At 67.2% G+C, this 56,090-nt stretch carries 55 protein-coding genes and 1 pseudogene (2 of these 56 running past the window's edge); 20 read left to right on the top strand and 36 right to left on the bottom strand.

The genetic code is table 11. From position 1 onward, the window contains the following. Together AC4D14_RS03220 and rox are read left to right on the top strand one after the other, a co-directional pair. Positions 1-255 carry the 3' end of an SDR family NAD(P)-dependent oxidoreductase gene (locus tag AC4D14_RS03220; RefSeq protein ID WP_490900124.1) on the top strand. 513 nt of this gene lie to the left of the window's left edge, so 255 of the gene's 768 nt are visible here — the last part of the coding sequence; its start codon lies beyond the left edge, outside the window; the stop codon is at positions 253-255. Between the two features lie 310 nt (positions 256-565). Further along, the gene (gene rox, locus AC4D14_RS03215) at positions 566-1,993 is read left to right on the top strand and encodes a rifampin monooxygenase (RefSeq protein ID WP_490900482.1); all 1,428 of its coding nucleotides are present in this window, start codon (positions 566-568) and stop codon (positions 1,991-1,993) included. Positions 1,994-2,136: 143 nt separating this feature from the next. Here rox and AC4D14_RS03210 read toward each other — a convergent pair whose 3' ends face one another. Beyond that, the gene (locus AC4D14_RS03210; RefSeq protein WP_490900123.1) at positions 2,137-3,219 is read right to left on the bottom strand and encodes an alpha/beta fold hydrolase; all 1,083 of its coding nucleotides are present in this window, start codon (positions 3,217-3,219) and stop codon (positions 2,137-2,139) included. Positions 3,220-3,393: 174 nt separating this feature from the next. Then, positions 3,394-3,840 carry a VOC family protein gene (locus AC4D14_RS03205; RefSeq protein ID WP_490900122.1) on the bottom strand — a complete coding sequence of 149 codons (447 nt, stop codon included), beginning with the start codon at positions 3,838-3,840 and terminating at the stop codon, positions 3,394-3,396. A gap of 331 nt (positions 3,841-4,171) precedes the next feature. Here AC4D14_RS03205 and AC4D14_RS03200 point away from each other — a divergent pair, with 331 nt between their 5' ends. Next, positions 4,172-4,474 carry a MarR family winged helix-turn-helix transcriptional regulator gene (locus AC4D14_RS03200; RefSeq protein WP_490900121.1) on the top strand — a complete coding sequence of 101 codons (303 nt, stop codon included), beginning with the start codon at positions 4,172-4,174 and terminating at the stop codon, positions 4,472-4,474. 266 nt (positions 4,475-4,740) lie between these two features. Further along, positions 4,741-5,163, top strand: coding sequence for a GNAT family N-acetyltransferase (locus AC4D14_RS03195; RefSeq protein WP_490900120.1), 423 nt, complete (start codon positions 4,741-4,743; stop codon positions 5,161-5,163). Between the two features lie 157 nt (positions 5,164-5,320). On the opposite strand, the gene AC4D14_RS03190 is transcribed toward AC4D14_RS03195, so the two are convergent. Together AC4D14_RS03190 and AC4D14_RS03185 are read right to left on the bottom strand one after the other, a co-directional pair. After that, complete coding sequence (locus tag AC4D14_RS03190; protein WP_490900119.1) at positions 5,321-6,658, bottom strand: APC family permease; 1,338 nt, start codon at positions 6,656-6,658, stop codon at positions 5,321-5,323. A 175-nt stretch (positions 6,659-6,833) separates the two neighbouring features. Continuing rightward, entirely contained in the window at positions 6,834-7,388 is a 555-nt protein-coding gene (locus tag AC4D14_RS03185; protein WP_490900118.1) for a TetR/AcrR family transcriptional regulator, read from the bottom strand. Between the two features lie 48 nt (positions 7,389-7,436). Here AC4D14_RS03185 and AC4D14_RS03180 point away from each other — a divergent pair, with 48 nt between their 5' ends. Then, on the top strand, positions 7,437-8,381 hold the full coding sequence (locus AC4D14_RS03180; RefSeq protein WP_490900117.1) for an NmrA/HSCARG family protein: 945 nt from the start codon (positions 7,437-7,439) through the stop codon (positions 8,379-8,381). After that, positions 8,381-9,214, top strand: a complete 834-nt coding sequence (locus tag AC4D14_RS03175; protein WP_490900116.1) for an alpha/beta fold hydrolase — start codon at positions 8,381-8,383, stop codon at positions 9,212-9,214. The genes AC4D14_RS03180 and AC4D14_RS03175 overlap by 1 nt, the downstream gene beginning before the upstream one ends. A 147-nt stretch (positions 9,215-9,361) precedes the next feature. Here the strand turns inward: AC4D14_RS03175 and AC4D14_RS03170 are convergent, their stop codons facing one another. The 4 genes from AC4D14_RS03170 to AC4D14_RS03155 all read right to left on the bottom strand — a co-directional run bounded on the left by AC4D14_RS03170 (position 9,362) and on the right by AC4D14_RS03155 (position 13,857). Then, positions 9,362-9,763 (bottom strand): VOC family protein, encoded by a 402-nt coding sequence (locus tag AC4D14_RS03170; RefSeq protein ID WP_490900115.1) that lies wholly within the window; start codon positions 9,761-9,763, stop codon positions 9,362-9,364. 144 nt (positions 9,764-9,907) lie between these two features. Next, positions 9,908-12,016, bottom strand: a complete 2,109-nt coding sequence (locus AC4D14_RS03165; protein WP_490900114.1) for an iron ABC transporter permease — start codon at positions 12,014-12,016, stop codon at positions 9,908-9,910. A 12-nt stretch (positions 12,017-12,028) separates the two neighbouring features. Further along, positions 12,029-13,003 (bottom strand): ABC transporter substrate-binding protein, encoded by a 975-nt coding sequence (locus AC4D14_RS03160; RefSeq protein WP_490900113.1) that lies wholly within the window; start codon positions 13,001-13,003, stop codon positions 12,029-12,031. Between the two features lie 8 nt (positions 13,004-13,011). Next, the gene (locus AC4D14_RS03155; protein ID WP_490900112.1) at positions 13,012-13,857 is read right to left on the bottom strand and encodes an ABC transporter ATP-binding protein; all 846 of its coding nucleotides are present in this window, start codon (positions 13,855-13,857) and stop codon (positions 13,012-13,014) included. Between the two features lie 581 nt (positions 13,858-14,438). Here AC4D14_RS03155 and AC4D14_RS03150 point away from each other — a divergent pair. Then, entirely contained in the window at positions 14,439-15,209 is a 771-nt protein-coding gene (locus tag AC4D14_RS03150) for a GVDTG sorting domain-containing protein (RefSeq protein WP_490900111.1), read from the top strand. Positions 15,210-15,401: 192 nt separating this feature from the next. Here AC4D14_RS03150 and AC4D14_RS03145 read toward each other — a convergent pair whose 3' ends face one another. Beyond that, entirely contained in the window at positions 15,402-15,626 is a 225-nt protein-coding gene (locus AC4D14_RS03145; RefSeq protein WP_490900110.1) for a hypothetical protein, read from the bottom strand. A 245-nt stretch (positions 15,627-15,871) separates the two neighbouring features. On the opposite strand from AC4D14_RS03145, the gene AC4D14_RS03140 reads away from it, so the two are divergent. From AC4D14_RS03140 to guaB1, 6 genes are all read left to right on the top strand, one after another. Further along, positions 15,872-16,234, top strand: coding sequence for a nuclear transport factor 2 family protein (locus AC4D14_RS03140; protein WP_490900109.1), 363 nt, complete (start codon positions 15,872-15,874; stop codon positions 16,232-16,234). A gap of 118 nt (positions 16,235-16,352) precedes the next feature. Continuing rightward, on the top strand, positions 16,353-16,910 hold the full coding sequence (locus AC4D14_RS03135; protein WP_490900108.1) for a dihydrofolate reductase family protein: 558 nt from the start codon (positions 16,353-16,355) through the stop codon (positions 16,908-16,910). A 340-nt stretch (positions 16,911-17,250) separates the two neighbouring features. After that, a complete protein-coding gene (locus AC4D14_RS03130) occupies positions 17,251-17,709 on the top strand; it encodes a DUF4383 domain-containing protein (protein ID WP_490900107.1) in 459 nt (152 codons plus the stop codon). 283 nt (positions 17,710-17,992) lie between these two features. Beyond that, positions 17,993-19,105, top strand: a complete 1,113-nt coding sequence (locus tag AC4D14_RS03125; RefSeq protein WP_490900106.1) for a ferredoxin reductase — start codon at positions 17,993-17,995, stop codon at positions 19,103-19,105. Between the two features lie 21 nt (positions 19,106-19,126). Next, on the top strand, positions 19,127-20,281 hold the full coding sequence (locus AC4D14_RS03120; protein ID WP_490900105.1) for a fatty acid desaturase family protein: 1,155 nt from the start codon (positions 19,127-19,129) through the stop codon (positions 20,279-20,281). 264 nt (positions 20,282-20,545) lie between these two features. Beyond that, a complete protein-coding gene (gene guaB1 / locus AC4D14_RS03115; protein WP_490899784.1) occupies positions 20,546-21,997 on the top strand; it encodes a GMP reductase in 1,452 nt (483 codons plus the stop codon). 254 nt (positions 21,998-22,251) lie between these two features. On the opposite strand, the gene AC4D14_RS03110 is transcribed toward guaB1, so the two are convergent. The 3 genes from AC4D14_RS03110 to AC4D14_RS03100 form a co-directional block, all read right to left on the bottom strand. After that, positions 22,252-23,253, bottom strand: a complete 1,002-nt coding sequence (locus tag AC4D14_RS03110; protein ID WP_490900104.1) for a permease prefix domain 1-containing protein — start codon at positions 23,251-23,253, stop codon at positions 22,252-22,254. Continuing rightward, positions 23,250-23,615: a PadR family transcriptional regulator gene (locus tag AC4D14_RS03105; protein ID WP_490900103.1), complete on the bottom strand. Its 366-nt coding sequence runs from the start codon at positions 23,613-23,615 to the stop codon at positions 23,250-23,252. The genes AC4D14_RS03110 and AC4D14_RS03105 overlap by 4 nt, the downstream gene beginning before the upstream one ends. Positions 23,616-23,722: 107 nt before the next feature. Continuing rightward, on the bottom strand, positions 23,723-24,637 hold the full coding sequence (locus tag AC4D14_RS03100) for an oxidoreductase (protein ID WP_490900102.1): 915 nt from the start codon (positions 24,635-24,637) through the stop codon (positions 23,723-23,725). 77 nt (positions 24,638-24,714) lie between these two features. Between AC4D14_RS03100 and AC4D14_RS03095 the strand changes: the two genes are divergently transcribed. Next, positions 24,715-25,254 carry a TetR/AcrR family transcriptional regulator gene (locus AC4D14_RS03095; protein ID WP_490900101.1) on the top strand — a complete coding sequence of 180 codons (540 nt, stop codon included), beginning with the start codon at positions 24,715-24,717 and terminating at the stop codon, positions 25,252-25,254. An 81-nt stretch (positions 25,255-25,335) separates the two neighbouring features. Here the strand turns inward: AC4D14_RS03095 and AC4D14_RS03090 are convergent, their stop codons facing one another. Next, on the bottom strand, positions 25,336-27,063 hold the full coding sequence (locus AC4D14_RS03090; protein ID WP_490900100.1) for an ABC-F family ATP-binding cassette domain-containing protein: 1,728 nt from the start codon (positions 27,061-27,063) through the stop codon (positions 25,336-25,338). A 131-nt stretch (positions 27,064-27,194) separates the two neighbouring features. Here AC4D14_RS03090 and AC4D14_RS03085 point away from each other — a divergent pair, with 131 nt between their 5' ends. Both AC4D14_RS03085 and AC4D14_RS03080 read left to right on the top strand, forming a co-directional pair. Continuing rightward, positions 27,195-27,929 carry a hypothetical protein gene (locus AC4D14_RS03085; protein ID WP_490900099.1) on the top strand — a complete coding sequence of 245 codons (735 nt, stop codon included), beginning with the start codon at positions 27,195-27,197 and terminating at the stop codon, positions 27,927-27,929. Between the two features lie 134 nt (positions 27,930-28,063). Next, on the top strand, positions 28,064-28,225 hold the full coding sequence (locus tag AC4D14_RS03080; protein ID WP_490900098.1) for a hypothetical protein: 162 nt from the start codon (positions 28,064-28,066) through the stop codon (positions 28,223-28,225). Between the two features lie 16 nt (positions 28,226-28,241). Here AC4D14_RS03080 and AC4D14_RS03075 read toward each other — a convergent pair whose 3' ends face one another. From AC4D14_RS03075 to pyrR, 14 genes and pseudogenes are all read right to left on the bottom strand, one after another. After that, positions 28,242-29,105, bottom strand: a complete 864-nt coding sequence (locus AC4D14_RS03075; protein ID WP_490900097.1) for a pentapeptide repeat-containing protein — start codon at positions 29,103-29,105, stop codon at positions 28,242-28,244. 217 nt (positions 29,106-29,322) lie between these two features. Next, positions 29,323-31,440: a primosomal protein N' gene (locus tag AC4D14_RS03070; RefSeq protein ID WP_490900096.1), complete on the bottom strand. Its 2,118-nt coding sequence runs from the start codon at positions 31,438-31,440 to the stop codon at positions 29,323-29,325. Between the two features lie 33 nt (positions 31,441-31,473). Beyond that, entirely contained in the window at positions 31,474-32,688 is a 1,215-nt protein-coding gene (metK, locus tag AC4D14_RS03065; protein WP_490900095.1) for a methionine adenosyltransferase, read from the bottom strand. 58 nt (positions 32,689-32,746) lie between these two features. Then, positions 32,747-33,979 (bottom strand): annotated as a pseudogene (coaBC, locus tag AC4D14_RS03060) (bifunctional phosphopantothenoylcysteine decarboxylase/phosphopantothenate--cysteine ligase CoaBC); the annotation flags it as partial. Positions 33,980-34,000: 21 nt separating this feature from the next. After that, positions 34,001-34,261, bottom strand: coding sequence for a DNA-directed RNA polymerase subunit omega (gene rpoZ, locus AC4D14_RS03055; RefSeq protein WP_120165450.1), 261 nt, complete (start codon positions 34,259-34,261; stop codon positions 34,001-34,003). Between the two features lie 45 nt (positions 34,262-34,306). Continuing rightward, positions 34,307-34,876, bottom strand: a complete 570-nt coding sequence (gene gmk, locus AC4D14_RS03050) for a guanylate kinase (RefSeq protein WP_490900094.1) — start codon at positions 34,874-34,876, stop codon at positions 34,307-34,309. 8 nt (positions 34,877-34,884) lie between these two features. Next, positions 34,885-35,223 carry an integration host factor, actinobacterial type gene (gene mihF, locus AC4D14_RS03045; protein ID WP_490900093.1) on the bottom strand — a complete coding sequence of 113 codons (339 nt, stop codon included), beginning with the start codon at positions 35,221-35,223 and terminating at the stop codon, positions 34,885-34,887. A 109-nt stretch (positions 35,224-35,332) separates the two neighbouring features. Continuing rightward, the gene (pyrF, locus tag AC4D14_RS03040) at positions 35,333-36,220 is read right to left on the bottom strand and encodes an orotidine-5'-phosphate decarboxylase (RefSeq protein ID WP_490900092.1); all 888 of its coding nucleotides are present in this window, start codon (positions 36,218-36,220) and stop codon (positions 35,333-35,335) included. After that, a complete protein-coding gene (carB, locus tag AC4D14_RS03035) occupies positions 36,210-39,521 on the bottom strand; it encodes a carbamoyl-phosphate synthase large subunit (protein ID WP_490900091.1) in 3,312 nt (1,103 codons plus the stop codon). The genes pyrF and carB overlap by 11 nt, the downstream gene beginning before the upstream one ends. Continuing rightward, complete coding sequence (gene carA / locus AC4D14_RS03030; protein WP_490900090.1) at positions 39,521-40,702, bottom strand: glutamine-hydrolyzing carbamoyl-phosphate synthase small subunit; 1,182 nt, start codon at positions 40,700-40,702, stop codon at positions 39,521-39,523. Before carA ends, carB begins: the two co-directional genes overlap by 1 nt. Next, positions 40,699-41,226, bottom strand: coding sequence for a PH-like domain-containing protein (locus AC4D14_RS03025; RefSeq protein ID WP_490900089.1), 528 nt, complete (start codon positions 41,224-41,226; stop codon positions 40,699-40,701). The genes carA and AC4D14_RS03025 overlap by 4 nt, the downstream gene beginning before the upstream one ends. Then, positions 41,214-42,578, bottom strand: a complete 1,365-nt coding sequence (locus tag AC4D14_RS03020; protein ID WP_490900088.1) for a dihydroorotase — start codon at positions 42,576-42,578, stop codon at positions 41,214-41,216. The genes AC4D14_RS03025 and AC4D14_RS03020 overlap by 13 nt, the downstream gene beginning before the upstream one ends. Continuing rightward, positions 42,575-43,609, bottom strand: a complete 1,035-nt coding sequence (locus AC4D14_RS03015; protein WP_490900087.1) for an aspartate carbamoyltransferase catalytic subunit — start codon at positions 43,607-43,609, stop codon at positions 42,575-42,577. The genes AC4D14_RS03020 and AC4D14_RS03015 overlap by 4 nt, the downstream gene beginning before the upstream one ends. Beyond that, positions 43,606-44,193, bottom strand: a complete 588-nt coding sequence (gene pyrR, locus AC4D14_RS03010; protein WP_490900086.1) for a bifunctional pyr operon transcriptional regulator/uracil phosphoribosyltransferase PyrR — start codon at positions 44,191-44,193, stop codon at positions 43,606-43,608. The genes AC4D14_RS03015 and pyrR overlap by 4 nt, the downstream gene beginning before the upstream one ends. Positions 44,194-44,421: 228 nt before the next feature. Here pyrR and AC4D14_RS03005 point away from each other — a divergent pair, with 228 nt between their 5' ends. The 4 genes from AC4D14_RS03005 to AC4D14_RS02990 all read left to right on the top strand — a co-directional run bounded on the left by AC4D14_RS03005 (position 44,422) and on the right by AC4D14_RS02990 (position 48,927). Then, positions 44,422-45,543 carry a PrsW family intramembrane metalloprotease gene (locus AC4D14_RS03005; RefSeq protein WP_490900085.1) on the top strand — a complete coding sequence of 374 codons (1,122 nt, stop codon included), beginning with the start codon at positions 44,422-44,424 and terminating at the stop codon, positions 45,541-45,543. Between the two features lie 58 nt (positions 45,544-45,601). Beyond that, positions 45,602-46,282: a TetR/AcrR family transcriptional regulator gene (locus tag AC4D14_RS03000; protein WP_490900084.1), complete on the top strand. Its 681-nt coding sequence runs from the start codon at positions 45,602-45,604 to the stop codon at positions 46,280-46,282. A gap of 93 nt (positions 46,283-46,375) precedes the next feature. Then, positions 46,376-47,290 (top strand): ABC transporter ATP-binding protein, encoded by a 915-nt coding sequence (locus AC4D14_RS02995; RefSeq protein ID WP_490900083.1) that lies wholly within the window; start codon positions 46,376-46,378, stop codon positions 47,288-47,290. Beyond that, positions 47,287-48,927 (top strand): ABC transporter permease, encoded by a 1,641-nt coding sequence (locus tag AC4D14_RS02990; protein ID WP_490900082.1) that lies wholly within the window; start codon positions 47,287-47,289, stop codon positions 48,925-48,927. Before AC4D14_RS02995 ends, AC4D14_RS02990 begins: the two co-directional genes overlap by 4 nt. A 47-nt stretch (positions 48,928-48,974) precedes the next feature. Here the strand turns inward: AC4D14_RS02990 and AC4D14_RS02985 are convergent, their stop codons facing one another. From AC4D14_RS02985 to mltG, 9 genes are all read right to left on the bottom strand, one after another. Continuing rightward, positions 48,975-49,673 (bottom strand): TetR/AcrR family transcriptional regulator, encoded by a 699-nt coding sequence (locus AC4D14_RS02985; RefSeq protein WP_490900081.1) that lies wholly within the window; start codon positions 49,671-49,673, stop codon positions 48,975-48,977. Positions 49,674-49,804: 131 nt separating this feature from the next. Next, positions 49,805-50,077 (bottom strand): hypothetical protein, encoded by a 273-nt coding sequence (locus AC4D14_RS02980; RefSeq protein ID WP_490900080.1) that lies wholly within the window; start codon positions 50,075-50,077, stop codon positions 49,805-49,807. Positions 50,078-50,147: 70 nt separating this feature from the next. Then, complete coding sequence (gene nusB, locus AC4D14_RS02975; protein WP_490900079.1) at positions 50,148-50,558, bottom strand: transcription antitermination factor NusB; 411 nt, start codon at positions 50,556-50,558, stop codon at positions 50,148-50,150. Continuing rightward, positions 50,555-51,118: an elongation factor P gene (gene efp, locus AC4D14_RS02970; RefSeq protein WP_490900078.1), complete on the bottom strand. Its 564-nt coding sequence runs from the start codon at positions 51,116-51,118 to the stop codon at positions 50,555-50,557. The genes nusB and efp overlap by 4 nt, the downstream gene beginning before the upstream one ends. 119 nt (positions 51,119-51,237) lie before the next feature. Next, on the bottom strand, positions 51,238-52,329 hold the full coding sequence (gene aroB / locus AC4D14_RS02965; RefSeq protein WP_490900077.1) for a 3-dehydroquinate synthase: 1,092 nt from the start codon (positions 52,327-52,329) through the stop codon (positions 51,238-51,240). Continuing rightward, on the bottom strand, positions 52,319-52,873 hold the full coding sequence (locus AC4D14_RS02960) for a shikimate kinase (protein WP_490900076.1): 555 nt from the start codon (positions 52,871-52,873) through the stop codon (positions 52,319-52,321). Before AC4D14_RS02960 ends, aroB begins: the two co-directional genes overlap by 11 nt. After that, positions 52,873-54,072 (bottom strand): chorismate synthase, encoded by a 1,200-nt coding sequence (gene aroC / locus AC4D14_RS02955; protein ID WP_490900075.1) that lies wholly within the window; start codon positions 54,070-54,072, stop codon positions 52,873-52,875. Before aroC ends, AC4D14_RS02960 begins: the two co-directional genes overlap by 1 nt. Positions 54,073-54,104: 32 nt before the next feature. Then, entirely contained in the window at positions 54,105-55,007 is a 903-nt protein-coding gene (locus AC4D14_RS02950) for a shikimate dehydrogenase family protein (protein ID WP_490900074.1), read from the bottom strand. A 12-nt stretch (positions 55,008-55,019) separates the two neighbouring features. After that, a protein-coding gene (mltG, locus tag AC4D14_RS02945; protein ID WP_490900073.1) for an endolytic transglycosylase MltG crosses the window boundary here: on the bottom strand, positions 55,020-56,090 show its 3' portion. 159 nt of this gene lie beyond the right edge of the window; the window shows 1,071 of its 1,230 coding nt (coding positions 160-1,230); its start codon lies beyond the right edge, outside the window — the gene reads right to left on this strand; the stop codon is at positions 55,020-55,022.

Raw genomic sequence — 56,090 nt, 5'->3', positions numbered from 1 at the left:
CGGTCGCAGTCTGAAGCATGGGCACCCTACGGCGTTACCGCGAACGTGCTGGTGCCGGGTTTCGTGCAGACCCCCTTGAACCGGCGACTCAGTTCAGACCCGGGCACCGTCCGGGCATTGGCTGCACGCACACTCATCGGACGAAACGGTGTGCCGGAGGACTTTGCCGGAGCAGCCGTATTCCTGGCCAGCACCGCATCGGCCTACGTCGTTGGACAGTTAGTCATGGTCGATGGCGGATTCTCGGTCCACTGAACTTGTCGGGTGGAGGTTCGCCAAAAAGCGACGTCGCAACGCCCCGTGCAGATCCAGGGCATGAAGGCCGGTGGGTGGAAATGAACCTGTACGGGCCGAACTCGCACCTGACCGGCGTTAATGGGGGCGGTGAAACGAAAGGCAGGGAGATCGTGATCTCCCTGCCGTCTTCAGAATATAGCTCCGGGGGGATCTTGCCGCAAGGCCCCCTCCCTCGGGCAAAATAGCGAGCCGCGGCCGGGCAATACAGCGTTGCGCCGATGAGGGCACAGAAGGTCGGGCCGCGGTGACGTTTCTGAAGGAGGACCTGATGATCGACGTGATCGTTGCCGGCGGCGGACCTGCCGGGATGATGCTGGCGGGCGAGCTCCGACTGCACGATGTGGACGTGGTGGTACTGGAGAAAGCGGCCGAGCCGACCAGACAGGTCCGCTCCCTCGGCCTGCATGCTCGCAGTATCGAGATCCTGGATCAGCGCGGGTTGCTTCAACGTTTCCTGGAGCACGGCCGAAAGTACCCAGGCGCCGGGCACTTCGCGGGCATCGAGAAACCGTGGCCCGAACACCTGGACAGTGCCCACGCTTACGTTCTCGGTATCCAGCAGCCGGTCACTGACCGCCTGCTGGCCGAGTACGCGGCCGGACTAGGCGCAGATGTCCGCCGCGGCAGCGAAGTGGTCGGCCTGCAGCAGGACCTCGAAGGAGTAACGGTAGAGCTGGCCGGCGGCTCGCAGCTGAGCGCACGCTACCTCGTTGGCTGCGACGGCGGGCGCAGCCTCGTCCGTAAGAAGCTTGGCGTGAATTTTCCCGGGGAGTCAGCCCGAAACGAATGGCTTCGGGGTGAGATGGAGCTGACTGCCCGCCCGGAGGATGTGAAAGCCATCGTGGAGGAGGTGCGCAGGACCCAGAAGGGATTCGGTGTCGGTCCGGCAGGAAACGGTCTTTACGGCGTCGTCGTACCTGCCGCGGACGTCACCGAGGACCGAGCGATTCCTCCAACGCTCGACGAGGTGAAGCGCCAGCTGCGGGCGGTCGCCGGCACCGACTTCGGTGTTCATTCGCCACGTTGGCTTTCCCGGTTCGGTGACTCCACCCGTCAAGCCGAGCATTACCGGGTTGGACGAGTGTTCCTGGCAGGCGACGCCGCGCACGTCCATCCCCCGCTAGGCGGGCAAGGGTTGAACCTCGGCATCCAGGACGCCTTCAACCTGGGCTGGAAACTGGCCGCTGAGATCGGTGGCTGGGCACCGGCGGGCCTGCTGGACAGCTATCATGCCGAGCGGCACCCGGTAGGCGCCGATGTCTTGAACAACACCCGCGCGCAGAGCGAGCTGCTGTCCACAGGTCCGGGCCCGCGGGCCGTTCGTCGACTCATGGCGGAGCTGATGGACTTCGACGTCGTGAGCCGGTTCCTGATCGAGAAGATCACCGCCCTTGGGGTCCGCTACGACTTCGGCACGGGCCCGGACCTGCTCGGAAGGCGAATCGGCGATATGCCCTTGAAGCAGGGACGCCTGTACGAGTTGATGCACCGTGGGCGCGGGTTGCTGCTCGACCGGACCGGCAGGCTTTCCGTCCAGCGCTGGGCGGATCGGGTGGACGGTGTAGTGGATGGCAGCGACGAGCTCGGCGCACCGGCCGTTTTGATACGACCCGACGGACACGTGGCCTGGGCCGGCGAGGGCCAGCCGGACCTCGACAAGCAGCTGCTTCGCTGGTTCGGCATGCCTCTCCACTAACCACAGTGCCTTCATCCGGTCCACGCCCCGAGATTATCCGTCTTGCATGGGAGGCTCTGGAGAAATCCTGCAGCCCGGCACCAGTGAAGCCCACCACCGGGACGGCGATGGGCTTCACTGGGCTTGCCGTGGTCGGGCGGTGACTACTGGGCGGTTCCCGTGGGAGCCAGGAAGGTGCGCAGCACCTTGACCAGTTCCTCGGGGGCCTGTTCGGCGACCCAGTGGCCGGCGCCGGGGATGACGGCGGTCTGGACCTGGGGGGCGGCGGCCTTGATGCCCGCCGCAGCGGCCGGCCCCCAGCTCTTCTCTCCACCGATGCCGATGACCGGGATGGTCAGCGGGGTCTTGGCGCGTTCGGCGTTCTGCGCGACCAGGGCGTCCCACTCGCGGTAGAGCTCGAAGCTGGCGCGGAGGCTGTCCTTGTCGCGGTTGTACTGCTTGACGTAGTACTTGATCGCGTGCTCGGGCGGGGTGTACCCGCCGCCCTGGATCCGGTACTCGTAACGGTAAAACTCCTCGGCGCTGTTCCGAACCAGGTTCACGATCAGCTCATCGTCCACCCGGTTGAAGGGGATGTGCCAGAGCCGGTTGTTGGTGGCCTCATCGGAAAACAGCGGCGGGCCGCCCTTGGTGATCCCGGGAGGACCGGGAACCTCGACGCCGGCGAGGCTCTCGACCCGGTCGCGGTGGTCGGCGGCCAGGGCGTAGCCGATGAAGTATCCGGTGTCGTGGCCGACCACGGAGAACTTCTCATGGCCCAGCTCGGTCATCAGGGCGGCAAGGTCGTCGGCCAAGGTGGCCGAGTCGTAGCCCTCGGCGGGCTTCTCGGTCAGGCCGATGCCGCGCTGGTCCACGGCGATCACGGTGTGGTCCTCGGCCAGCGGCTCGAGCACCGAACGCCATGCGTACGAGTCCTCCGGCCAGCCGTGCACCAGCAGCACCGCCGGGCCCTTCCCTCCGATGACCGCGTGCTGGCGGATGCCGTTCGCCTCGACGAACCTGCTCTCGAAGGTGTCGCTGAGGCCCGCGGGCACATTCGGCCCGCTGGTCACCCAGCTTTCCGGCCCCGGCTTGGAGGCTGAGGCGCCGGTCGACACCGAGCCGACGACGAGCGCGGCGGCGATCGCCGCTGCGGCACCGATCCACCTGCGTCGTGCACGCCGGGCAGGACGCTGCGACGTTGCGAGGAGATTTTCCTGATCTGAATCAGAAGCAGGGTTGGGCATGGAGGCCCCTTTCATGAGACTCACCGAAGGTAATGGAGGTTGTCGCCAGGAAGATTCGCTCCGGCGGAAGAGTGGGGAGCTGACATGGACCAATGCCCGGCGCTGGGTGCGCTGGGGATCGGCCGGTGCGGAAGCAAGGCGGCGGCACCGGCCTTAGCCCCCTGCCGGGTGGGGTTAGACGCGGCCCGGGAGCCGGGTGGTGATTTCCTGGAGGATGAATTCGTTGCCGTCGGGGTCGTTGAAGATCGCGAAGGAGAAGTAGCTGGCGCGCTCGGGAGCCAGGCCGGGGGTGCGCCCTTCCTTGTTGACGCTGGGGATCCCGCCCTGTGCTTCGTGGAAGACCTCGGTGATCTCGATGCCGCGGGCGGCGATGTCGGCGCGGGCCGCCTCGACGTCGTCGACGATGAGGTAGGTGCCGCGGGTGGAGCCGGGGGCGGCGTCGGTGAGGCCGTTGCTGATGATGAAGGAGGCCGGGGATCCGGTGGGGGTGTAGTGCACGGCCCGGAAGCCGCCCTCGCCCTGGATGTCGACGTCGAGGCGCCAGTCGAGCTTGTCGTAGAACGCCTTGGCGCGTGCGACGTCGGAGACCGGGAGGACGGCCAGTTCGAACTTGTAGTCCACTTTCATTCCTTACAGGGTGGGGGGTGGGGGGCGTGCTGTGCGGGGTCCGGGAATCTCCCCGGTACTCCTCATTTAGGATCATGTAATCCTGTATGCGTATCAACCCGGTGGGGCCGGAGATAATTCCCGGGCAGGAGGAAAGCCGCCGGCCATTGGTCTGCACGGCCATGAGTGGCCGTTAGGGTAGTCAACAGGGGGAAGGAAGAAGGTGTACGTGAATACAGCACACTGGACGACCAGTCGTTTGTTGAGTACCGCCGCCCGATTGAACGAACATCACCAAAACCGGCGTTTGACGGACTTGGACATTAGCCATGCTGGAGCAACCACGTTGAAGGCACTCGCAGCCAGTGGCCCGATCAGCCAAACCGATCTTGCCGCCCTCGTTCATGTACAGGCCCAGACCATGGGCAAGGTCCTCGAAAAGCTCGAACTCAAGGGACTGGTGTTGAGGGCCCGCAACACACGGGATGGGCGCTCAATGCGCACCCGCATCACGAACCGTGGAAACACGGTCGTACGGGCCATCGATGACATGGCCAGGGCCTCAGCGCAATCATCGGGGTTGTCGGACCAGATTCTGCGGAAAGGACTGATCACCATCATCACCCGCCTCGAAGCCGCTCCTGCCTGACGAGAGACGGTTACGCAGACACTCCGGGTTTCATCATGTCCGGGACCTGGCGGTACCCGGCCCGACGTCGACAATTCACGCACGAACAGGAGCCCTAACTTCCGGTTCCTCGGCCACCGCCCGTCTTGCCGTGAGACGCACCTCGTCCCTGATAGGTTCGGGCGATGGATCGGTTACGTGTCGTTATCAGGCCGCCGCTGGAGCGGGATGCCCGCCGTTTGGCCGAGGTGCACGCAGCAGCGTGGCGCGCGGCTTACCGGGGTGTGATGACCGATGAATACCTCGATGGAATGGACGTTGAGCGGATGACCGAGGGGTGGCGCCGCGGCATTACTGCCCCGACACAGGGAACGGCACCCTTGCTTGCCGAGGTTTCCGGTGAAGTGGCCGGCTTCGTGATCGTGGGCCCGCCCGACGCGGACGACGAACCCGGGACGGGACAGCTCTATGCGCTCAACGTGCACCCGAACTGGTGGGCGCAAGGAATCGGATCGGCGCTATTCGCCGTCGCCGAACAAAAGCTGCAGGATCTCGGATACGAGCGGGCCTTCCTCTGGGTTGAGAGAAACAACCACCGCGCCATCGGTTTCTACACCAGCCGCGGATGGAAGCCCGACGGCGGGACCTTGGAAGACACCCGGTTCAAGCCGCCAGTAATGGAGAGCCGCCACAGCCGGACGTTCCTCTGAATACGCAATCCACACAACTTCGTCACAACGGCAATAGCCACCCCTCGCCGGACGATGAGCGGCACCCCTCTTTAGCACGCGTGCGGTAGCCAGCATACGGGAACCGCGCTCAGCGTGGCCTGAATATTGCTCGTGGCGGGTTTCCCGCCGCTTGACGCTAGCCCGAGACGCGCTCCTCCCGCTTCCGGCCGGCGCGGGCGGCGAGGTAGAGCAGCGACCCGACCACAACGTAGGCGATAGCACCGAGCCAGATGATCCCGGACTGCTGGGCCAGCAGCACAATGCTGGCGATGGTCGCGAGGATCGGCACGATCCGGGGCACCGAGAAGTGGTCGTGCTCGACCTTGTCCTTCTTGAGGACGAGCACGCTGACATTGGCCGAGAGGAACACCAGGAGCAGCAGCAGCACGGTGGTCTCGGCCAGCGAGTTGACGTTTCCGGCGAGGGTCAGAATGATCGTCAGGACGGCGACGACGATGATCGATACAAACGGCGTGCGCCGGTTCGGCAGCACGCGGCAGAACGCATCGGGAAGAAGCTTCGCTTCCGAGAGGCCGTAGCCGACGCGGCTGGCCATGACCATGAACAGCAGGGTGCCGTTGGCGATGGCCACCAGCGCGATCAGGCTGAACAGCCAAAGCGGGATTCCCACCCCGCTGGCCCGAACCACGTCGAGCAGCGGACCGGTGGATTCGGCCAGTTCGGCCGGAGGCAGGACGATGACCGCGCCAAGTGCGATCAGGAGGTAGACGACCGCCGCGGTGCCGATGGCTCCGAAAAGGGCACGCGGGTAGGCCCTGGAGGGGTTGCGCACCTCCTCGGCCATGTTGGCGGCCGCCTCGAAGCCAAGGAAGGAGAAGAATGCAATAACGGATGCCGCGAAGGCACCGCCCAGCGGCGACACGTCCGGGGCGAATTCGAGAAGCCTGGCTGGTTCCCCGTTACCGCTGCCGAGCACGATGGCGGCGACCACGATGACTAGCACAAGGCCGGTCACCTCGATGATCGACGCGACGAGGTTTGCGCCAAGAGATTCCCGGACACCGCGGAGGTTGATCAGCGTCAGCAGGATGATGAAGACCACCGCCGCCGGGGCGGCCGGCACGTCGATGAGCGCTGCCAGGTAGTCGCCGGCGAAGGCATTCGCCAGGGCCGCAGCCGTGGTGATGCCCGAGGCCATCATCAGGAATCCGACGAGGAACGACACATAGGGAACCTTGAAGGCGCGCTCGGCGTACCGCGCGGCTCCGCCTGCGTGCGGATACTTGGTAATCAGCTCCGCGTAGGTCCCCGCGGTGAGGAGCGCCACGACCAGCGCGATGAGCAGCGGCAGCCAGATCACGCCCCCGACGTCGGCGGACATGGAGCCCACAAGGGTATAGATACCCGCCCCAAGGGTGTCCCCCACGATGAACGCGAACAGCAACGGCGCCCCGACCGCCCGCTTCAGTCCGCCGTGTGCACCCGGTTCGGTCGTGCCGGTTTCAGTCGCCATCGCACCATTGGAATCCTTTTTGCGCCGTGGTGCAACAAACTGTGAGACAGCTTTGGTCGGGAAAGTCTCTCCAAGGGCGTGATCGCCTGCGCAACCCGCGGTGGAACCCCAGTCGCATGACCGCCGCCGGCATCATGCCGCGGTTCATTGATCGCTGACGAGGCGGCTCGGCGACTCAGGTTCCGGCCCGAGGTCCCGCGAGCATCTGACTGACGCATGGGTCGTCGCTGGAGGCGTCCGGAAGGTCCAGCGCCGCCGCGATAGTCATGAGCATCCCGTGGGCCCAAAAGCCTTGCACGCGCTGCGCGTCGGCGCCGGACATGTCGAGAACCGCGCGATAGAGCGCCAAGTAGTAGCCGCGGATCACGGAACCCAGTTCGGGGACGTCCGCTGCGGCGAACCCGTGAATCAGCACGAGGAGTTGCTCCCTCTCGCGGAGGAGCTCGCTGTAGGCCTCGCCCATTGCCGTGAGCGGGTTCTCCACGTTTGCCTTGGCGGCGACATCGAACCGTCGTTCGATACGTTCATAGACGAGTTTTGACACATCCACGAACAGGGCCTTCTTGCTGCCGAACAGCTTGAACAGATATGAGTGCGCTATTCCGGAAGCAACCGCGATGCGTGCCGTCGACGCGCCGGCGAATCCGTGGCGCGCGAACTCACCGGTGGCGGCGGCGAGGACGGCCGTGCGCCGTGCATCTGCGGTTGAGAGAGAGCGTGGTGAAGTCATGAACTAATGCTACTTGAAAGAGTGACTGGTCACTCTCTAGACTCATATATGGACACTTTTCCTTATCCAAGCGTCGATGGCACTCCTCCCGACGCATCGAGATTGGTGGTGGCGGTCACAGGGGGCACGGGCCGCCAGGGAGGTGCCGTGGTGAGGCACCTGCTGCGGGCCCGGGCGTCGGTACGTGTGGTGACCCGCGATCCTCGTTCCGGGGAAGCTCTAGCCCTGCAGCGCGCGGGCGTTGAGCTTTTTCAGGCCGACCTCACCCGCCCGGGAGGCCTCCGCACCGCATTTGATGGCGCCTCCGGCGTGTTCTCGGTACAGGACTATTGGGGCGCCGGCGTCGGACGGTCCGGCGAGGTGGCCCAGGGCCTAGCAGTCGCAACGGCTGCCCGCGAAGCGGGCGTGGAGCATGTGGTGCAGTCGACGATGGCGGACGCACCCGCCGGCTCATGGCTTCCCGACCACTTCACGAGCAAGCGGGAGATCGAGAAGACCATTGACGACATGGGACTGCAGCGCACGTTCCTCGGGACCGTCTTCTTCATGGACAACTTCGGCGACCGTCGTTCCGGCGGCTCCCTGTTGATCCCGATGCTGGCCGGGACGCTCTCGTCGACCACCAAACTTCATCTGCTCGCCGTCGATGACATTGGAAGGATTGCAACGCTTGCCTTCCTGCATCCGAATCGCTTCATCGGCGGGAAACTGAATCTCGCCGGCGACGAACTGACGGTCGGGCAAATACGGGCGAGATACAGCCGCAGCACGGGACAACGCCTGCCGCGGTGGCGGATCCCGACCGTCGTGGCACGGCGGCTGAACCGGGAATTCACCACCCAGTTGCAATGGCACGAGCAGGTCAACTTCTCCTTCGACGGCCCTCCGCCTACTGAAATACCGGCGCTGACCACTTTCGAGCAGTATCTGACACACCATGGACCCAACCGGGCTCCGGCCGCTGCGGAGTCCATTGACCGGGCAGCCTCATGATGGCGGCCCATGAACAGCGGGTGGTGAGCACCGCGCTCGCGGATCTGGTGACTGAAATTCACAGGGCACGCGCCGACGCCCCCACTCTCGTCCTGACCCACGGCATCTTCATGGACTCAACCCTGTGGAACGACGTGGTGCAAGGGTTTCGGGATTGCAATGTGATCCTCATCGACGGCCCTGCACACGGCCGGAGCAACGCGCCCACGCATGCGTGGTCCCTCCACGAGCACGTCGAGAGCGTCCTTGCGGTCCTTGACGCCTATGGGCTCGACCGCGTGGTCCTGGCCGGTCATTCCTGGGGTGGAATGGTGTCGGCCCGCCTCGCAATTCATCATCCGGACCGGGTTGCCGCCCTCGCCCTCATCAACACGCCCCTGACGCGCGCCCAGGGCATCTCGAGGGCCGGTTTCCACCTGCAGCGGGCCCTGCTGCTTGCGACAGGATCGACCCGATTCTTCGCGCGACGGGCAGCTGCCGCGCTCTACGAGCCGGCGATATTGACGGCACAGCCGGGCTTGGTCGACTCAATGGTCGACCGTCTCACCAGCCGTCGAGGTCGCGATCTTGCGCGCTCACTCGACGCGGTGATTCTTCAACCTCCACCCTTGATCGGCGAGCTCGCAGGCCTCCAAATACCCGTGTCGATCCTTGCCGGCGCTCATGACTACGTACTGCCGCCCCGCCTCCGGGAGAATCTCCGCACCGCTGCGCCCCGTGCAACGGTCGCCATCAGCAGCGGGGGGCACATCAGCCCCCACGAGGACCCAGCGGCCGTGGTGCGGGCCATCCGCGAGCTGCTCCATCGGGCCGGCCCAAACACGCCGGGATAGCGTTCCCCGATCAGGGTCAGTCCCGGCCCCGAACCGGGGAGATCGAACGCGATGCCGGTGCCATCGGCCGAACGGACGTACCCGGACATGGGAGCCCCCTGCGGTAGGTCCTGCGGGCATCGACTCAATCAGCCAACACCGCACTGCTCACAGGCCGGGTTCGTAACCGATGAGCCAGTGGAGTCCGTGGCGGTCGATGACCTGCCCATCGGAAGCTCCCCAGGGCTTCGGGCCGAGGGGGTCGACGACCGAGCCGCCGACAGCGAGTTTGTCGAACCACTCATGGAGAACCGCCGGTTCGGCGGCCCCCAGCAACGAGAGCATCATGCCTTCGACCCGGACGCTCCTTTCGCCCGCTGCCGCATCCGAACCAGCCAGAGCGACAACGCCGTCGAGTACTCCGTGAGCTATGGCATCCCGGGGGCCGTCGCTGCGCCCGAAGTCTTCGTACGTATGCAAGGAAAGCTCTCCGCCGAAAACCTCAGCATAGAAGCCGAGCGCCTCACGCGCGCTGCCGGGGAAGTTGACATAGATCTGCGGGCCCGTCATGCGCAAAGCATACAGACACCCGCCCTCCTGCGAGTGCCGTCCAGGACACGACAATAGCTACCGCCATGGCAGCCTTGAGTGGCCAAGAGGTAAGCCACCTGGACGGTCCGGCGGACCCGACCCGCACACCGCTTGACTGAATCCTCAGGCGGCTCGGTCCACGCGTGAGCGCCACAGCAGGTACACGAAGTATGGGGCGCCCACAAGCGCTGTCATAATTCCGGCAGGGATCTGTGCGGGGGCGATAGCCGTCCGGCCGATCACATCCGCCAGGAGCACGGTGCAGGCCCCGATCAGCGCTGCAGCGGGGAGCACGCGGACGTGCCGCGCGCCCACCAAACTGCGGGCGGCATGCGGTGCCACCAGTCCCACGAAGGCGATCACGCCCACCGACGAGACCGCCCCGGCCGTGAGCAGGACTGCTGTGGCGAGCAGCAGCAGGCGGGAGCCGGAGAGCCGGACGCCCAGCACGCGCGGAGAATCATCGTCGACCGCGATCAGGTCGAGATCACGCCGCAGGCCTGCCAGCACGGGCAGGGCCACACCGAGGGCCACAAGCGGAGGCACGATGGATCCGAACGTCCGCCCATAGGTGGAGCCGGAGAGCCAGGTCAGGGCCTTCGTCTGATTGAACGGGTCCGTGCTCACCAGGAGGACGGTAATGACCGCCGCGAGCCCGGCGGAGACCCCAATACCGATCAACACCAGGCGGTTCTGCTGCAGCCCGGCGCGGAACGCCAGCCCGAAAACCAGCAGCGCCGCAACCGCCGATCCAGCAAGCGCCGACCCGGTGATCAACCAGGAACCGGCCAGGGGGACCGTAGTGATAACGAGGATCGCCGCGAGGCCTCCACCTCCGGAAACGCCGAGGATGCTTGGCTCCGCCAATGAATTCCTGGAGACTGCTTGGATCAAGGCGCCGGCGACCGCGAGCGCCGCTCCGGCGAGCACTGCAGCCATCACGCGCGGCATCCGGGTGTCCAGAACGGCGCTGACCCGGTTGCCGGACCGGCCGGTGAGCCAGTTGGTCAGGTCCCCGAGCAGCAGTTTTGCATCACCGAGCAGCGAACCGGCCGCCAGCAACCCGACCAGGAGCACCATCAGGCCAAGCATCACTGCGAGGAAGAACCTGCGCGAGCGCACGCGCGCCAGCGCGTCCCCGGCGACGCTCAGGCCGGAATCGGACATCCGCAGTGCCAGGATCACCAAGAACACGGCACCGAAGACGGTGGTCACCGCTCCTGTCGGCACCTCGACTCCGGCCTGTGCGCCCAGAACCACGCGGACCAGAACGTCGGCTCCGATCACCACCACCGCACCGGCGAGGCCCGACATGGGAAGTAGCGCCCGGTGCCGCCCCAGGCCGCGGACGCGGGATGCAAGCAGGCGCACGATGGCCGGTGCGCACAGTCCCACGAATCCGATGGGACCTGCGATCGTCACCGCTGACGCGGAGAGGACCACGGCAAGGACGACGGCGCTCACGCGGGCAACGCGGGGATCCGCCCCTGCCAAGCGGGAGGCATCCTCGCCCAGGCCGAGGAGATCGAGCCGGCGGGAGAGGAATAACAGTCCTGCGGTGGCGGCCACGACCACCGGTGTGAACTGCAGCAGTTCGTCGGGCCGGGATTGGGCGACGCTGCCCTGGCCCCACGCGTAGAGACCGGTGGTCTCCTGACTGAAGAGCAGCAGCAGCGCGCTGGTGGCCGAGTGCAGACCCAAGGCAAGCGCTGTCCCGGCCAGCACCAGGCGGATGGGACCACCATTGCTCTTGGCGCCTGCACCGGACAAGGCAAGCACCAATATCGCGGCGGCTAGGCCGCCAGCGAAGGCGATACCGCCGGACAGCAGGGCGGGGAGGGCCGCTCCGAAGGCTGCAGCCGCGACGATGGCAAAGTGGGCGCCGGCGTTGACCGCAAGAGTGTCCGGGGATGCCAGGACGTTGCGTGTGGCCGACTGCAATGCAGCCCCGGCCGCCCCCAACGCCACGCCCACGAGGATCCCTGCCAGCAGCCGGGGGATGCGTGAGGCGATCAGCACCGCGGCCTCCTGTTCGGAGCCGCCGCCGACCAGCAGGCCCAGCAGCTGGACGGGGCCGACGTCGGCCGTGCCCTGAGTGAGGTGGATCGAGGAGAAGAGGACCAGGATCACCAGTCCGCACCCGGCAAGTACGGCGACCAAAGGCCGCCCCCGGGGCCCCGCGGCTGACGGCGCGGGAGCACCCGGAGCGGCCCTCTTCACAGTCCCGGTCATGATGCGGTGGCGTTACTTGGTCAGCGCCGCGGTGATGGCCTTGACGTACTGGGTCATTGAGGCTGGGCCGCCGAACATCCAGATCCCGTCGTCAAGGCGGTGCACCTGGCCGGATTCAACGAACGGCAGCGACTTCCACACGGCATTGTCGGCCAGTTCCTCAATGAAGTCGCCATCGGCGTCGTTGGTGATGTAGACGAAGCTGTCGGCGTCCAGTGAGGTCAGGCCCTCGACGTCGGTTGAAGCAAGCCCATAGGCCGGATCCCCTTCCAGCGTCCAGGGGGTGTCCAGGCCGAGCTCGGTGTTGATGTCGGTCAACAACGCGCCTTTGGTGAAGGGCCGGATGGAAACCTTTCCGTCAGCGACCCAGCCATCGGCGAAAGCAACCCGGGACCCGGCCAGCCCTGCCTTCCCGAGGGCATCCTTTCCTTCGGCAACGGCCGCGTCGAACGCCGCGATGGCCTCGTCGGCCTCGGCCTCAGTGCCGGTCGCTTCAGCGACGAGCTTGAGGTTCTCTTCTGCCTGGTCGATCTGCCGGCTGGCATCGGCGGACTTCACGACAACGACGGGGGCCAAATCTTCAAGCTGGGTAATGACGGCATCGGCCAGGTCGGTGGTTGCAACGATCAGGTCCGGGTCCAGGGATGCGATGGTGTCGAGGCTGGGTTCGCCGCGGGTGCCGATGTCTGTGGCGGTGCCATCCAGCTTGCCGGCCGTGACCCAGGCGTCGTAACCCTTGATGTCGGCCACACCGACCGGCTGGACACCAAGGGTTGCCAGGTTTTCGACAACGTTCCACTCGGTGCCGACCACGCGCTCTGCAGGGCCGTCGAGCTCCACGTCGACGCCGCGGGCGTCGGTCAGGGTGACGGAGTCTCCGCTGCTGGGGCTGCTCGAGGCCGAACCTGCGGGGTCTTCGGTTGTTCCGCAGCCGGTCAGCAGCAGCGCCAGGGCCGCGGTGGTGGCCAGAGCCTGGTGGATCTTCATGAACGAATTTACCTTTCGGTGTGGTGGTTGGGGCTGTGGCTGTACCGTCCGACGGCGCGGGTGCGCAGCCTGCCGGTCAGCGGGTCGGTATGGGTGACGATGGGAATGGAATAGACGTCGCTGAGCAGGTCCGCGTCGAGTGCCTCGTGGGCCGGTCCGGCGGCCGCGATGCGGCCCTTTGAGAGCACCACCACGTGATCGGCAAGTGCGGCGGCCTCGTCGAGGTCGTGCAGCACAACACCGATGGCCACCCCGTGCAGGCGGGCAAGGTCATGAACCAGGTCGAAGATCTCCACCTTGTAGCGCAGGTCCAGGTGGTTGGTGGGCTCGTCGAGCAGCAGCACCGAGGTGTTCTGCGCCAGGCAGCTCGCCAGCCAGACGCGCTGCAGCTGGCCGCCGGAGAGTTCGTGGACGCCCCGGCCCGCAAGGTCGGTGATGCCGGTGAGGCTCATGGCGCCCTCCACGGCCGAGGGCCCCTCAGGGTCGGCGGCACGCCACCGGCCCCGGTACGGGTGCCGACCGAACTCGACGACATCCCGGACACTCAGCCCGTGCGGCACCGGACGGCTCTGCGACAGCAGAGTCACATGCCGGGCGAAGTCGCTGCGCTTCATCATCAGCGCATCAATTGCTTCGCCGTCGACGGACCGCACTCTGACCGTTCCGGAGGATGCCGCATGCAACCGGGCAAGTGCCCGCAGCAGGGTTGACTTGCCGCTGCCGTTGGGCCCCACGAGGGCGACGATCCGACCCGGCTCCAGCTTCACCCCTGCGCCATGGACCACGTCCCTTTCCCCATAGCGGAGCACGAGGTTGCTGGCCTCAAGTCCTGCGGGTTCCCATATCTCAATCACATTTGAACATTAGCTTAGCCTTACCTTATTGCTCTAAATGGCAGTGGATGCCAGCCCTGAACGCACGACCGGCCGGCGGTTACCGCCTCCCCCGGCAAGCCAAAAAAATTCGCACCTTCCCAGCAGACAGACTGGTCAGTCCGTGATTAAATGAGAACGCCCTCCCGCCTCCGCAACGGGCGGGCACCGAATCGGCTCGAACCGAATCGGTGGTGCCGGCGCCGAGTCGTCCCCCAACGTTCTCGGGGCCGGCACCAACCCCGCAGGCCGCCCTTCCGACGCGGCAGTACAGTCCCCCGCCTCACTACGCCCCTAGGTGCGCATGGCGGCGATCAGCGGCCCGTCCGAAAGCACCCCTCGGTGCTAGCGCCCAAACACTTCCATGTCCCGCTGGTAACAATGGCCCCGCCTGCCCCTTCCCTTGGAGGGTTCTTGCTGCGACATTAGGTAGGTCATCAAATAATAAGGGTGCTGTCATTGTTGATCGAATGAATAACCAATCCGGGTGCTGAAGTGTGTCGAATCACCTTGGAGGACACAATCGACGTGTTCACACCCGCACCATTAAGGAAACGGTCTCAATGAACAAGAACATGCGGCTTCTCGCAGTACCCTCCCTCGCCCTCGGCATGCTGGCCCTCTCCGGCACGCCGGCCATGGCAGCGGACGGCTCCTATTCCTCGACCCTGGGCCAGCTCAACGGCAGCACCGGCGCCGGAACGATCACCGTTGACGTCAAGGGCGACCAGGCAACCGTGAACCTGCAGGTTTCCGGCCTGGCCGAGACCTTCATGGACGGACCCTACCCGCACGTCCAGCACATCCACGGCGGCGCCAAGGGCCAGTGCCCCACCCCCGATGCCGACACCAACGGTGACGGGGTCATCAACACCACTGAAGGCGCGCCCGCCTACGGCGGCATCCTCACCACCCTGACCACCAGCGGAGCCACCGGCCCCGAGGAGGGCCTGAACGTCAAGCTGGGCGGCCAGGGCGGCAGCTACACCATCGAGCGCACCTTCGACATCAACGCCGAGACCAAGGCCTCGCTCGAAGCCGGCACAGCCGTCGTCGTCGTGCACGGCCTCGACCCGGCCACCCTTAGCGCCGAAGCCCAGGCGGCCAAGAGCGACCTGACCGAGGACCTTCCGCTGGCGGCCACCTCCCCGGCGCTGTGCGGAACCCTCATCCCTTCGCAGATGGGTGCCATGCCCAACGGCGGCGCCGACACCGGGGCAACCGAAGAAGCCGGTTCCAACATGGGCGTTCTGGCCCTCGGAGGCGGCCTCGTCCTGGCAGCAGCCGCAGGCGGAACCTACATGGTCCGCCGCCGCAGCGCCGATCAGGCATAGGGAAGACCAGCACGGATCGGCGCCGGGACGAATCACCCTGATCCGCTAACCGGCGCCACAGGCCACCGCAGGAGCCTTCCGGCTCCCGCGGTGGCCTACCCGTTCCCGCCCGGAGATCACCGGGTCCGGTTCCGGCGCGGACGCGCCTTGGGCGTCACGCCCGGAATCGCGGGACGGACGCGGGACCCTCCCTCAGGATTCGTCGTTTGCGGCCTCTTCAATCCAGTCCGTGGCCTGGTCTGAAAGAAAGAAGCCATCCGGTCCGTTCCCGCCAACCCATCGGAACTCCGGGTGCACAACACCTCCGGCCGCAGCAATCGCGTCCACCACCGCCGGTGGGACCGCATCACCGTTGTTGGCGATCAGCCATGCCTTCGTTGACTCACCCAGATTCGGCCACCACTCCTCTATCTCCATAGCGGAAGTCTTGCACTGCCCAGGCATCCTTGGCGCCCCCGCGAGCGGGAAGGTGGAGCGGAATTGTTCTGCTCGGAAGGTTCCCGTTCCAGGGAACGGCGAAGTCCGCCAGTAGCCCGCGCAATGAATGAAGGAGTTCAATAAGGGAACGGCGAAGTCCGCCAGTAGCCCGCGCAATGAATGAAGGAGTTCAATAAGGGGACGGCGGGCGGCGGGTCCACGGGTGGCTGAAGGGAACGGGCGCTATGCAGATGACCATGGAGTCGATAGCCAGGGCTTTTTCGGGCCACCGGTTTGAGGACGCCCTTCCGGAATTCAACGATGACGTTGCGTGGGAACTCGTGGGAGGTGAGGACGTAAGCGGCAAGCTGGCGGTTGCGGATATCTGCCGGTCTCTTATACGGGATCTCAAGGACGTGCAGACTGATTTCGAGCGGTTCAGGGTGGTGGCCGCTGGCGATTCTGTCGTCGTTGACAGCGTTGCCCGCTACGCCGGCCCTGATGGCAGCCTCAGCCGGGTGGCATCCTGCGATATTTACGACTTCGTTGACGGCCGAGTGGCAAAAATCCGCTCCTACAACGTGGAACTCGATCCCGGGCGCCCCTGAAGACGATTCCGACCTGACGGACAGGAACCTGCCGGCCACCCGATCGGACAGCCTCGGGTCGTGCGGAGGTCACGGCCGGCAGGACCGCAGACTCACCGCTCGTACCCGAAGGAGACGCATGGCAAAGCTCATCTACTCGATGATCACCTCGCTCGATGGCTACGCCGAGGCGGCGGAGGGCGGCCTTGGCGCCGGGGCCGAAGATCAGGAGGTGCACACTTTTATCGGCGACCGTTTCCGTCCCGTGCGCACGTTCCTCTACGGCCGCCGGATGTACGAGACGATGGTCTTTTGGGAGACCGTGCAGTACGAGCCCGACGTGCCGCCCCACATTTTGGAGTATGCCCGCGACTGGCAGTCCGCGGAGAAGATCGTGTACTCCACCACGCTGGAGTCGGTGTCCAGTGCGAAGACGAGAATCGAGCGGACCTTCGACCCTGAGGCGGTGCGCAAGCTGAAGGCCGAGTCTGAGCACGACCTCAGCGTCGACGGCCCGAACCTCGCGGCCCAGGCGATCGCGGCCGGCCTTGTAGACGAGTACCACCTGTTCATCACCACGAGCGTGGTGGGCGGGGGCAAGCGGTTCTTCCCCAACGGCGTGCGCCTCGATCTCGAGCTGGTCGAGGAGCGGGCCTTCGACAGCGGACTGATCTACGCGCGCTACCGGACCCCCTGAGCCGCGCCCGGTCGACGACGCTGCCGGCGCCCGAGTCCGGCGGGTGAGGCTGGTCGCATGGACGGTTGCAGAGCGATCTCGCTCATCGACCTGGAACCTGCGAGCTCCCGCCGCTCGCCGGGGCCGGCCTCAAACCCGTCGCCGTGGGAAGGATGCCGGTTCCGATTTTCCCTGCCGATGCTGCGGCGCGGTGCATGAACTTTTGGGAAGCATGCTTACTATGCTCAGAGGGGTGCCCCTCCGGATTTCGGCAACGAACCGGGTGGGCGGCCTGTACCGGTCTCACGCGTCGTCGACGCAATCAACCTGCACCACTCGTGCACCTACTGGAAGACACTTCATGACAACCGCAGACAAAACGCGTTCTGGGGAACGCACCAACGTCCAAAAGGCAGCCCTTGCCGTAGGAGCAGTCTTCCTGCTCGTCGGGCTCCTCGGCTTCGTCCCGGGCATCACTTCCCAGTACGACCAGCTCGCCTTCGCGGGCCACCACTCTGAGGCGCTGCTCCTTGGCCTGTTCCAGGTGTCAGTCCTGCACAACATCGTCCACCTGCTGTTCGGTGTCGCCGGCGTCCTGCTCTCCCGCACCATCAGCGGCGCGCGCTCCTACCTCCTGTACGGCGGCATCGTCTACCTGGTCCTGTGGATCTATGGACTGGTCGTCGATCAGGAATCGGCCGGGAACTTCGTCCCGCTCAACGGTGCCGACAACTGGCTGCACCTGCTCCTGGGCGTCGGCATGATCGCCCTGGCGCTCCTGCTCACCCGCCGCACGACCACGGGCACCGCACGCGTCTAGGCCGCAACCCTCAACCCGTCTCCCGGACTCATTCTGCTTCCGGGTGCGGCCGCAACAAACCGCAATGGGTAGGCGCTGCAGCGGTGATGTCGGTGTGATAGATTCCGCGACATCACCGCTGCACATCTGGGGCCCGCGAACCGGCACCCAGCGACACATTGCGCAGGCTCCCAAGCTTCCGCCCGATACAGGGCTGGTTCTGAGGGGTGGGTTTTCCATCCGGCCTGGCAGCAGCCCAAAGGGGGTGCGGTGTGAGGGATCTGGCTCCTAGACTGTAGTGATTATGGCCCTCTTTCGTCAGTTGGCGCGTGCCGCTTCCGCGCTCACCACTCCGCTCTCGCCGGAAGACTTCCTGGCGTTGTTCAATCCCGTCCATTCCTCCCGTCAGCTTCGTGGCGTCGTCACCCGGGTGGTCCACGAGACCGAGGATTCGGCCACCATCTACTTCCGCCCGGGGCCGCGCTGGCATGCTCACCAGGCCGGCCAATGGGCGCGCATCGGCGTTGAGCTCAATGGAGTGCGCCAGTGGCGCTCTTACTCGTTGAGCAACGCGGCCGGCCACGACCCCGCAATCACGGTGAAGGACGCCGGGGCGGTGTCCCATGTGCTGGTCCGCGACACCAAACCGGGTGATGTCCTCTTCCTCGCGCCCCCTCAGGGTGACTTTGTTCTTCCCGAGCACCCCCGGCCCCTGCTTATGCTCACGGCCGGCAGCGGAATCACCCCTGTGATGTCGATGATCCGCACCCTCATCCCCCGCCGGCCCGACGCCGATGTGGTGCTGATCAGTTCGAACAGCACGCCCGAAAAAAGCCTGTTCCGCGAGGAACTGGAAGAGCTCGCCGACCAGTTCCCCAACTTCAAGGTCCGCCACTGGTTCACCAGCGCCCGTGGCCGCCTCGAGTTCACCGCCAAGGCCATCGCCGACCTCTGCCCGGACTGGCGCGCGCGGGCTGCCTATGCCTGCGGTCCCGAAGGTTTCCTGAACGACGCCGAGGACCTCTGGACCCGTGAAGCAGCCCTCGAAGCCGCCCGCACGGTCCCGAACATCACGGCCGGGCCCGAGGGACAGGCCGCAGGCAGCGGGACCCTGACCGTCGAACGCTTCAGCACCGACCTCACCGCCGGCGCAGGGCACGACGGCGGCCTGGTCGTGTTCGAACAGTCGGACCGCGAGGTCCAGGCCGACGGCGACACCCCGCTGCTCGACATCGGCGAGGATGCCGGCATTCTGATGCCGAGCGGCTGCCGCATGGGAATCTGCCACAGCTGTCTCGTCCCGCTGCGCGCCGGGCAGGTCCGCGACCTGCGCACGGGGGAACTGCACAACGCTCCCGGTCAACTCATCCAGACCTGCGTCTCGGCAGCCGCCGGGCCGGTGAACCTCGACCTCTAACCCCCGCTGAAGGAGTCCACCATGACCTCTACGCTGACCCGCCCGGGTGCCCTTGCGGCCTCGGGCCACCCCTTGGTCCGCCCCGAAGCCGCTCGGCATCTCTCCGATGAGCAGGTCGCGGAGCTGGGCCGTGAGCTCGACGCCGTTCGCGACGAAGTCCTTGCCAAGCGCGGGACCTCGGATGCCGCCTATATCCGTCGCATCATCAAGATTCAGCGCACCCTGGAGTTCACCGGCCGCGGTGCCCTGATGTTCAGCCGCTACAAGGCCGCCTGGGTCGCCGGTACGGCCATGCTGAGCCTCGCAAAAATTCTCGAGAACATGGAGATCGGCCACAACGTGCTGCATGGGCAGTGGGACTGGATGCGGGACCCTGACATCCACTCAACAACCTGGGAATGGGACTTCGTCACCCCGGCGCGCTCCTGGCAGCACACCCACAACGACCTTCACCACCGGTGGACCAACGTCATCGGCAAGGACCGGGACGTCGGATACAACCTGCTGCGCATGGATCCCGACCAGCCATGGCGCCCGTTCAACCTCGGCAACCCGCTCTACAACGCGGTCCTGGCACCGGTCTTCGAGTGGGGCATTGCGCTGTACGACCTCGAAATCCCGGAGTACAAGGAAGGCTTGAAGTCGAAGGAGGCGATGAACCGCGACCTCAAGGCCGTGGGCAAGAAGGTCCTGACGCAGTTCTCCAAGGACTACGCTGTCACTCCCCTCGTCGCAATGATCACCGGCTCCGGTAAGCAGGCTCTCTACGGGACCCTTGCCGCCAATGCCATCCGCAACTTCTGGGCGCACGCCGTGATCTTTTGCGGCCACTTCCCCGAAGGCACCGACACCTTCACCGAAGAAATGGTCGAGGGCGAAACGCGCGGGGACTGGTATGTCCGCCAGATGATCGGCTCGGCGAACATCTCCGGCTCCAAGTTCATGCACCTGATGACCGGCAACCTGTCCCACCAAATCGAACACCACTGCTTCCCGGACCTGCCGTCCAACCGGTACGCCGAGGTCGCCGTGAAGGTCCGGGAGATCTGCGACCGCTACAAACTGCCCTACACCACGGGTCCACTGCCCAAGCAGGTCGGTTCCACCTGGGCCAAGATCTTCAAGCTCGCCCTTCCGCCCAAAGGCACGTTCAGGCGCACGAAGCCCGCTGCCTGAGTACTCTGACGCCCGGAGTCGGGCCCCGGCAGGGCCCGCTCTGGGAATAGAATCCCACTCCTGGCGTTATATTGACCGAACAGAACAAAAACCGGACCTCGGGCCGGCAGCGAGAGGCGTGCCCCTCGGCGTGCGGTCCGGGACGCCGTTTTCCGCAATTTCGGTCATTCCGCGCCCGCACCTCCCCTGATCCAACGTCAGGGAAAGGCGGGGCCGGAAGGTGCTGCGGCAGAACGGCTGGCCCTCCCACCCAGATTGGAAATCATGCGTTTCATCAACCAGCCCAGTACGGATCTGACGTATTCGGATGTGTTCCTTGTGCCCTCGGCCTCGGAGGTGATTTCCCGTTTTGATGTGGACCTTGCCAGCGGGGATGGGACGGGGTCAACGATTCCGCTGGTGGTGGCGAACATGACGGCGGTGGCCGGGCGGCGGATGGCCGAGACCGTTGCCCGCCGCGGCGGGCTCACGGTGCTGCCCCAGGATGTTCCGGTGGAGGTCATCGCCGATGTCACCTCCTGGGTCAAGGGCCGGCACACGGTGTTTGAGACCCCGCTCAAGCTCGGGCCGGGCAACACGGTCCTTGATGCCCTGCACCTGATCGACAAGCGCGCCCACGGGGCGGTGGTCGTGGTCGACGGCGCCGGGCGCTGCGTGGGCCTGGTGCGGGCCTCGGACTGCGCCGGCGTCGACCGCTTCGCGTCCCTGGAGTCGGTGATGCGGCTGAACCCGCCGGAGATCGACGCGGCCCGCTTCGACGGGGACCCCGCGAACGGCCTGCAGGGGGCCTTTGAGGACCTCGAGGCCGCCGGGATCCCGCTGGCGCCGGTGACCCGCGGCGGGATCCTGGAGGGGGTGATGACCCGGGCCGGTGCGCTGCGCTCGACCATCTACGCCCCGGCCGTTGACGCCCAGGGCAGGCTGCGGGTGGCCGCCGCCGTGGGCATCAACGGCGACGTCGAGGCCAAGGCCGCGGCCCTGCTCGGGGCCGGGGTCGATGTCCTGGTCGTTGACACCGCCCACGGGCACCAGCGCAAGATGCTCGATGCCCTGAAGATCGTGCGCAGCCTCAACCCGCAGATCCCCGTCGTGGCCGGAAACGTGGTCAGCGCCGCCGGGGTGCGGGACCTGGTCGAGGCCGGGGCGGACATCGTGAAGGTCGGCGTGGGACCGGGGGCCATGTGCACCACGCGGATGATGACCGCCGTGGGCCGGCCCCAGTTCTCGGCCGTCCACGAGGCCGCCGCGGCCGCCCGGGAGCTCGGCGCCCACGTCTGGGCCGACGGCGGGGTGCGCTACCCGCGCGATGTCGCCCTGGCCCTTGCCGCAGGGGCCAGCCAGGTCATGATCGGGTCCTGGTTCGCCGGGACCTACGAGAGCCCCGGGGACCTGCACTCCGACGGCGACGGGCGCCGGTACAAGGAAAGCTTCGGCATGGCCTCGGCCCGGGCGGTGCAGAACCGCACCCAGGCCGAGGACGTCTTCGCCCGGGCCCGCAAGGGATTGTTCGAGGAGGGCATCTCCACCTCCAAGATGTACCTCGACCCCCAGCGCCCCGGCGTTGAGGACCTGCTCGATATGATCACCGCCGGGCTGCGCAGCTCCATGACCTACGCCGGAGCCCGCTCCCTGACCGAGTTCCACGACCGCGCCGTCGTGGGCATCCAGTCCGCCGCCGGATACGAAGAAGGCCGCCCCGTCCAGCAAAGCTGGTAGGTGTTCCACCGGGAGGGGATCCCGATCCCCTGACCCTTCATGGCCATCCGCGTCACCGACGCCCATCCCGTCCCCACCTGTGGTGCAACTGATCATGGCTGGCCTTCCGGATGGATTCGGTGACGCGGTTGAGCCGCACTGAATCCAAAGTCCAGGTTTGCCAGTGGAGGATGACGTCGTGATGGGCATCTTCTCCAAGCAGGTGCAGGGCATGCGAGACGGCCTGGCCAACTTGGAGCGCCGGGGCAAGGCCGTCATTGACGACTGATCCGGTCACTTTGAGCAGCATGGGGCGGCGTTGGAGGCGACTGCCTGCTGGCCTTGAGGAAACCGTCGACGACGTCCCAGGCTGCAACAGCCACGATCACTGCGACTACGATGACACCGACGGTCCGGGCTGTGCCCGTCGTAGCCGCCGGATCCCAGCCCACCGCGTTGGAGAATGCCGGGTTGAGCAATCTGCCCTCGGACCATAGAAGGACCGCCGGGGCGGTGAAGGCGAGATTGAGAGCGAGGTTCACCACCGCGGGCAGACCCGACCACCCGCGCAGGTAGAGCCAGCACGCGAACGCCATCTCAGCCGCGAGAAGGCCCAGGAACCATGGAATCCAGAAGGACCAGAGCGTGGGCTCAAGGAATGGGATCGGATTCCCGCTGGGATCCCGGACCACGGAGACCACGTGCTGCCAGACGATGGCACCAGCGAAGAGGGCCAGGAACACCAGCGACGCAACGAATTCCGCAAGGCGGCCCTGGCGCGAGCGGTCCGGCAGGTCCTGCAGCCGCTCGGGCGTCCACTCCGCGGTGCCTGTCGTGCCGCTGCTGCGCTCAAGGATGACGAACACCAGTGTGGTCCAAAAGCCGATGTGCACCGCCGCATTGATCGCAGTCGATACAGCACCACCGATTGCGTTCGCGGCGTCACCTGTCACCAGTAGCCGGACGAGAAATGAGGCGGCGGCAGCAATCGGCAGGATGATGAAGGCGAGGGTCTTGAGGAGCCGCAGCCAGACAAGGTAGTAGCTGGGCCCAATAAGCGTCAACGGCCGATCGACATACGCGGCGGCGAGCCGTTCCGGGTCACCCAGCTCAAGGAGGGCCGCCCTTTCCGCGGCGGACTCGTCCTCGCCGGAGGCGACACGGGCCTGCACGCTGTCCTCGATCATTTCCCGGATCTCCGGCTCGATGTCGGATCGCTGTGACTCCGGAACGGTCCGCGCTGCGGCCCAGACGTAGCGGTCGGTGAGTGTGGTCATGGCTTATCCCCTGCGACGAGGTGGTGGAGCGATGTTGTCAGTCGATCCCAGTCGGCGGCCAGAGTAGCGGCGAGGGCGTCACCGGCCGGGCTCGTCCTGTAGAACTTGCGCGGCCGGGACTCGGCGGTATTCCACTCGCTGGTGAGCAAGCCCTGTTTCTCAAGGCGCCGCAGGAGTGGATACAGCGTGTTGGCGTCGACGTGGATGCCGAGCGCCCCGAGGGACTCGAGAAGGGCGTACCCATAGTCGGGAGTCCTGAGGCGGGCGAGACAGGCGAGGACGACGGTGCCACGGCGTAATTCCTGAAGGTGTGCGGAAATCAGCGCGTCTTCGTCCACATCCCATACGATGGTGTGCGTCACACACTATTGCAACGGGGCAGCGTGGAGGTGTTCGTGAATTCACGGATTCCCGCACAGCGCGGTTTCTCCCGCACCGAGCGATTCATCGTTGAAACCGCCGTTACGGGTCACCCCAAGGCGGCGACCAGGTCAACGCCGGACTGCTCTACTGATTCCTTCCAGAGGCGCTGTGCAGCAGAACGGTCGCGGGCTCTTCGGCTCGGTTTCTCGACGACCGGCGTCCGGCCGCGCACCACGAATCGGGGACCGACGAACGCGCCACCGGGAAGTGAGGCATCGGTGGCGGCGCGCAGGATCGGTCGCGCCCCGGCTGCGGCCGGCTGAGTGACCAGCGGGACAATGAACCGCATGAACTGGTTGGATACGCCGCTGCCCTCGGTGCCGAGGTCGGTACGCGAGCCACCAGGGTGGGCTGCCACAACGGTGACGTGGGAGTCGGCGTCACTCAACTCCTCATGGAGCGAAGCGGTAAACAGCAGGTTGTCGAGCTTGCTGTGGAAGTAGGCACTCCACCGATCGTAGGTCTGCTCGATTCGCGGGTCGGGCAAGCCTCTTGCCGCCCGATGGCCCATGCTCGAAACGTTGACGACCCGGCCCGCCTCTGCTCGCTTGAGCAGGGGAAGCAGCAGCCCGGTGAGCGCAAAGTGGCTCAGATGATTGACGCCATATTGCATTTCGAAACCCTGAGCGGTGCGGGATTCGTCCAGGGCCATGAGGCCGGCGTTGTTGATCAGCACATCGAGCGGCCGGCCCTCGGACAGGAGCCGTCCGGCCAGATCATGCACCGTGTCGAGATCAGCGAGGTCGAGCGGCACGACAGTTGGTCGGCTGCCCGGCACTGCATGCTCGATGCGCTCACGAGCAGACTCAGCTTTAGCCGGGTTGCGGCAGGCGAGCACCACTTCGGCGCCGGCACGGCTCAGTTCGAGCGCTGTTTCGAAGCCTAATCCGGCATTGGCTCCGGTAACGAGCACACGGCGCCCGCTCAGGTCGGGGATATCTGCGAGGGACCAGCCCATCATGTTTTTCCTTTCTCGAACTCAAAATGAATGTAGGTTCATGTTAGCTCATAACCTGAGCGTTCGTTCATAATAGGAGTGTGAGATCTGATGCCACCCGTAACGCCCAGGCGATTCTGCGCGCCGCACGCGAGGTCGCCGCCGAGCGCGGTTTGTCCGCGTCGATGGCGGAAATTGCCGATCGGGCGGGAGTCGCCGTCGGCACGCTTTACCGGCACCATCCCACCAAACAGCACTTGATCTCAGCGGTGGCTGCCGACTCCGTGCGCCACATCATCGACGAGGCGGAGGCTGCCTTGGCCCGCACAGATGAAGGTTCACCACCGGGGCAGGAGCTCGCCCGGTTGACGGAGAAAATCGTCCGCGCCCACGTCGACGATCGCGTGTTCAAGCAAGCCGCCGGTGCGGCGCAGTCCTACGCAGACGAGCCGCCCGCCGACACCGATGCGGCACGCGCGTGGGGCGCCGTCGCATCCTTGCTCGATCGGGCGCAGGCGACCGGCGAGATTCGCCGAGACATCGACGTAAGCGATCTGTCCGTGCTTCTTGCCGGCGCCCCGGACGACGCTGCTCGGCTGCCGACCTACCTGCTCGTGGTCCTGGCCGGCTTGCGAGCCTGACGGCCATGAACCTACCTCGCTTGATCCAGCTCTCACATCAGCGCATCGGGATCGTCGCCGCCAAAGGGTATGACTGGCCGATCATGCGCCGCTGAGGTCGATCCGATGGCCCTTCCACCTGCGGCGGAGCCACCGATCGTGGGAGGCGACGACGACGGTTCCTGGATATTCAGGGATGGCGGCCTCCAGTTGGGCAGCCAGAAGCAGGGAGAGGTGGTTCGTTGGCTCATCGAGCAGCAACACATCCGGCGGGCTCGCGAGCAGCACGGCGAGCGCAAGCCGGCGTTGCTGACCGACACTGAGCGCGGTGACCGGACGGTTCTCATCCCGGGGCGCTATGAGTCCGAATGCCCCGAGGGGTATCTGTTCCGACAGCGTGTCCCCCGCCAGATCCGTGTACGCCTGCCGCGCCGTGCGTCCGGGCCCCCGCTGATGCGGGTCGGGCAGGTCAATCTCCTGGTTCAGGAGGCCAACCCGCAGGGACGGAACCGAAGTCATTGTCCCGGACGTGGGGAGAAGCCGTCCTGTCAGCAGGTGCAGGAGCGTGGACTTGCCGGAACCGTTAGGTCCGGTGATCAGCCACTTCTCCCCCGCGCCAACCGTCACCGACGTGCTGGCGAGGCGGCCTGCGACGGCGGCACGCGACACGGTGAGGAGCGGCCCGGAACCGCTGCCGTTCAACGCGGGTATGCCGCCGGCGGTAAGGCCTCGGAAACGCAGCACTTCGGGCGGTCTGCGGATCTGCGCCTCCTCCAGGTCCTCCAGGCGGGCCCGCGCGTCATTGACCCGGCGGGACACCGTCTTGGCATTCCGGTCGGCGTAATACTTGGCGGAGATGCGGGCTTCGGACCGCGGTGACCAGTGCTCGTGTCCCACGAGGTAGTTGCTGGGGGCGGCGGCGCGCAGCCGCCTCAGGTGGGATTGTTCAGCGCGGTATTGGCGTTCCCACCGGTCCCTCGCGTCCAGCCTGGCACGAAGATAGTCGGTGTAGGTGCCCGTGAAGCGCACGGCTCCGATCGCCGCGCCGTCACCATCCCCGACGAGCGGCCCGGCGACTGCCTGCGGCAGCGGCGCAGGATCGAGGTCCACAAGCGACGTCACCACATCGTCGAGGAACGCACGATCATGGCTGGCGATAAGCACCGGTCCCCGCCACGAGACGAGGAGGCCGCGCAGGTACTGGGCAGCAGCGTCGTCAAGGTGATTCGTCGGTTCGTCAAGCAGGAGGACGTCCGGTGCGCTCAGCAACAACCATGCAAGGGACAGCCGTGAGCGCTGCCCGCCGGAGAGGTGACCGGTCTTCCGGTCGAACGACAGATCAGCCAGGCCCAGTCCGGCGACCATGGAGGAGATCCGGGCGTCGACATCCCAGGCGCCAACCCGCTCCGCTGTCTCCAGTGCTGCAGCGAAGCCCGCTGCTGCTGCCTGGTCGCCGGGTGAGTCCGCCAAAGCGGTGCCTGTGGCTGCCACGGCATCGGCCGCCGCCCGCACAGGGGCAACCGCGGACTCCAGCGCGTCGGCGATTGACGCCGCTGCCGGGAAGGGTGGTTCCTGATGCAGCAGCCCGATGCGCGGCCGCGCACCACCGGGAAGCGTTGCCGACACTGTTCCCCCGTCAGGCGCAATCAAGCCCGCGATGATGTGCAGCAGCGTGCTCTTGCCGGAACCGTTTTCGCCGATCACTCCGGTGCGGTCCGTCGTGACCGTGAACGACACATCGGTCAGGACGCGTCGTGTTCCGAATGAGATCGATATGCCGTCCACACACAGATGCGCCGCAGCGCGCGTCGGGCTGGAAGAAGAAGCCATGAGTATCCCCGGGTTCGGTCAACTTCCTGCCGGGCACCGGCCACGGACGCAGGAGAGGAGCGAGGATCACGAGAACATGGCACAACTCTATACGCATGCCACCCGAAGCGGCATGACAATAGACTCGCGTCATGCCAGTGACGATTGAACGCCTCGACGCCCGCCCCCGCTCGGATGCCGAGTTGGACGCGCTTTCCGAGGGGGCGTGGCCTTCATTCATTTCTGCAGACAAAGTGGTTGCCGCTCTCTGGGATCGGGTGCGCGCCGAGTTCGCGCACCTCGAACTCGCCGTGGTCGATGGTTCTGCCTTGGCCGCGAACGGATGGGCCGTGCCGGTGTGCTGGAATGGGACCCGCGAGGACCTGCCCGGCGGGTACACCGGAACCCTCGTGCGGGCGCTTGAGAATCTCGATGAGAACGCGACACCCAACACGCTCGTTGTCTGCGCAGCTCAAGTCCATCCGGGTTTCCAGGGTACAGGGCTCGCCACAGAGCTCCTCAGCGCGTTCGTCGACCGTACCCCCGCGTGGGGGCTGGGATCCTTGATCGTTCCTCTGAGGCCAACCCTGAAGCACCGCTACCCGCTGACGCCGATCAGCGACTACGCCGGCTGGACCCGCAACGACGGGCTGCCCGTTGATCCGTGGCTGCGGACCCACGTTCGGATGGGAGCGGCTGTGCTCTCCACCACCGAGGTTTCCCAGACAATGACCGGAACCGTCACCGAATGGGAGACCTGGACAAACCGGGCCTTCCCGGAAAGTGGCGCGTACGTCATCGATGGCGGCCTCTCCCCACTGATCATCAACACCGACCGTGACCACGGCATCTACAACGAACCAGGTATCTGGCTTCAACATCGATGAGCCGACCGCCGGGAACCCAAAAACATCGTGGAGCCTGACCGCAAGCGGCCGAACTCGGGGAGGGCCCGGCCAGGAGGAGATGGAGCGCGCGATCGGTCCGGGGCGTAGGCGTCGGCAAGGCATTGATCGCCGGTGTGGCAGGCGACCTCGACGGCCTGGCGGTCAAGCGGACGGTCCTGGTGACCGACGACGCCCACGGCCTCTACGGCCGGTTCGGCTTCAAGGCCCTCTCCGATCCGGGCCGGTGGCTAGCGCGCGAACGCAGCCCCAGAACCATCGATGGAGGCACCGGTTAAGGCACAGCAGGGCTGCTCATTCACTAGACCAGTGCGGCGGGAACACCAGGTCCGTGGGTATGCGCGTCCTATGGCTGCCCATCGCGGCATTGAGCTGCGGCTGGGTCAGGTACAGGGCTTCAGCGAGATCGGCGCCCTCAAGCTGCGCATCCCTGAGGTCCGCTCCGAGCAGGTCCACCGCCGAAAGGTCACTCCCCCGCAGGTCCGCGGCAATGAGATAGGCGCCCCTGAGGTCCGCCCCGCACAAGCGGCGGCGCCGGAAATTTCTCCCCATCAGATCCGCACCGGGATGCAGCGCGGGCTCCAGATGGTCCCCGCCTTCGGCGAAGTAGGAAGCACGCACTTCTTCGCTGACCTCAATCAACACAGCCCGCACCTCGAGGCGGAGGCCCTCGACGTCGAGGGAGAGTAGTGCCTCCGTGTCTCCGCCTACCGCGTGCTCGATGGTCCTCGTCAGCAGCGCGGCGGCGTCAGCGGCATCGGGATCGAATGTCCGCGTCTGCGCCTCGGCCAGGTACCAAAGCATCTCGTGAAGCTGCCGTGCCGCCTTGAACGCGTCGAACATTTCAGTCCTTGTGGCGGGATCCTTGATCCAGCTCGTTCCTCCAAAGAAGCGCTGCGATACGTTCTGGCCGGCACCGAAACAATCGAAGACCGAGCAGCCGCGGAAGCCCCTGGGCCGCAGGCTGTCGTGGATGGTGCAGGAAAAGTCGGGCGCGAGGTTCCGGCACGGCGACCCGGCCGGTTTGTCGAGGGCAAACTCGGTAGAGCGGGAAAACCCGAAGGCGGTGCAGCAGAGGGCAAAGCAGTTGCCGCAATCGGGGCGGAGGGAACGCCGTCCAGGAGCTGAAAAGGGTACCGGGGTTGTAGTGCTGTCCATGTGATCTTCCAGTGAGGTGTGCTGTGGTGGGCCGGGAGTTGGGGAATTTAGTCCCCCGCACGGTCACACGGGATCAGCGCTCCCTGTGGGAGCGAACTGGAATGGCTGTAGTAGCTCTGGGTCACAGAGAAGAAGAAGGCGTCACTGGCATCAGAATATACGCCCTCGGCTGCCTGTGGCAGCGTTTATCCGTACGTTGAGGACCGATGCGCGGGCGTTACAGCAGGTCGAGCGCGTCGCAGCGGATGTGCACCGGTTCGGTGGTGCGTTTTGCCGAAAGGACGGCGCGCCTGGTCCTCAGCTGGCCCACGGCGTGGGCTGCTGCACGGTAGGTGAAGAAGACGAGAAGGCGGTGGGTTCCCTCTCCTGCAAGGTGGCCGTTCTCCCGCTCGGGTCCGCGGCCCCCGGCTGACGCAACAGGAACCGGACCGACGGTCCGAACGAACCCGGAGGGGTCGATTCCCTCGGTGAACGCTGCCAGCGCTTCGCGGCTGCCGGTCAGGGCGGCGTACCGGACGGCTGGTGGAAGGCCAAGTTCCTGCCGGAGGGCGAGTTCCCGGGACGCGGCACCGCGGGGATCCCACCGCACCAGCGCCCCGACCGCTGCGTCGTCATCGGCCGTGACGACCACAAGCCCGCCTTCGGCCGCGGGCCGGGCAAGCACCGCCGCGGAGAACCAGCGCCGGAGGGTGTCTTCGCCCGCGCGCAGCGACTCGCGGCTGAGCATTGCGCTTCCATCGAGCAGGATCACCGCGGCATACCCGCCAGCGGCAACGGGTTCAGCGCCCGGAGTCGCCACAACGACGGCCGGAGTGTTAGGAACCGTGTCGACGACGTGTTCACCCGCCGAGGAGACGACCGGAACACCCGGGAAGGCACGCCCCAGCTCCTCGGCCGTCCGGGTTGCCCCGGCAATGCCCGCCCGGATGGTGGTGCCGCCGCAGGAGGCGCAGTGCCAGCGTGGATCGGGGCGCCCGCACCAGCGGCACTCGGGGATCCCTCCCCTGCTGTGCTGGGCCAGCGGGCCGGTGCAGTTGACACAGCGGGCGGGCCGCCGGCAGTCGGCGCAGGTGATTGCCGGTGAGAAGCCGGTCCGCGCGACCTGAAGGAGCACCGGTCCGCGGATGAGCCCGTCCTGGGCGGCTTTCCACGCCGACGAAGGAATGCGCGCCTGGGTGGCGAGCGGGTCGCGTTCCCGCTGGAAGGCATCGGCCGCATGTTGGACCCGCGGCACGCTCCTGCGGATCTCGGGGCGTTCGGCGTGGATCGACCGGGCCCAGCCCGTTTCGACGAGCCGGTGCGCCTCGGTGCTGAGGGACGTCGATGCGACAAGGACGCCGGCGTTTTCCTGGTCGGCTCGAAGCAGTAGGACGTCGCGCACGTGCTGGTAGGGGGCGCGCTGTTCGAAGTGGGAGTCGTCGCCGTCATCCCACACGCAGACAAGCCCGAGGTCGGTCACCGGTGCGTAGGCCGCCGACCGTGTCCCCACTGCGACCCGCGCGTGCCCGTGCAGCAGGCGCAGGAAATTGCGGTAGCGCGGGGTGGGGCCGTCTTCGGCGGTGAGCCGGGCCACCATCTCGTCGCCGAGCCGGCGCACCAGCGCCGCTTCGACCCGGGCGAGGTCGCGCTGGTCGGGTACGACAACGATGGCGCCGCGCCCGCTGAGGGCGACGGCGGCGACGGCGTCGGTGATTTCCTCGGGCCAGGCCCGTGGCCCGTACCCTCCCACCGACGTCAGGACGGCGCGAGGGGAACCGCCCGCTGCGAGGTGCAGCAGGAACGCTTCTCCGTGGACGTAGCGGCTGTAGCTGCCGGAGGCGGCGCCCTTCAGGATGGTCATGGGGGGCAGGCCCGGTGCCGCTGCGGGGAGGGCACCGCCTGGTGCGGGCGGCTCGAACTCCTTCTCGACGCGGGCGGCCCGCGGCGGCACGGCTACACGGAGGACGTCGCTGACGGTGCCAGCCGAGCGCAGCGCCACGGACTGGGCGAGCTTGAGCACCTCGGGGGTCAGCACCGGCTGGGCCGAGATGATCTTTCCGAGGGGCAGGAGCTTGGCCGTGGATTCGGAGGCGGGCAGGCGTGCGGCAAGATAGCCGGTCTGCTCCTTGCCGGCGAACCGGACTTTGACCCGGACGCCGGGCTGCGCGTCGGCATCGAGTTCCTGGGGCACGTAGTAGTCGAAGGCTCGGTCGAGGTGGGGCAGCGGCGAGTCGAGCAGCACCTGCGCCACAGGGTTGACTGCGGCGGCCCCCGGGGTGGCCGACGGCAGCCGGGGCGCGCCGAAACCGTGAAGCAGCGACAGTTGGCCGCCGTCCGTCCCCGCAGTGCTGCTCATTGCCGTTGTACCCGCTGTCGTAGCTCTTGCCGTTTAGGCGTTGAAGTAGCTCCTCAGCTTATCGACGCGGTCTGTCAGTTCCCAGTTGAAGCCTGCATCCTCGCGGCCGAAGTGCCCGTGGGCAGCGGTCTTTTGGTAGATCGGGCGCTTGAGGTCGAGGGCGTTGATGATGCCCAGAGGGCGGAGGTCGAAGATCTCGCGGATCGCCTTGCCGATGGCCAGGGGGTCGACGGTTTCGGTGCCGAAGGTTTCAACGTAGATTCCGACGGGGTGGGCCATGCCGATCGCATAGGCGATCTGGATTTCGGCGCGGCGGGCCAGCCCGGCCGCTACGACGTTCTTGGCGACCCAGCGCATTGCATACGCTGCGGAGCGGTCAACCTTCGACGGGTCCTTTCCGCTGAAGGCACCCCCGCCGTGCCTGGCGCTGCCACCGTAGGTGTCCACGATGATCTTCCGTCCGGTGAGCCCGGCGTCGCCAACCGGTCCACCGATGATGAACTCGCCGCCCGGGTTGAGGATGTGGCGCACCGAAGAGCTGTCAAGGTGCGAGGTTTCAAGCACGGGGTTGATGACGTGGGTGACGAGGTCGGCCCGCAGCTCATTCAGCGACACTTCCGCCGCGTGCTGGGAGGAGATGACGACCGAGTCGACCGAAACCGGGATGTCGCCGTCATAACCGATGGTGACCTGGGTTTTCCCGTCGGGCCGCAGGTATGGAAGCGTCCCGTCCTTGCGCACCGCGGTCAGCTGCTCTGAGAGACGGTGGGCCAGCCAGATCGGGGTGGGCATCAGCACCGGCGTCTCATCGCTGGCGTAACCGAACATGATGCCCTGGTCGCCTGCGCCCTGGGCGTCGTAAGGGTCGATGCCCTTGCCTTCGCGCACCTCGACCGAGGTGAAGACTCCCGACGCGATTTCCGGCGACTGTTGGCCGATGGAGACCGAAACCCCGCAGCGGGCGCCGTCGAAACCGTTGGCCGAGGAGTCGTAGCCAATGCCGAGGATGGTATTGCGGACGATCTCGGGGATCTCCACGTAAGCCTCGGTCGTAACCTCCCCCGCCACGTGCACAAGGCCGGTGGTCACCAGGGTTTCGACGGCGACCCGGGATTCGGGGTCGGCCTCGAGCATGGCGTCGAGGATGGCGTCGCTGATCTGGTCGCAGATCTTGTCGGGGTGGCCCTCAGTGACCGACTCGGAGGAAAAGAGCCGCAGCGCGGCAGGATTGGAACTGGCTGAATTCACGTATTCACTCTACTTGGTTCGTTGGCCGGCGCTCGAAATTCGTTCCGGCGCCAGGGCGTCAGGGTTTGAGGGCCTTGGCCGCACGGGCAACGACGGCGGCCGCCACCTCGCGCTTGGTTCCGTTGACAGGCTCCGATTCGGTGCCGTCGGCCCCAAGGAGGATGACCGAGGTCTCGTCCTGGCCGAACACCTTGTCCCGCCCCACCACGTTGAGCACCAGCAGGTCGCAGCCCTTGGAGCGGAGCTTGGCGCGGGCATGGGTCAGGGGATCGGATCCGGCGTCGCCGGTTTCGGCGGCGAATCCCACAATGACGCCGGGGGTTCCTGTTGTGCCGGCGTCGCGGACGGCGACGGCTTCGCGCAGGATGTCAGGGTTGCGGACCAGAGTGATGACCGGGTCGACGCCGTCCGCGCTCTTCTTGATTTTCGTGTCCGCGACCTCGGCGGGGCGGAAGTCGGCGACGGCGGCGGCCATGATCAGGACGTCGGTTTCCGGCAGTGCGGCGAGCACGGCGTTCCGCAGCTCGAGTGCTGTCTCAACGCGGGTGAGCGCGACGCCGGCGGGCGGGGGCACCTCGGTCGAGGCTGCGATCAGCCGGACTGTCGCGCCCTCGGCGAGGGCCGCGGCGGCCAGGGCCATCCCCTGTTTGCCGGAGGAACGGTTGCCGAGGAAGCGCACCGGGTCGAGCGGTTCGCGCGTTCCGCCGGCCGTGATGGTCACGGTGCGCCCGGCGAGCAGCCCGGAGCCCGTGGCGGCCTCGTAGGCCGCCATCGCGGCAGCGAAGATCTCGGCGGGTTCGGGAAGCCGGCCCGGGCCGGTATCGGACCCGGTGAGGCGCCCCGATGCCGGCTCCATGACCGTGACGCCCCGCGCGCGGAGCAGCGCGACGTTCGCGGCAGTTGCGGGGTGGCGCCACATTTCGGTGTGCATGGCGGGGGCCATGAAAACCGGCCCGGACGCCATCAGCAGGGTTCCGGTGAGCAGGTCGTCGGCGAGGCCCGACGCGGCGCGTGCCATCAGGTCCGCGGTGGCGGGAGCCACGACCACCAGGTCGGCTTCGTGTCCGAGCCGCACGTGGTTGACCTTGTCGACGTCGTCAAAGACGCTGTTGCTCACCGGATTCCCGGAGAGCGCCTCCCAAGTGGCGGTGCCGACGAACCGCGTTGCCGCCTCGGTGGGGATGACAGTGACATTGTGGCCGGCCTCCGTGAAGAGGCGAAGGAGGGATGCGGCCTTGTAGGCCGCGATCCCTCCTCCAACGCCGAGGATTATCCGCACGGAGTTTCTTTGCTCAGCTGTTTCTGCCGGTTGCTACTCAGCCTGCTCCATGGGAGCGGCAACGAGCATTCCCTCGTCGATTTCGCGCAGGGCGATCGACAGGGGCTTCTCGTTCAGGCGGGTGTCGACAAGGGGGCCGACGTACTCGAACAGGCCCTCGTGGAGCTGGGAGTAGTAGGCGTTGATCTGCCGGGCACGCTTGGCGCCGTAGATCACGAGGGCATACTTCGAGTCCGACGCCTCAAGCAGGGAGTCGATCGGCGGGTTGATGATGCCTTCAGGCTGTGTAGACACAGAATCTCCAAAAATTTGTTTGTTCCTCGTCCCTCGGCGTGCGCGTCAGCGCTGCAAAGGGCGGAGTCCCATCAGTGAAACAAGCTCGTCCGCCGCATGCTCGACACTGTCGTTGACCACGGTGTGGTCGAATTCAGGTTCGGCGGCAAGTTCCAGTTTAGCGGTTTCCAGCCGCCGCTGCTGTTCCTCGAGGGTTTCGGTGCCCCGGCCCACGAGACGGCGCACCAATTCCTCCCAGGTGGGCGGGGCCAGGAAGACGAAATTCGCCTCGGGCATCGTCTCCTTGACCTGCCGCGCGCCCTGGAGATCGATCTCCAACAGCACGCACCGGCCCTCGTCCATTGCCTCCTGCACGGTGCTGCGGAGAGTCCCGTAGCGGTTGCGTCCGTGCACCACGGCCCACTCGAGCAGTTCGCCGTCGGCGACCAGGGCGTCGAACTCATCGGGTGAGACGAAGTAGTAGTGGACTCCGTGGATTTCTCCGGGTCTCGGCGGGCGGGTGGTGGCCGAGACGGACAACCAGACGTCGGGGTAGTTGTCCCGGATGTAGGTTGACACTGTTCCCTTGCCGACGGCCGTCGGTCCGGCCAATACTGTCAGCCGCGGCTGCGACACGTGGTTCCTCACTTACTGGCCGGGCCAGAATGCTGTTCGTTCAGGTGATCAATGAGCGCCTTGCGCTGGTGGATGCCGAGGCCCCGCACGCGCCGCGTGGCGGCGATGCCAAGATTCGTCATGATCGCGGAGGCCCGGACCTCCCCCACGCCCGGCAGGGCTTTGAGGAGATCGAGCACTTTGAGCCGGCCGACAGCTTCATCGTCCGAACCGCTTTCAATAACTTCGGCTACTGAGACCTTACCTGCTTTGAGCTGGCTCTTAATGTCGGCACGGACCGTCCTGGCCGCGGTGGCCTTCTCGCGAGCCTGTTTTCTTTCGACGTCCGTCAATGGCTTCAGGCTCACAAGGGCTCCCCTGCAGTAGGCGGCGGCCGGAACATACCGGCTGCCGCTGGTCTCGTGGATGCGGGCTCCTCCTGAACCTATCGGCTCATGCGGCGGAAAATCAATCGGGTTAGGCGCTGGACTCCAGCTGCCGACCCGCGCTACGTGCCGCCTCCCGCAGGGCTGTCTTTTCCGGACCCGCGGCGAGCACTGCCCGGCTCGATGTCGGAAGCACCGCGGGCAGCGCAGCACCGAAGGTCTCTTCGAGTTCGCGGGCACCGGCCCCCTGGGCGCCGACTCCGGGGGCGAGGATCGGCCCGTTCAGTGCCGCCAGGTTCAGGCCGAGGGAGCGCACCGCCGCACCGACCGTCGCGCCGACGACGAGGCCCACGGACCCCGTCCCCGCCGGCCCGGCGGCTTCCGCGTCCGGCCGGTTCCCGTCCGGCGCGTTCTCGGCTACGGCGGCCCGCAGGACCGACAGGGCCACCGAGTCGCTGCCGCCGGCGTGCTGGATCGATGCCCCCTCGGGGTTCGAGGTGAGCGTGAGGATGAAGACGCCTCGTCCGGTGGCAGCGGCGAGCCTGAGTGCCGGGCGCAGGGATTCGAACCCGAGATAGGGGTTGAGGGTGACGGAGTCGGCCGCGAGCGGTGATCCTTCCCCGAGCCAGGCCTCCGCGTACGCCTGCATTGTCGAGCCGATGTCGCCGCGCTTGGCATCCGCGATGGTGAGCACATCCTGCTCTGCGGCGCGCGCCAGGAGGGTTTCGAGCACGGCGATGCCGCGGGAGCCGTGCCGTTCGTACAGTGCGACCTGGGGCTTGAGCGCTGCGGCGACCGGCCCGACGGCGTCGAGGACGGTCAATGAGAACCGCTCCAGGCCCTCCGGGGTGTCGGGGAGCCCCCACGCCGAAAGGAGCGAGGGATGCGGGTCGATTCCCACACAGAGGCTGCCCTTGAGGCCGCGCGCCCGGGCGAGCCGAACTCCGAACGGCTCGCGCGGCTGCGGGCTAGGAGGCATGCTGGGCCGCCGTGGAGGTGCGGAGGTTCGCCGCGTGCTCCTGCAGGCTGGTCACCGACCATTCAAAGGAGCGCATCGCCTCGATCGCCTGGACCGCTGCCCCGACCTCCGGCACCGTGGTGATGACGGGGAGCCCGTAGGAGGTTGCCGCGGCGCGGATCTCGTAGCCGTCGCCGCGCGCCTGCCCTCCCGAGGGTGTGTTGATGATCATGTCGATGCCGCCGCTGGTGATCAGGTCGACGATGGTCCCCTCGCCATGCGCTCCGGCGCCCTCGGCCACCTTGCGTACGGTGGTGGCCGAGATGCCGTTGCGGCGCAGCACGTCGGCGGTGCCACCGGTGGAGACGATCTCGAAGCCGAGGTCGACGAGGCGCTTGACGGGCATGATGATCGAGCGCTTGTCACGGTTGGCAACCGAGACGAAAACCTTCCCCTCGATGGGCAGTGCCGCGTTGGCGGCGGCCTGGCTCTTCGCGAAGGCGGTGTCGAAATACTTGTCGATGCCCATCACCTCGCCGGTGGAGCGCATCTCCGGACCGAGCAGCGAATCGACAACGGTCCCTTCCGGGGTGCGGAACCGGCTGAACGGCAGGACCGCTTCCTTCACCGATACCGGTGCGTCGAACGGCAGCGAGCCGCCGTCGCCGTGCTCGGGCAGGAGGTGGTGCACGGTGCGCAGGTCGGAGACGCTGACACCGGTCCCGATCAGGGCGGCGGCCTTCGCCAGCTGGACGCCGGTGGCCTTCGACACGAAGGGAACCGTCCGGGAGGCGCGCGGGTTGGCCTCGAGGACGTACAGCACGTCGGAGGCCAGGGCGAACTGGATGTTGATCAGCCCGCGCACGCCAACGCCCTCGGCGATGGCGAGGGTGGCGGTGCGGACCCGCTCGAGCACGTCGGCGCCGAGGGTGATCGGCGGCAGGACGCAGGCCGAATCGCCGGAGTGGATTCCGGCTTCCTCGATGTGCTCCATGATGCCCCCGAGGTACATCTCGGTGCCGTCGTACAGGGCGTCGACGTCGATCTCGATGGCGTCCTCGAGGAACCGGTCGATCAGCACCGGGTGGTCGGGGGTGATCTCCGTGGCGTTGGCGATGTACCGGGAGAGGTTCGGTTCGTCGTAGACGATTTCCATGCCGCGCCCGCCGAGGACGTAGGAGGGGCGCACCAGCACGGGGTAGCCGATCTCGTCGGCGATCTTCTTGGCGTCCTCGAAGGACACCCCCGTGCCGTTCTTCGGCGAAATGAGGCCGGCCGTGTCGAGTACCCGGCTGAAGGCGCCGCGGTGCTCCGCCAGGTCAATGGCCTCCGGCGACGTGCCGAGGATGGGGATGCCGGCGTCGGCCAGTTCCTGGGCCAACTTCAGCGGCGTCTGTCCCCCGAGCTGGACGAACACGCCCATGACGCCGCCGGTGCGCTGCTCTGCCGCGATGACCTCCAGGACGTCCTCGAGGGTGAGCGGCTCGAAGTAGAGCCGGGTGGAGATGTCGTAGTCGGTGGAGACCGTCTCGGGGTTGCAGTTGATCATGACGGTCTCGTGGCCGGCGGCCCGCAGGGCCATCGTGGCGTGGACACACGAGTAGTCGAACTCGATGCCCTGCCCGATCCGGTTGGGCCCGGAACCGAGAATGATGATCGAGGGCTTCTCGTGCTGCGCAACCTCATCCTCCTCGTCGTAGGAGGAGTAGTGGTACGGGGTGTAGGCGGCGAATTCGGCGGCACAGGTGTCGACGGTCTTGAAGACGGGGCGCACACCCAGCGCGTGCCGGACACCGCGCACCACTGCCTCGGGGGTTGAGGTCAGCTGCCCGATCTGCTCGTCGGAGAAGCCGTGGCGCTTGGCGAGGCGGAGCACCGCTTCGGTCACCGCGGGGGCGGAGCGGACCTGCTCGGCGATCTCGTTCAGAAGGACGAGCTGGTCGAGGAACCAGGGGTCGATGGCCGTTGCCTCGAAGACCTCCTCGACCGACGCCCCGCCGAGCAGGGCGCGCTGGACCTGGGACAGCCGCTCGGTCGTCGGGCGGCGGGCGGCCTCGATGAGGCCGGCGACCTCCGACTCCGGGACCGGCGCGAACGAGAGCTGTGAGCCCTTCTGCTCGAGTGAGCGCAGCGCCTTCTGCAGCGCCTCGGTGAAGTTGCGGCCCATGGCCATCGCCTCGCCCACGGACTTCATCGTGGTGGTCAGCGTCGTGTCGGCTGCCGGGAACTTCTCGAAGGCGAAGCGCGGGACTTTCACCACGACGTAGTCGAGCGTCGGTTCGAAGGAGGCGGGGGTCTTCTGCGTGATGTCGTTCGGAATCTCGTCGAGTGTGTAGCCAAGGGAAAGCTTGGTGGCGATCTTCGCGATCGCGAACCCGGTGGCCTTCGACGCGAGCGCCGATGAGCGCGAGACGCGCGGATTCATTTCAATGACGACGACGCGCCCTGTCGCCGGTTCGACGGCGAACTGGATGTTGCACCCGCCGGTGTCGACGCCAACCTCGCGGATGACGGCGATCGAGATGTCGCGCAGCCGCTGGTACTCGCGGTCGGTGAGGGTCAGGGCAGGGGCGACGGTGATCGAGTCGCCGGTGTGGACCCCAACGGGGTCGACGTTCTCGATGGAGCAGACAACCACCACGTTGTCGTTCTTGTCGCGCATCATCTCGAGCTCGTACTCTTTCCAGCCCAGGATGCTCTCCTCGAGGAGGACCTCGCTGGTGGGGCTGTACTGGAGGCCCTGGCCCACGATGCGGCGCAGGTCCGCTTCGGTGTAGGCAAGGCCGGAGCCGAGTCCGCCCATGGTGAACGAGGGGCGGACCACCATCGGGTAACCCAGGTCATCGGCCGCCGCGAGCGCCTCGTCGAGGGTGTGGATGATCACGGAGCGCGCGGATTCGGCGCCGCAGCGCTCAACGACGCCCTTGAACTTTTCGCGGTCCTCCCCCAGTTCGATTGCGGCGATGTTCGCGCCGATCAGCTCGACGCCGAACTTCTCAAGGATGCCGTTCTTGTCCAGGGCGATGGCGGTGTTCAGCGCGGTCTGCCCGCCGAGGGTGGGAAGGAGGGCGTCGGGGCGTTCCTTCTCAATGATCTTGGCGACCACCTCCGGGGTGATCGGCTCCACATAGGTGGCATCGGCAAACTCGGGATCGGTCATGATTGTCGCCGGGTTTGAGTTCACGAGGATGACCCGCAGGCCCTCCTCCTTCAGGACCCGCAGGGCCTGCGTTCCGGAGTAGTCGAATTCGGCTGCCTGCCCGATGACGATCGGGCCGGAGCCGATGACCAGGACACTCTTGAGATCGATTCTGCGGGGCATCAGTTGTTCTCCTGGGTGGTGCGCTGCGTGGCGCTCATCAGCTCGATGAAGCGGTCAAAGAGGTAGGCCGAATCGTGCGGTCCGGCGGCGGCTTCGGGGTGGTACTGCACCGAGAAGGCGGGAAGGTCGAGGCACGCGAGGCCCTCCACCACGTTGTCGTTGAGGCTGATATGGCTGACCTCCACGCGGCCGAACCCGCCCTGGGGCGCGTCGACAGGTCCGTCAAGGGGCGCGTCGACGGCGAAACCGTGGTTCTGGGAGGTGATTTCGACCCTGCCGGTGCGCCGGTCGAGCACCGGCTGGTTGATGCCGCGGTGGCCGTAGGGCAGCTTGTAGGTGCCGAAGCCGAGGGCCCGGCCGAGGATCTGGTTGCCGAAGCAGATGCCGAAGAAAGGGATGCCCGCCGCAAGGACCTTCCGCAGCAGTTCCACCTGGACGTCGGCGGTGGCGGGGTCACCAGGCCCGTTCGACATGAACACGCCGTCGGGCCCTGCCTTCGTCAGTTCCTCGAAGGCGGTGTCGGCGGGGAAGACGACGGTGCGTACCCCGCGCTGGGCGAAGTGTTTCGGCGTCATCGTCTTGATGCCGAGGTCGAGGGCGGCGACGGTGAAGCGTGGTTCCTCCGTCCAGCCGTGGTCGGACGGTTCGACGGTGTAGGCCGAGTCGGCGCTGACCTCCTCGGCGAGGCGGGCACCGGCCATTGAGTCCTGGGACTGCACCTCTTCGAGGAGCCGGGCTTCCGGAGCCAGGGCGGCGGGCCCCGAGAAGATTCCCGCCTTCATCGCGCCGCGTTCGCGCAGGTGCCGGGTCAGGGCGCGTGTGTCGACTCCCTCAATCCCCACGACCCCCTGCTCGCGCAGCTGATCGTCAAGGCTCTGTTCCGAACGCCAGTTCGAAGGGCGGCGGGCGGCGTCGCGCACGATGTACCCGGCAACCCAGATGCGGCGGGACTCGGCGTCGTCGGCGTTCACGCCCGTGTTTCCGATGTGGGGTGCCGTCTGCACCACGAGCTGCCGTGCGTAGGAAGGATCGGTGATGGTTTCCTGGTAGCCGGTCATGCCCGTGGCAAAGACCGCCTCACCGAGGGCCGTTCCCTCGGCGCCGTAACTGCTGCCCCGGAAGGTCCGTCCGTCCTCAAGGACGAGCAGCGCGGGACTGGCGGACGAGTTCGTAAGTGTCACTTGGACTTCCTGCCTTTGATGACGTCGGTTGTGTCTATGCCAGGTGCGAGTGCCGCCACCGCGGCGAGCAGCTGGGTCTTGTCGGAGGCGTGCCGGGTGCGGAAGCCGGTGTCGACCTTCTGCCCCCCGAGCAGCCAGGTCATCAGGACCAGTCCGTCCTTCTCGACGAACTTGCCCGCCATGCCGCGCTCGAACCGCACGCCGGTCAGCGCCTCGCGCGGGATGAAGACGTCGGGGGCGCCCCTGCGGGCCAGCAGCACCCCGGTGGGGTGCACTGTGGCCACTGCCTCCGACCGGAGTCCCAGCCCGTGCACGGCGATCCGGTCGAGCCAGTCCCCGGCCGTGGTGGTTGCAACGTACTGGCCCTCGGCCTCGAAGAGGACGCGGCCCGGGTCGGCCGGCACCGGAGGCGGGGCGGCAACCGCTGACTGGCGGCGCAGCCGCCCACGCCAGCCGAGCGCCATCAGGCCGGCGATGAGCACTATGATTCCTGCCGCGGCTGCGACCGGTCCTAACCAATCCACGCGGATTCCTCTGCAGCTGAAACGAACGGTGTGTTGAGGGCTCCATCGAGGACGGTGGGGTGCCCGTGGTAGAACGTGGCGACGACCCGGCCGGGAAGTTCGAGCCCGGCGAACGGGCTGTTGCGTCCCATTGTGGCCATTTTATGGGGGTCGACCGTCCAGCGCGCATTCGGGTCGACCAATGTGAAGTTCGCCGGTTCGCCCTGCTCCAGCGGCCGGCCCTGATGTCCGAGGCGGCCGATCTCGGCGGGGCGGACGGAGGTGACGCGGGCGAACCCCGCCCAGTCGAGCAGGCCCGTTTCGACCATGGTGTGCTGCACCACCGACAGCGCGGTTTCAAGGCCCGTCATGCCCATCGCGGCCTGCGCCCACTCGCACTCCTTGTGCTCGCTCGGGTGCGGGGCGTGGTCGGTTCCGACGATGTCGATCGTGCCGTCGGCGAGCGCCTCGCGCAGTGCCTGGACGTCCGTTGAGGTGCGCAGCGGCGGATTCACCTTGTACACCGGGTCGTAGCTGCGGACCAGCTCGTCGGTCAGCAGGAGGTGATGCGGGGTAACTTCGGCGGTGACGCGGATGCCCCGGGCTTTCGCCCAGCGAAGGATCTCCACGGAGCCCGCCGTCGAGACGTGGCATACATGGAGCCGGGAATCCACGTGCTGGGCGAGGAGCACGTCGCGGGCAATGATGCTCTCCTCCGCGACGGCCGGCCATCCGGCGAGCCCGAGGACGGCGGACACCTCGCCTTCGTTCATCTGCGCTCCCTCGGTGAGCCGGGGTTCCTGCGCGTGCTGGGCGATGACGCCGTCGAACGCCTTGACGTACTCGAGGGCGCGCCGCATGAGCACCGGGTCGGAGACGCAGATGCCGTCGTCGGAGAAGACCCGCACCCGGGCACGCGATTCGGCCATCGCGCCGAGCTCGGCCATGCGCTCGCCGGCAAGGCCGACGGTGACCGCCCCCACGGGCCGGACCTCAACCCAGCCGGCCTTCCGGCCGAGGCTGTACACCTGCTCAACCACGCCGGCGGTGTCCGCCACCGGCATGCTGTTGGCCATTGCGTGGACGGCGGTGAACCCGCCGAGGGCCGCGGCGCGCGAGCCGGTCTCCACGGTTTCGGCGTCCTCCCGGCCCGGCTCCCGCAGGTGGGTGTGAAGGTCGACCATCCCGGGCAGGGCAATGAGGCCGGCCGCATCGACAACGGTGACGTCTCCGCCGGTCGCCCCGGCAGCCGCTGAAGCGCCGACCGCCGCGATGACGCCGTCGCTGACCAGCAGGTCCTGCCGCGCTCCGCCGAGCACCGAGGCACCCTTTACCAGGTACTGGCCGCGGGGGGCCGGTTGTGTGCCGTTCATGGTGCTGGCTCCTTCGTGCTGGGAATCTGGGCGGCGGGGGTTGTGGTGTTCCCGGCCGGCCCGTCGGCGTGGTGGTCTCCGGACAGGAGCAGGTAGAGGGCGGCCATCCGCACCGAGACCCCGTTGCGCACCTGGGCGAGGATCGTGGAGCGGGGCGAATCGGCGGCGGCCGAGGAGATCTCGAGCCCCCGGTTCATCGGCCCCGGATGCATAATGACGGTGTCGTCGAGTCCGAGGGTGTCGAGCGCGTGCAGCCGGCCCTCGTCGAAGCCCCAGCGCCGCGAGTACTCGCGGGTGGAGGGGAAGAATGCCGCGTTCATGCGCTCGGCCTGGAGCCGGAGCATCATGACGGCGTCGGGCCGTTCGGCGAGCGCTTGATCGAGGTCGTAGCGCACCGTGCACGGCCACGATCCGATGCCCACGGGCAGCAGGGTCGGCGGGCCGACGAGGGTGATGTGGGCGCCCAGCGTCTTGAGCAGCCATACGTTGGACCGCGCGACGCGGGAGTGAAGGATGTCACCGACGATCAGCACGCGCATCCCGGCCAGGTCGGTTCCCTTGGAGGGGTGCCCGGCGAGCCGGGCCCAGTGCCGGCGCAGCGTGAAGGCGTCGAGGAGGGCCTGGGTGGGGTGCTCGTGGGTGCCGTCACCGGCGTTGAGCACGGCGGCGTCGATCCATCCCGACGCCGCGAGGCGGGCCGGTGCGCCGGAGGCGGAGTGCCGGATCACCACGGCGTCGGCGCTCATCGCCTCGAGGGTCTGCGCCGTGTCCTTCAGGGATTCGCCCTTGGACACCGAGGAGCCCTTGGCTGCGAAGTTGATGACGTCGGCGGAGAGCCGCTTGGCGGCCGCCTCGAAGGAGATCCGGGTGCGGGTTGAATCCTCGTAGAAGAGGTTCACCACCGTGCGCCCCCGCAGGGCGGGAAGTTTCTTGATTTCGCGCTCCCCGACGGCCGACATTTCCTCGGCGACGTCGAGCAGGCGCAGCGCGTCGATGTAGGAGAGGTCCTGGGTGGTCAGCAGATGCCTCACGCGGCCGCCTCGATGACGACCTCGTTGACGGGGGCCCCGTCGCGGGTGTCGATTTCCTCGAGGTGCACGCGGACCCGCTCGAAGGATGACGTGGGAAGGTTCTTTCCCACATGGTCGGCGCGGATCGGCAGCTCCCGGTGCCCGCGGTCAACGAGGACGGCCAGGCGGACGATGCGGGGTCGTCCCAGGTCCACTATCGCATCGAGGGCGGCGCGGATGGTGCGGCCGGAGTAGAGCACGTCGTCGACAAGGACCACGACCTTGTCGTCAATGCCCGACGGCGGCAGCTGGGTGGCCAGCGGCGGCCGTGTGGGATTGCGCTGGAGGTCGTCGCGGTACATCGTGACGTCGAGCTGGCCGGTGATGGCTGCGGGGTCGACACCGGGGTTCACCGCAGCGATCTTGCGGGCGAGCCGCTGTGCCAGGGGGTAGCCCCTTCTGGGGATCCCCAGGAGCACGAGGTCGGCGGGCCCCTTGTTGGCCTCGAGGATCTCGTGGGCGATGCGGGTAAGTGCGCGGTCTATATCGGCTTCGGCGAGAACAACGCGCGGTGCGGCTCCGGAATGCGGTGCAGGCACGGTCATAACACGCTTCCTCCTTCCCCGCCTCACTGGACGGAACTTAAAGGGTGGTTGCGCTTTCAAAACTATCACAGCGCCGATGCCGAATAGGGTGTTCCTATGTCGATGAATGACCCGTTGGAAGCCCGCCCGGGCACAGATCAGTTTCAGAGGCACGACTGGTGGGAGCGTTCCACAACCCATCCCGGGCAGCCCGGGCCGCCGCACAATTCCCCCGAGACACTTGCTCCGGTGTGGAAGGCACCCGTGCGGCGTGGGCCCGGCGCCCTGAACATCGCCCTCATCGTTGTCGCCGGGTTCGTGCTTGCCGCGCTGGTCTGGTTCCTTTCCCTCTCGCTCGGGACGACGGCGCTGGTGGTCTGCGCGGTCCTGGCCCTCATTCCGCTGGGCATCTGCGTGCTGGGCATCCGCTGGATCGACCGGTGGGATCCCGAACCGCGCGGCGCCCTGTGGTTCGCCTTCCTGTGGGGCGCCGGGGTCTCGGTGCTGGTGACCCTGCTGCTGGGAAGCTACGTTGTGGGGCTGCTTGGCGCGGCCCTGAACTCCACCGACACCAATATCATCGGGCCGGTGCTGCAGGCGCCGCTGGTCGAGGAATTCGCCAAGGGCCTGGGCGTGCTCATCCTCGTCTTCTCCCGCCGGAGCCACTTCGACGGGCCTGTCGACGGAATCGTCTACGCGGGAACGGTGGCCGCCGGCTTCGCGTTCACCGAGAACATCCTCTACTTCAGTTCGGCGGTCCAGGAGTCGGGAAGCCTTGGCGGGCTGGTTGGGGTCTTCGTGCTGCGGGGCCTGTTTTCGCCGTTCGCCCACGTCATGTTCACCGCGGCGCTCGGGTTCGTGCTGGGACTCGCTGTGAGCCGCGGAGGGGGTGCCGGGCGGATCCTTCCGGCCTTCGTCCTCGGCCTGCTCCCCGCGATCGCCGGGCACATGCTCTGGAACGGCGGGACCGTCCTGCTGTTCGACGATTTCTTCTCGTTCTACCTGTTCGTCCAGGTGCCCCTGTTCATCGCGGCTGTCCTCTTCGTTCTGATGCTGCGCCGGGCCGAGCGCCGACTTACCGAATCCCGGCTTGGCGACTATGCGTCGGCGGGATGGTTCAGCCCGCAGGAGGTCCACATGCTCGCCACCCACCCGGGACGCCGGCAGGCGCTGTCGTGGGCCGGAAGCGTGGGGGCCGGCGCGGAGATGGCCGCGTTCATCACGACGGCGGCCCGGCTGGCCTTCACACGGCAGCGCATTCTCAGCGGCCGCGGCGCAGCGCGGGACGCGGTGCAGGAAGAACGGAGCCTTCTCGACCAGGCGGCGTTCCACCGCGCGCGGATCTTTTCGATCACCTCGGGAAGGCGGTAGCTCCTACCGCTGCCGATGCCTCTTGGCACCGGGTGAACAACCGTTTAAAATCCTGAACATGCGTTCAGCACAGGCGGGGCGGCTCGAAGCGGCCACCGATGACCGGACGAGCCGGGCACGGCTTCGGGACGCCGCCGTGCTGCTGTTCGGGCGCGATGGCTTCACGGTGAGCGTCAGGGCCATCGCCCGCGAGACGGGCGTCAGCCCTGGACTCATCCTTCACCACTTCGGGTCCAAGGACGGGCTGCGGGCTGCCTGCGACGACTATGTCCTGGGCAGGATCCGGGACTACAAGCGAGAAGCCGTAGCTCCCGGCGGCCCCTCCGAGCGACTCCTCGATCTGGCCGCCCTTGAGGATTCGGCACCGTTGGCTGCCTATGCCCTGCGCTGCCTTCAGGAGGGCGGGCAGGGCGCCCGGGCCTTCCTTGACCATTTCACGGAGGACGCCGAGGCGTGGATCGCCGCGGGGGTCAGTGCTGGAACCATCCTTCCCTCCGTGGATGAGAAGGCACGCGCCCGCTATCTGACAATGCAGGGGTTCGGAGCGATGCTCCTCGACCTGAACCTCGACGCGCCGGGTCCGTCAGCTGATTTGACTCAAACGTTCCGGGGCTACCTCGCCCGCAACGCGGTGCCCGCCCTGGAACTGTATTCGCAGGGTCTGCTGGCCGACCGCTCAATGCTCGAGGCATACCTGGCGCGGCTGCCGCATCCGCCGCCGGAAGAACCCGCCCCCTAGACCGCTGCGCGGCGCTGGCGGATGAAGCTGCCGCCCTCATCGCCCACTTGGCGATCCACCTCCCTCATTTTTCCTTTCCTTCAGGAGCTGGCGATGCCTCCAGTCATTGAAGTACAGCAACTCACCAAGAATTTCGGGGTGGTCCGCGCGCTCGATGCGCTCGACCTGAGGCTTGAGGCCGGCGAAGTCCACGGCTTCCTCGGCCCCAACGGTGCGGGGAAATCAACCACGATCCGGGTGCTGCTCGGGGCGCTCAGGGCCGATGCTGGCACTGCCCTGTTGTTTGGGGAGGACCCGTGGGCGAGGGCGGTGAGCCTGCACCGCCGCCTTTCCTACGTACCCGGAGAGGTGAACCTCTGGCCCAAAATCACCGGCGGCGAGGCGATCGACCTCCTCCTTGGCCTGCGCGGCGGGGCGGCCCGGAGGCGCCGGGACGAGCTGCTGCTCCGGTTCGAGCTCGATCCGTCGAAGAAGACCCGCTCCTACTCCAAGGGCAACCGGCAGAAGGTGGCGCTCGTCGCGGCGCTGGCCAGCGACGTCGAACTGCTGATCCTCGACGAGCCGACCTCCGGCCTCGACCCGCTGATGGAACGGGTCTTCCAGGAATGCATCCGCGAGGCCGCCGCGCAGGGCCGGACAGTGCTGTTGTCGAGCCATATCCTGGCCGAGGTCGAAGCGCTGTGCGACAAGGTGACAATCATCAGGCAGGGCCGCACGGTGCAGTCGGGAACACTCAGCGAGATGCGGCACCTGGCCCGGGCGGCGGTTTCGGTGACCTGCGACGGCGACGCGACAAGCGTTGCGCTGCTTCGAGGGGTCCACGACGTTCAGCGCGAGGGCGACCGGGTGCACTTCACCGTCGAGAACGACGCACTCCCGGGCGTGCTTGAGCACCTGCTGCCGCTGGGCATCAGGGCCTTGACCACCACCCCGCCGACGCTCGAGGAGTTGTTCGTCCACCACTATGGGGTGGGTGGCTCGGCGCCTGTGGCAGGGAGCACGCGGTGAGCCGCGCCGTCTCCCGCGCTGCTGCCCACCGCTCCGCTGCCGATCCCGGCCCGCTGACCGGAGCGGTGCGGCTGATCCGCTTCGCCGCGCGCCGCGAGCGGGTGCGCATCCCCGTATGGGCGCTCTGCGTGGGAGGCGTCGTCGGCTACTTCGGAGCCGTCATCCCGCTCGCCTACGGAAGCGCGGAGGCGCTCCAGACACGCGCTGCGATCATGAAGGATCCGGCGGGGGCCCTCCTCTCCGGCCCCGGCTACGGCCTTGATAACTACACGCTCGGAACGATGCTTGCCAACGAAGTGGCGGGGATGCTCGCCATCGCGGTCGGGCTCATGTCCGTGTTCCTTGTCATCCGGCACACCCGGGCGGAGGAGGAAACCGGGCGCGCCGAGCTCGTCCGGGCCGGTATCGTCGGCCGCCATGCCCAGCTGACGGCCGCGCTTGGCGTCCTGGCCGGAGCCAACCTGGCCGTGGGGGTAGCGCTGTTCGCGGCAATGGCCGCCAACGGCCTGCGGCCGGCGGACTCGGCGGCCCTCGTGCTGGGCGTCGGACTCGCCGGCGTCGTCTTCGGGGCGGCGGCGGCCGTCACCGCGCAGCTTTCCGCAAGCGCCAGGACGGCCACAGGGATGGCCGGCACAGTGATCGGGGGCGCCTTCCTCCTCCGCGGGATCGGTGATGCCCGGCAGCTCGGCGGGAGTGCGCTGTCCTGGCTCTCGCCCATCGGCTGGGTTCAGCAGACCCGGGCCTTCGTCGAGCTGCGGTGGTGGCCCCTGCTGCTGTGCCTGGGCCTCGCCGCCGTGTTCGTCGTGGCCGCCTACCTCTTGGCTGCCCGGCGCGACCTCGGTGAAGGCCTCATCGCCGCCCGGCCCGGACGCCGCGAAGGCACCCGGTTCCTCACCGGTCCGGCAGGCCTTCTCGCCCGGCTTGAGCGGGGCAGCATCACCAGCTGGTGCGCCGGCCTTTTCGTTTTCGCCTTCCTGACCGGCACGATGGCCCGTTCCATCGTCAAGAGTTTCGAGTCCCAGCCCCAGCTCGCTGAGGTGATCGGTGGTGTCGACGGCGGCGACGTCCTCCGCGGCGCTCTCGCCGCATTCCTGAAGTACTTCGCCATGGCCGTCGCCGTCCAGGCGGTGGTGGGCGTGGGCAGGCTCCGCAAGGAGGAGTCCGAGGGACGCACGGCGCTCCTGCTCTCCGCTGGAGCAGGGCGCACGCGGGTGCTCCTGAGCTCGCTGCTCGTGGCCGTGACATCGGGGGTGCTCCTGCTTCTGGCGTCGGGCTTCGGGCTCGGCGCCGGTGCCTCGCTCAGCTCCGGCGAGCCGCTCACCGGCGAGCTCACCGCTTCATCGCTCGCCTACCTGCCGCTGGTCGTGTGCTTCGCCGGGCTCGCGGCACTCGCCTACGGGCTCGCCGCGGGCACCTGGTGGGTGTGGGCGGCCGTTGTCCTCTCGCTGCTCACCGGCCTCTACGGCACGGTTCTCAACCTTCCGGAGTTCATGCTTGAGGCCGAACCGTTCGGACTGGTGCCGCAGGTGCCGGGCGCGGCTTTCGATCCGGTGCCGCTGGCCTGGATGGCGCTGCTGGCAGCTGTCCTGGTGGGCACCGCAGTGGCGGCGCTGAGGAGGCGCGACCTCAACGCGTGAGGCAGCGGGCCGGGAACTCCGGGGCCGCCGTCCCGCGACGGCCGAACTCACTTCCGCGTACGGTAGCTCTCAAGGTATTCCGGGGTCGCCGTCCCGTCGATTGCGAAGCGGGTGAGGTTCCGCAGGAACGGCCCGTCAATGTGCTGCCCGGTGGCAATGAGCCGGTGGTGGACGGCCCCGTAGACGGCGTCGATCACCACGACAAGGTCGACGTCGTCGCGGATCTGTCCACGGCCTCGTCCCCGGTGCAGGATTGCCAGGAACCCGTGGCGCCGTTCTCGCAGCAGCGTCTGCTTGAACTGGGCCGCGAACTCCTCGCTGCGGATCGCTTCGGCCAGCAGGTTGGCGACCGTCGATGCGGCCCCGCCGGCCCTGAGGCAGTAGGTCAAGGCGACAAGGTAGGCGTGCAGGTCCCGTGCAACATCGCCGGTGTCGTCGACGTTGGTCAGGAGGTTCGTCTTGTAGGTGAACGCTTCGAGCACCAGCAGCTGACGCGACGGCCAGTACCGATACAGCGTTGATTTGCTCACCCCGGATGCCCTCGCAACCGCATCAATTGTGACCGCGTCGTACGTTCGCCGGTCGATCAGGACGCGTGCGGCCTTGAGGACCCGCAGCCGCACCTCGGCCTCGTGCGAGGCGATCAGCGGATGGGCTGGATCGGCCCGGCTGCGCGGCACCACCCGAAGACCGGGCCCGCCTGAACCGGCGACCGGACTGCCCACCGCATCGCTGTCTACGCTCATCAGACAACCTCAGGCCTTCTTCGTTATCCAACGCTTGTAGCCGTGGAGCCTACACCCGGGCGCCCGCACCTGCCACGTGGGGTCGGTTGCGTGACCCGGCCGAGCGCTGCGCTTGTACGGCAGGCGTGGATTCAGGAGAACTCGAGAACGCCGTCCGAGGCCCCCTGGAGTCGCAGCAGCCGCTCCTCGTGGAGGCGCTCGTCGATCTGCTCAAGGCTCCGTACTGCTGCGGAGAGGCGCCGTTGCGCCTCGGCGTAGCGCCCGGGATCGGCGTTCGGTTCAGCGTTCTCGCAGTCGAGCCGGGCGGTCAGGACCGCCTCCACCATTCGGTGACGGGCCCTCTCCAGACCGGCGGCCCCGGAAGGCGCGGCTGTGGCAGAGGGCTGCTGGTCGACTGTGGCCATGGCTCAGCCTCTCATACGTCGCGGGCAGCCGCCGGAAATTCTCCCGCGCGCCGTGTTGCCCGCTCCGCGCCTAGGCGAGCAGCGTCGGCTTGAGCTGCTGAAGCCTGCCCAGCAGTCCGTTGATGAACACGGGGGATTCGTCGGTTGAGAGGATCTTGGCAAGCTCAACCGCTTCGCTCACGGCCACGCCGTCCGGGACGTCATCGTTGAACAGCAGCTCCCAGGTGCCGATGCGCAGGATCATGCGGTCGACGGCAGGCATCCGGTCAAGGGTCCAGCCCTGCGAGTAGGTGCTGAGGTACTCGTCGATCTCCTCCGCGTGCGAGAGCACTCCCTCAACGACGTCGACCGAGTAGTCGGCGATAATCATGTCCGTCTTTTCCCGGCGGGCCTTGATCACCTCGACCGGGGTGACCGAGCGCTGCTCAGCTTCGAACAGAATATCCAGCGCCCGGCGTCGGGCCTTGCTGCGTGCACTCACTCGTTGACGCGTCCCAGGTAATCGCCGGTGCGGGTGTCGACCTTGACCTTGGTGCCGGTGACCAGGAACAGCGGAACCTGGATTTCATGGCCGGTTTCGACGGTGGCCGGCTTCGTTCCGCCGGTGGAGCGGTCGCCCTGCAGGCCCGGCTCGGTGTAGGTGATTTCGAGGACGACGGACGGCGGCAGCTCGATGTAGAGGGCCGAACCTTCGTGCATGGCGATCGTCACCATCTGGCTTTCGAGCATGAAGTTCTCGGCGTCGCCGACGGTCTTGCCAGGCACGGTGATCTGGTCGTAGTCCGTGGTGTCCATGAAGACGAAGTCTTCGCCGTCCTTGTACAGGTACTGGTAGTCACGGCGGTCGACCGTTGCCGTCTCGATCTTCAGGCCGGCGTTGAACGTCTTGTCCACCACCTTGCCCGAGAGGATGTTGCGCATCTTGGTGCGCACGAACGCACCACCCTTGCCCGGCTTGACGTGCTGGAACTCGAGCACGTTCCAGAGGTTGCCCTCGAGCTTGAGCACGGTGCCGTTCTTGATGTCGTTCGTGGTCGCCACAGGTTCACTTTCGTCGATCGGAGAAATGGAGGGCTGCGTCTGGCCTCAGGCACGGGGCAGCCCGGTGAAAGTCCAGAGACAAGTCTACCCTCTGGGCGCAATGCGTCGCTGGAGGGGCCTTAGGAAGCGATTTCCTGGTAGGCGGCAAACAGCAGCGACGTGTCCGGGACCTCGAGCATGCCCGGCCGGGCAATGCCGTCGAGCACCACGAACCGCAGCAGGTCGCCGCGCGATTTCTTGTCCCTGCGCATTCCATCGAGCAGGGCAGCCCAGCGGTCCCTGCGGTAGGTGACCGGAAGACCCAGGGATTCGAGGATGGTGCGGTGCCGGTCGGCGTCGGTGTCGTTGAGCCGGCCCACCATGCGGGAGAGTTCGGCGGCGAAGACCAGGCCCACGGACACGGCGGCCCCGTGGCGCCAGGAGTACCGCTCGGCGAGTTCGATGGCGTGGCCGAGCGTGTGGCCGTAGTTGAGGTGCTCCCGCCGTCCCGATTCGCGAAGGTCCTCCGAGACAATCGCGGCCTTCACGGCGATGGTCCGCTCGATCAGTTCCCGCACGGTGTCGGAACGGGCGTCGGAAACGGCCTCGGTGTCCGCCTCGATGAGGTCGAGGATGACCGGGTCGGCGATGAATCCGGATTTCACCACTTCGGCCATGCCGGTGACGAGTTCGTTCTTCGGGAGGGTGTCGAGCGCGTCGAGGTCGGCCAGCACTGCGGCCGGCGGGTGGAAGGCGCCGACGAGGTTCTTGCCCTCGGCCGTGTTGATGCCGGTCTTGCCTCCGACCGCGGCGTCGACCATGGCCAGCAGGCTGGTGGGCAGGTGCACAACCTTGACCCCGCGCAGCCAGGTGGCGGCGACGAAGCCGCCCAGGTCGGTCACGGCGCCGCCGCCAACGGTGACGACGGCGTCCGAGCGGGTGAAGTCGTTCTGGCCGAGGACCTGCCAGCAGAAGGCAGCCACCTGGATGTGCTTGCCCTCCTCGGCGTCGGGGATTTCCGCCGTGACCGCGGTGAATCCGGCGTCGGCGAGTTCGGCCCGCACCGTGTCGCCCGTCGCCCGCAGCGCCCGGGGGTGGATGACCAGCACCCGGCGCACCCGCTCGCCGAGGATTCCGGGGAGCCGGCCGAGGAGCCCGCGGCCCACGACGACGTCGTAGGCGGCCTCGGGGGTGGTCCCGGTTACCGGGATGATCGTGGGCTCAGGTGCCATGTCCGGGCGTCCTTTTCATTGGGTCTTCGTTCAGGTCAAGAAGCTCTTCCACCGCGGCGATGACGCACCGCAGGGTGCGTCCGCGGGTGTCGACGACGATGTCGGCGACCTCAAGGTAGAGAGGGTGTCGTTGGGCGTAGAGGTCGGTCCAGCGCCTGCCGGGGTCGCCGCTGAGCATGGGGCGCGAGGATCCGCCGCGGATCCGTGGCAGCACCGTTGCGAGGTCGGCGTCGAGGAGGATCACGCACTCGGCGCGCAGCAGCGACCGGGTGCCGGCGTCGAGGACCGCTCCCCCGCCGAGCGAGACAACGAGCGCGCCGGCGTCGGTGTCGAGCACTTCGCGCACGATGTCCGCCTCGATCCGCCGGAACAGTTCCTCGCCGCCGCGCTCGAAGATCCCGGGGATCGGGCCGTGCCGCTCGGTGATCCTGCGGTCGGTGTCGATGAAGGTCATTCCGTGCCGGGCCGCGACGGCCCGCCCCACAGCGGATTTCCCCGTCGCCATTGGCCCCGTGAACACGAAGCGCCGCGTTGGAGAAGGCATCAGTAGGCAGCCGACCCTAGGGACTCGGGGATGTTGTCGAGGTAGCTCTTGAGGTTCCTCGCCGTTTCGCCAAGTGAGTCGCCGCCGAACTTCTCGGTGACGGCCTCGGCGAGCACGAGGGCGGTCATCGCCTCGGCGACGACGCCCGCGGCGGGGACGGCGCATACGTCCGAGCGCTGGTGGTGGGCCTTTGCCGCTTCGCCGGTGCTCACGTCGATCGTGGAGAGGGCGCGTGGAACGGTGGCGATCGGTTTCATCGCCGCACGCACGCGCAGCGTGTCGCCGATGCTCATCCCGCCTTCGATTCCGCCGGCGCGGTTCGTCCCGCGCACAATCCGGCCCGAGTCGTTGCGCAGGATCTCGTCGTGGGCAACGGTTCCGCGGCGGGAGGCGGTAAGGAACCCGTCACCGATCTCGACACCCTTGATGGCCTGGATGCCCATGAGCGCTGCAGCCAGGCGCGAGTCGAGCCGGCGGTCCCAGTGGACGTAGCTGCCAAGTCCCGGCGGAAGGCCGTACACGACAACTTCGACGACACCGCCGAGGGTTTCGCCATCCTTGTGGGCCGCGTCCACCTCGGCGACCATGGCTTCAGAGGTGTCGCGGTCGAAGCAACGCAGGGGGTCCTGGTCGAGGGCGAACACGTCGGAGGGTACGGGCACCGGGGAGTTCGTGGGCAGCGACACCGAGGCGATCGAGACCGTGTGGCTCACCATGTGCACTCCGAGTTCCCCGAGGAACCGTGCGGCAACGGTGCCGAGGGCCACCCGGGTCGCGGTCTCGCGGGCGCTTGCCCTTTCGAGGACCGGGCGGGCCTCGCCGAACCCGTACTTCTGCATGCCGGTGAAGTCGGCGTGGCCCGGGCGCGGCCGGGTGAGCGGGGCGTTGCGGGCGAGGGATTCGAGTTCTTCAGGATCGACAGGGTCGGCGGACATGACGCGTTCCCATTTGGGCCATTCCGAGTTGGCGACCTCGATGGCGATGGGCCCGCCCTGGGTAAGTCCGTGGCGGATGCCGCCGAGCAGCCTCACCGTGTCTTGCTCGAATTTCATCCGGGCACCGCGACCATAGCCCAGGCGCCGGCGTGCAAGGGCCGCCTGTATATCGGCAGTGGTCACCGGTACTCCGGCGGGCATGCCTTCAAGGATTCCAACTCCAGCGGGGCCGTGGGATTCCCCGGCCGTCAACCAACGCAACATGTCTCCAATACTGCCATGCGGCGGGGACCGGTTCAGCGCCGGGGTGCGCCGACTGCGTCACACATGCGGTTTATGACCCCTTCATCGAGGGCGGGAACCTCGGGGAAGAACAGGAGAACCTGCTCGACCGCCTGGTACAGGAGCATTTCAAGGCCAGGGACCGTGAGACCGCCGGCACGCGACCACGCCGTGGCGAGCTCGCTCGGCCACGGGTCGTAGGCGACGTCGAGCAGCAGCCGCGGGGGTGCACCGGCCGCCCGGTCGGCCGGCGCGGCCTCGAGCGATGCGGCGAGGGAGCGTGCAAGGGGGTCCGCGGCGTGCGGTGGAAGGGTGGAAATGACGACGTCGGCGGCCCGGATCCCCTCCACCGCGCCGTCCCAGGGGTGGCCGGTGACGTGGATGCCGAGGCGGGAGCCAATGCGCCCGAGGTCTTCCGCGGCGCCGTCCCGGCGGACGTAGACCCTCGCGCTCCGCGCGCCCAGGTCGCGCAGGCCCGCGACAGCCGCGGCGGCTGTCCCGCCGCCGCCGAGGATGACGGCCTCGCGCGGCACGCCGGCACCGGCGTGGCGCAGCGCGCCCGCAACACCCGCGACGTCGGTGTTGTGCCCGGTGAGCCGCGCCGCCCCGGGACCGCCGCTGAAGGTGACGGTGTTGAGCACGCCGAGGGTTTCCACCAGCTCGGAGTTCGAGTCGGTGGCTGCGGCCACCGCCGCCTTGTGCGGCATTGTCACCGAGAGGCCGCGCCACCCGTCCTCGCTCCTGAGCGAGGACACGAAGCGGGCCAGGTCCTCAGGTGCCACGTCACGCGCCGTGTAGTCGCAGTCGACGCCAAGGGCGTCATAGGCGGCGGCGTGGAGCAGCGGGGACTTGGAATGGGCGATCGGGTGTCCGATCACCGCCGCCCGGGCGGCCGGCGCCCCGGCGGCGTTCCCCATCCGGTGCAGCCCCTACTCGCAGCGTCCGGCGTTGTCGGCGCACCACGCCTGGTACTCGGCCACATAGCGGGCGTGCTCGGCGAGGGTTTCTGAGAACTTCGTCTCCCCGGTGTCGAGGTCGACGGTCACCCAGTAGTAGTACGGCACGTCCGCCGGCGAGACGGCCGCGTCGATTGCCTCCTCGCTGGGGGAGCCGATCGGCCCGACCGGCAGGCCCGGGTTCGCGTAGGTGTTGTACGGGTTCTTCTTGTCCGCCTTCTCCTCCGGCGTGATGTCGTAGCTCTTGCGGTTGAGCCCGTAGGTCACCGTTGCATCGGACTGGATCAGGCCCGAGGTTTCGGTGTTGTCCGGCTTCAGCCGGTTCATGATCGATCCGGCCACCGACGCATAATCGGCTTCTCCGGCTTCGGCCTGGATGATGCTCGCGATCGTGAGGATGCGGTACTGCTCGGCGGGATCGGTGATGCCGTCCTCTTCGAGCTGGGCGAAGGTCCTGGCGACCATTTCCTTGATGATTTCCGGAGCGGTCGCCTCGACGTCGAACCGGTATTCGCCCGGGTGGAGGTACCCTTCGAGGCTGCGTGCCTGCTTGGGCAGGCCGAACTGCTCTGGCTTGGCGCTGAGCGCCTCGAACTCCGCGGCAGGCAGGCCCGTCGACTCGGCGAGGATCGCGAACACTTCGCCCTGGCGCAGGTCGCGGGCCACGGCGGCGTAGGAGACCATCGTCGATTCGCTGTCGAGGAGCGCCGCGGCGGCGTCGGCGGAAGACATCTGCTGGCGCATCTCGTAGTCGCCGGGCTGCACTTCCCTGCCCTCGAGTTTGCCCTGGAGCGCCGATACGAACACCCCGGAGTCAGCCACGATGTCTGCCGCCTCAAGGCCCTCGCCAATGGAAAGGGGGCCGGCGCCTTCGGCGACGGTGAAGACCACTTCCTCGGTTCCCGGCCCGGGGTAGTCCTTGACGTCATTGAGTCCGAGGACATCGCGCAGCATCATCGCGGCACCGAAGACAACGCCTGCGAAGACGAGGACGACGACGAGCATGACAACGGTCCGGCGGCGGCGGCGGCGCTGCCGGGACTT

This window comes from Arthrobacter sp. TJ-254, assembly GCF_058269175.1.
Note: the sequence above shows the minus strand (reverse complement) of the source record. Positions and strands in the feature narration are given on the sequence as shown.

Excerpts from the sequence above, each read along its gene's own strand:
- AC4D14_RS03090 (WP_490900100.1), bottom strand. The coding sequence starts at position 27,063 with ATGGCTTCTTCTTCCAGCCCGACGCGCGCTGCGGCGCATCTGTGTGTG.
- AC4D14_RS03185 (WP_490900118.1), bottom strand. The coding sequence starts at position 7,388 with ATGACTTCACCACGCTCTCTCTCAACCGCAGATGCACGGCGCACGGCC.
- AC4D14_RS03020 (WP_490900088.1), bottom strand. The coding sequence starts at position 42,578 with ATGAACGGCACACAACCGGCCCCCCGCGGCCAGTACCTGGTAAAGGGT.
- guaB1 (WP_490899784.1), top strand. The coding sequence starts at position 20,546 with ATGCGTTTCATCAACCAGCCCAGTACGGATCTGACGTATTCGGATGTG.
- AC4D14_RS03100 (WP_490900102.1), bottom strand. The coding sequence starts at position 24,637 with ATGATGGGCTGGTCCCTCGCAGATATCCCCGACCTGAGCGGGCGCCGT.
- rox (WP_490900482.1), top strand. The coding sequence starts at position 566 with ATGATCGACGTGATCGTTGCCGGCGGCGGACCTGCCGGGATGATGCTG.
- AC4D14_RS03110 (WP_490900104.1), bottom strand. The coding sequence starts at position 23,253 with ATGACCACACTCACCGACCGCTACGTCTGGGCCGCAGCGCGGACCGTT.
- AC4D14_RS03170 (WP_490900115.1), bottom strand. The coding sequence starts at position 9,763 with ATGACGGGCCCGCAGATCTATGTCAACTTCCCCGGCAGCGCGCGTGAG.
- pyrF (WP_490900092.1), bottom strand. The coding sequence starts at position 36,220 with ATGCCTCCTAGCCCGCAGCCGCGCGAGCCGTTCGGAGTTCGGCTCGCC.
- AC4D14_RS03075 (WP_490900097.1), bottom strand. The coding sequence starts at position 29,105 with ATGGACAGCACTACAACCCCGGTACCCTTTTCAGCTCCTGGACGGCGT.
- AC4D14_RS02995 (WP_490900083.1), top strand. The coding sequence starts at position 46,376 with ATGCCTCCAGTCATTGAAGTACAGCAACTCACCAAGAATTTCGGGGTG.
- aroB (WP_490900077.1), bottom strand. The coding sequence starts at position 52,329 with ATGGCACCTGAGCCCACGATCATCCCGGTAACCGGGACCACCCCCGAG.
- AC4D14_RS03195 (WP_490900120.1), top strand. The coding sequence starts at position 4,741 with ATGACCGATGAATACCTCGATGGAATGGACGTTGAGCGGATGACCGAG.
- pyrR (WP_490900086.1), bottom strand. The coding sequence starts at position 44,193 with ATGACCGTGCCTGCACCGCATTCCGGAGCCGCACCGCGCGTTGTTCTC.
- AC4D14_RS03160 (WP_490900113.1), bottom strand. The coding sequence starts at position 13,003 with ATGAAGATCCACCAGGCTCTGGCCACCACCGCGGCCCTGGCGCTGCTG.
- AC4D14_RS03130 (WP_490900107.1), top strand. The coding sequence starts at position 17,251 with ATGACAACCGCAGACAAAACGCGTTCTGGGGAACGCACCAACGTCCAA.
- AC4D14_RS03180 (WP_490900117.1), top strand. The coding sequence starts at position 7,437 with ATGGACACTTTTCCTTATCCAAGCGTCGATGGCACTCCTCCCGACGCA.
- AC4D14_RS03145 (WP_490900110.1), bottom strand. The coding sequence starts at position 15,626 with ATGGAGATAGAGGAGTGGTGGCCGAATCTGGGTGAGTCAACGAAGGCA.
- AC4D14_RS03190 (WP_490900119.1), bottom strand. The coding sequence starts at position 6,658 with ATGGCGACTGAAACCGGCACGACCGAACCGGGTGCACACGGCGGACTG.
- AC4D14_RS02980 (WP_490900080.1), bottom strand. The coding sequence starts at position 50,077 with ATGGCCACAGTCGACCAGCAGCCCTCTGCCACAGCCGCGCCTTCCGGG.
- AC4D14_RS03165 (WP_490900114.1), bottom strand. The coding sequence starts at position 12,016 with ATGACCGGGACTGTGAAGAGGGCCGCTCCGGGTGCTCCCGCGCCGTCA.
- AC4D14_RS03140 (WP_490900109.1), top strand. The coding sequence starts at position 15,872 with ATGCAGATGACCATGGAGTCGATAGCCAGGGCTTTTTCGGGCCACCGG.
- AC4D14_RS03085 (WP_490900099.1), top strand. The coding sequence starts at position 27,195 with ATGCCAGTGACGATTGAACGCCTCGACGCCCGCCCCCGCTCGGATGCC.
- AC4D14_RS03120 (WP_490900105.1), top strand. The coding sequence starts at position 19,127 with ATGACCTCTACGCTGACCCGCCCGGGTGCCCTTGCGGCCTCGGGCCAC.
- AC4D14_RS03070 (WP_490900096.1), bottom strand. The coding sequence starts at position 31,440 with ATGAGCAGCACTGCGGGGACGGACGGCGGCCAACTGTCGCTGCTTCAC.
- AC4D14_RS03210 (WP_490900123.1), bottom strand. The coding sequence starts at position 3,219 with ATGCCCAACCCTGCTTCTGATTCAGATCAGGAAAATCTCCTCGCAACG.
- AC4D14_RS03000 (WP_490900084.1), top strand. The coding sequence starts at position 45,602 with ATGCGTTCAGCACAGGCGGGGCGGCTCGAAGCGGCCACCGATGACCGG.
- AC4D14_RS03150 (WP_490900111.1), top strand. The coding sequence starts at position 14,439 with ATGAACAAGAACATGCGGCTTCTCGCAGTACCCTCCCTCGCCCTCGGC.
- AC4D14_RS02960 (WP_490900076.1), bottom strand. The coding sequence starts at position 52,873 with ATGCCTTCTCCAACGCGGCGCTTCGTGTTCACGGGGCCAATGGCGACG.
- AC4D14_RS03175 (WP_490900116.1), top strand. The coding sequence starts at position 8,381 with ATGGCGGCCCATGAACAGCGGGTGGTGAGCACCGCGCTCGCGGATCTG.
- aroC (WP_490900075.1), bottom strand. The coding sequence starts at position 54,072 with ATGTTGCGTTGGTTGACGGCCGGGGAATCCCACGGCCCCGCTGGAGTT.
- AC4D14_RS02985 (WP_490900081.1), bottom strand. The coding sequence starts at position 49,673 with ATGAGCGTAGACAGCGATGCGGTGGGCAGTCCGGTCGCCGGTTCAGGC.
- AC4D14_RS03135 (WP_490900108.1), top strand. The coding sequence starts at position 16,353 with ATGGCAAAGCTCATCTACTCGATGATCACCTCGCTCGATGGCTACGCC.
- carB (WP_490900091.1), bottom strand. The coding sequence starts at position 39,521 with ATGCCCCGCAGAATCGATCTCAAGAGTGTCCTGGTCATCGGCTCCGGC.
- AC4D14_RS02950 (WP_490900074.1), bottom strand. The coding sequence starts at position 55,007 with ATGGGGAACGCCGCCGGGGCGCCGGCCGCCCGGGCGGCGGTGATCGGA.
- AC4D14_RS03125 (WP_490900106.1), top strand. The coding sequence starts at position 17,993 with ATGGCCCTCTTTCGTCAGTTGGCGCGTGCCGCTTCCGCGCTCACCACT.